This window comes from Kitasatospora sp. NPDC087315 (assembly GCF_044744345.1).
GTDB lineage: Bacteria > Actinomycetota > Actinomycetes > Streptomycetales > Streptomycetaceae > Kitasatospora.
The window spans coordinates 1-51,776 of the sequence record NZ_JBIUYD010000021.1; the positions used below are offsets into that span (position 1 = coordinate 1).

The 51,776-nt window shown below is 70.3% G+C and carries 83 protein-coding genes (1 of these 83 running past the window's edge); 56 read left to right on the forward strand and 27 right to left on the reverse strand.

Annotation, left to right across the window (positions count from 1 at the left end):
* Window positions 1-143: 143 nt before the first annotated feature.
* The 5 genes from ACIO5D_RS26880 to ACIO5D_RS26900 form a co-directional block, all read right to left on the reverse strand.
* The gene (locus tag ACIO5D_RS26880) at window positions 144-995 is read right to left on the reverse strand and encodes a hypothetical protein (protein ID WP_400798287.1); all 852 of its coding nucleotides are present in this window, start codon (window positions 993-995) and stop codon (window positions 144-146) included.
* Window positions 996-1,196: 201 nt separating this feature from the next.
* On the reverse strand, window positions 1,197-1,349 hold the full coding sequence (locus tag ACIO5D_RS26885) for a hypothetical protein (protein ID WP_400798290.1): 153 nt from the start codon (window positions 1,347-1,349) through the stop codon (window positions 1,197-1,199).
* Window positions 1,350-1,521: 172 nt separating this feature from the next.
* Complete coding sequence (locus ACIO5D_RS26890; protein WP_400798292.1) at window positions 1,522-1,935, reverse strand: hypothetical protein; 414 nt, start codon at window positions 1,933-1,935, stop codon at window positions 1,522-1,524.
* A 733-nt stretch (window positions 1,936-2,668) separates the two neighbouring features.
* Window positions 2,669-3,241 (reverse strand): ATP-binding protein, encoded by a 573-nt coding sequence (locus tag ACIO5D_RS26895; protein ID WP_400798295.1) that lies wholly within the window; start codon window positions 3,239-3,241, stop codon window positions 2,669-2,671.
* A 357-nt stretch (window positions 3,242-3,598) separates the two neighbouring features.
* Entirely contained in the window at window positions 3,599-4,804 is a 1,206-nt protein-coding gene (locus tag ACIO5D_RS26900; protein WP_400798297.1) for a helix-turn-helix domain-containing protein, read from the reverse strand.
* A gap of 284 nt (window positions 4,805-5,088) precedes the next feature.
* Here ACIO5D_RS26900 and ACIO5D_RS26905 point away from each other — a divergent pair, with 284 nt between their 5' ends.
* Window positions 5,089-5,604: a hypothetical protein gene (locus tag ACIO5D_RS26905; RefSeq protein WP_400798300.1), complete on the forward strand. Its 516-nt coding sequence runs from the start codon at window positions 5,089-5,091 to the stop codon at window positions 5,602-5,604.
* A gap of 44 nt (window positions 5,605-5,648) precedes the next feature.
* Window positions 5,649-5,957: a hypothetical protein gene (locus tag ACIO5D_RS26910; RefSeq protein WP_400798303.1), complete on the forward strand. Its 309-nt coding sequence runs from the start codon at window positions 5,649-5,651 to the stop codon at window positions 5,955-5,957.
* Window positions 5,958-6,065: 108 nt separating this feature from the next.
* Here ACIO5D_RS26910 and ACIO5D_RS26915 read toward each other — a convergent pair whose 3' ends face one another.
* The 6 genes from ACIO5D_RS26915 to ACIO5D_RS26940 form a co-directional block, all read right to left on the reverse strand.
* Window positions 6,066-6,566, reverse strand: coding sequence for a hypothetical protein (locus ACIO5D_RS26915; RefSeq protein WP_400798306.1), 501 nt, complete (start codon window positions 6,564-6,566; stop codon window positions 6,066-6,068).
* The gene (locus ACIO5D_RS26920; protein WP_400798308.1) at window positions 6,563-7,195 is read right to left on the reverse strand and encodes a hypothetical protein; all 633 of its coding nucleotides are present in this window, start codon (window positions 7,193-7,195) and stop codon (window positions 6,563-6,565) included. The genes ACIO5D_RS26915 and ACIO5D_RS26920 overlap by 4 nt, the downstream gene beginning before the upstream one ends.
* Entirely contained in the window at window positions 7,192-7,338 is a 147-nt protein-coding gene (locus tag ACIO5D_RS26925) for a hypothetical protein (protein WP_400798311.1), read from the reverse strand. The genes ACIO5D_RS26920 and ACIO5D_RS26925 overlap by 4 nt, the downstream gene beginning before the upstream one ends.
* Before the next feature lie 54 nt (window positions 7,339-7,392).
* Window positions 7,393-7,908, reverse strand: a complete 516-nt coding sequence (locus tag ACIO5D_RS26930; RefSeq protein WP_400798313.1) for a hypothetical protein — start codon at window positions 7,906-7,908, stop codon at window positions 7,393-7,395.
* Between the two features lie 93 nt (window positions 7,909-8,001).
* A complete protein-coding gene (locus ACIO5D_RS26935) occupies window positions 8,002-8,193 on the reverse strand; it encodes a hypothetical protein (RefSeq protein WP_400798316.1) in 192 nt (63 codons plus the stop codon).
* Between the two features lie 96 nt (window positions 8,194-8,289).
* Entirely contained in the window at window positions 8,290-8,721 is a 432-nt protein-coding gene (locus ACIO5D_RS26940; protein ID WP_400798319.1) for a hypothetical protein, read from the reverse strand.
* Between the two features lie 109 nt (window positions 8,722-8,830).
* Here ACIO5D_RS26940 and ACIO5D_RS26945 point away from each other — a divergent pair, with 109 nt between their 5' ends.
* Window positions 8,831-9,103, forward strand: a complete 273-nt coding sequence (locus ACIO5D_RS26945) for a hypothetical protein (RefSeq protein ID WP_400798322.1) — start codon at window positions 8,831-8,833, stop codon at window positions 9,101-9,103.
* 18 nt (window positions 9,104-9,121) lie between these two features.
* On the opposite strand, the gene ACIO5D_RS26950 is transcribed toward ACIO5D_RS26945, so the two are convergent.
* Window positions 9,122-9,337, reverse strand: a complete 216-nt coding sequence (locus ACIO5D_RS26950; protein WP_400798325.1) for a hypothetical protein — start codon at window positions 9,335-9,337, stop codon at window positions 9,122-9,124.
* Window positions 9,338-9,482: 145 nt separating this feature from the next.
* Between ACIO5D_RS26950 and ACIO5D_RS26955 the strand changes: the two genes are divergently transcribed.
* The 4 genes from ACIO5D_RS26955 to ACIO5D_RS26970 all read left to right on the forward strand — a co-directional run bounded on the left by ACIO5D_RS26955 (window position 9,483) and on the right by ACIO5D_RS26970 (window position 11,947).
* Window positions 9,483-9,737 carry a hypothetical protein gene (locus ACIO5D_RS26955; RefSeq protein ID WP_400798327.1) on the forward strand — a complete coding sequence of 85 codons (255 nt, stop codon included), beginning with the start codon at window positions 9,483-9,485 and terminating at the stop codon, window positions 9,735-9,737.
* Between the two features lie 139 nt (window positions 9,738-9,876).
* Complete coding sequence (locus ACIO5D_RS26960) at window positions 9,877-10,512, forward strand: hypothetical protein (RefSeq protein WP_400798330.1); 636 nt, start codon at window positions 9,877-9,879, stop codon at window positions 10,510-10,512.
* On the forward strand, window positions 10,509-10,790 hold the full coding sequence (locus tag ACIO5D_RS26965; protein ID WP_400798332.1) for a hypothetical protein: 282 nt from the start codon (window positions 10,509-10,511) through the stop codon (window positions 10,788-10,790). The genes ACIO5D_RS26960 and ACIO5D_RS26965 overlap by 4 nt, the downstream gene beginning before the upstream one ends.
* Window positions 10,787-11,947 (forward strand): hypothetical protein, encoded by a 1,161-nt coding sequence (locus ACIO5D_RS26970; protein ID WP_400798335.1) that lies wholly within the window; start codon window positions 10,787-10,789, stop codon window positions 11,945-11,947. The genes ACIO5D_RS26965 and ACIO5D_RS26970 overlap by 4 nt, the downstream gene beginning before the upstream one ends.
* 553 nt (window positions 11,948-12,500) lie before the next feature.
* On the opposite strand, the gene ACIO5D_RS26975 is transcribed toward ACIO5D_RS26970, so the two are convergent.
* The 10 genes from ACIO5D_RS26975 to ACIO5D_RS27020 all read right to left on the reverse strand — a co-directional run bounded on the left by ACIO5D_RS26975 (window position 12,501) and on the right by ACIO5D_RS27020 (window position 17,954).
* Window positions 12,501-12,671: a hypothetical protein gene (locus tag ACIO5D_RS26975; RefSeq protein ID WP_400798337.1), complete on the reverse strand. Its 171-nt coding sequence runs from the start codon at window positions 12,669-12,671 to the stop codon at window positions 12,501-12,503.
* Window positions 12,672-12,705: 34 nt separating this feature from the next.
* Window positions 12,706-13,440 (reverse strand): hypothetical protein, encoded by a 735-nt coding sequence (locus ACIO5D_RS26980; protein ID WP_400798340.1) that lies wholly within the window; start codon window positions 13,438-13,440, stop codon window positions 12,706-12,708.
* Window positions 13,437-14,063: a hypothetical protein gene (locus tag ACIO5D_RS26985; protein ID WP_400798342.1), complete on the reverse strand. Its 627-nt coding sequence runs from the start codon at window positions 14,061-14,063 to the stop codon at window positions 13,437-13,439. The genes ACIO5D_RS26980 and ACIO5D_RS26985 overlap by 4 nt, the downstream gene beginning before the upstream one ends.
* Window positions 14,064-14,086: 23 nt before the next feature.
* The gene (locus tag ACIO5D_RS26990) at window positions 14,087-15,070 is read right to left on the reverse strand and encodes a hypothetical protein (protein ID WP_400798345.1); all 984 of its coding nucleotides are present in this window, start codon (window positions 15,068-15,070) and stop codon (window positions 14,087-14,089) included.
* A 262-nt stretch (window positions 15,071-15,332) separates the two neighbouring features.
* On the reverse strand, window positions 15,333-15,530 hold the full coding sequence (locus tag ACIO5D_RS26995; protein ID WP_400798347.1) for a DUF6011 domain-containing protein: 198 nt from the start codon (window positions 15,528-15,530) through the stop codon (window positions 15,333-15,335).
* Between the two features lie 10 nt (window positions 15,531-15,540).
* Complete coding sequence (locus tag ACIO5D_RS27000) at window positions 15,541-16,041, reverse strand: hypothetical protein (protein WP_400798350.1); 501 nt, start codon at window positions 16,039-16,041, stop codon at window positions 15,541-15,543.
* 71 nt (window positions 16,042-16,112) lie between these two features.
* A complete protein-coding gene (locus ACIO5D_RS27005) occupies window positions 16,113-16,535 on the reverse strand; it encodes a hypothetical protein (RefSeq protein ID WP_400798353.1) in 423 nt (140 codons plus the stop codon).
* Between the two features lie 65 nt (window positions 16,536-16,600).
* Complete coding sequence (locus tag ACIO5D_RS27010; RefSeq protein ID WP_400798355.1) at window positions 16,601-17,143, reverse strand: hypothetical protein; 543 nt, start codon at window positions 17,141-17,143, stop codon at window positions 16,601-16,603.
* Entirely contained in the window at window positions 17,140-17,670 is a 531-nt protein-coding gene (locus ACIO5D_RS27015; protein ID WP_400798358.1) for a hypothetical protein, read from the reverse strand. The genes ACIO5D_RS27010 and ACIO5D_RS27015 overlap by 4 nt, the downstream gene beginning before the upstream one ends.
* Window positions 17,658-17,954 (reverse strand): hypothetical protein, encoded by a 297-nt coding sequence (locus tag ACIO5D_RS27020; protein ID WP_400798361.1) that lies wholly within the window; start codon window positions 17,952-17,954, stop codon window positions 17,658-17,660. The genes ACIO5D_RS27015 and ACIO5D_RS27020 overlap by 13 nt, the downstream gene beginning before the upstream one ends.
* Window positions 17,955-18,339: 385 nt before the next feature.
* On the opposite strand from ACIO5D_RS27020, the gene ACIO5D_RS27025 reads away from it, so the two are divergent.
* The 27 genes from ACIO5D_RS27025 (at window position 18,340) to ACIO5D_RS27155 (ending at window position 37,603) form a co-directional block, all read left to right on the forward strand.
* On the forward strand, window positions 18,340-18,771 hold the full coding sequence (locus ACIO5D_RS27025; protein WP_400798364.1) for a hypothetical protein: 432 nt from the start codon (window positions 18,340-18,342) through the stop codon (window positions 18,769-18,771).
* Between the two features lie 90 nt (window positions 18,772-18,861).
* Entirely contained in the window at window positions 18,862-20,307 is a 1,446-nt protein-coding gene (locus ACIO5D_RS27030; RefSeq protein WP_400798367.1) for an AAA family ATPase, read from the forward strand.
* A gap of 338 nt (window positions 20,308-20,645) precedes the next feature.
* A complete protein-coding gene (locus ACIO5D_RS27035) occupies window positions 20,646-21,281 on the forward strand; it encodes a WhiB family transcriptional regulator (protein WP_400798370.1) in 636 nt (211 codons plus the stop codon).
* The gene (locus ACIO5D_RS27040; protein WP_400798373.1) at window positions 21,278-21,655 is read left to right on the forward strand and encodes a hypothetical protein; all 378 of its coding nucleotides are present in this window, start codon (window positions 21,278-21,280) and stop codon (window positions 21,653-21,655) included. Before ACIO5D_RS27035 ends, ACIO5D_RS27040 begins: the two co-directional genes overlap by 4 nt.
* Window positions 21,649-22,002: a hypothetical protein gene (locus ACIO5D_RS27045; RefSeq protein WP_400798376.1), complete on the forward strand. Its 354-nt coding sequence runs from the start codon at window positions 21,649-21,651 to the stop codon at window positions 22,000-22,002. The genes ACIO5D_RS27040 and ACIO5D_RS27045 overlap by 7 nt, the downstream gene beginning before the upstream one ends.
* Window positions 22,003-23,045: 1,043 nt before the next feature.
* Entirely contained in the window at window positions 23,046-24,905 is a 1,860-nt protein-coding gene (locus tag ACIO5D_RS27050; protein WP_400798379.1) for a hypothetical protein, read from the forward strand.
* A 612-nt stretch (window positions 24,906-25,517) separates the two neighbouring features.
* The gene (locus ACIO5D_RS27055) at window positions 25,518-26,972 is read left to right on the forward strand and encodes a ParB/RepB/Spo0J family partition protein (RefSeq protein WP_400798382.1); all 1,455 of its coding nucleotides are present in this window, start codon (window positions 25,518-25,520) and stop codon (window positions 26,970-26,972) included.
* Between the two features lie 100 nt (window positions 26,973-27,072).
* Window positions 27,073-27,996, forward strand: coding sequence for a ParA family protein (locus tag ACIO5D_RS27060; protein WP_400798385.1), 924 nt, complete (start codon window positions 27,073-27,075; stop codon window positions 27,994-27,996).
* Between the two features lie 435 nt (window positions 27,997-28,431).
* Complete coding sequence (locus ACIO5D_RS27065) at window positions 28,432-28,731, forward strand: hypothetical protein (RefSeq protein WP_400798388.1); 300 nt, start codon at window positions 28,432-28,434, stop codon at window positions 28,729-28,731.
* Between the two features lie 192 nt (window positions 28,732-28,923).
* Window positions 28,924-29,493: a hypothetical protein gene (locus ACIO5D_RS27070; protein ID WP_400798391.1), complete on the forward strand. Its 570-nt coding sequence runs from the start codon at window positions 28,924-28,926 to the stop codon at window positions 29,491-29,493.
* 104 nt (window positions 29,494-29,597) lie between these two features.
* Complete coding sequence (locus ACIO5D_RS27075) at window positions 29,598-29,837, forward strand: hypothetical protein (protein ID WP_400798394.1); 240 nt, start codon at window positions 29,598-29,600, stop codon at window positions 29,835-29,837.
* A gap of 159 nt (window positions 29,838-29,996) precedes the next feature.
* Window positions 29,997-30,314, forward strand: a complete 318-nt coding sequence (locus tag ACIO5D_RS27080) for a hypothetical protein (protein WP_400798397.1) — start codon at window positions 29,997-29,999, stop codon at window positions 30,312-30,314.
* Window positions 30,315-30,494: 180 nt separating this feature from the next.
* Window positions 30,495-30,929 (forward strand): hypothetical protein, encoded by a 435-nt coding sequence (locus ACIO5D_RS27085; RefSeq protein ID WP_400798400.1) that lies wholly within the window; start codon window positions 30,495-30,497, stop codon window positions 30,927-30,929.
* 92 nt (window positions 30,930-31,021) lie between these two features.
* Complete coding sequence (locus tag ACIO5D_RS27090) at window positions 31,022-31,369, forward strand: hypothetical protein (protein ID WP_400798402.1); 348 nt, start codon at window positions 31,022-31,024, stop codon at window positions 31,367-31,369.
* The gene (locus ACIO5D_RS27095; protein ID WP_400798405.1) at window positions 31,366-31,791 is read left to right on the forward strand and encodes a hypothetical protein; all 426 of its coding nucleotides are present in this window, start codon (window positions 31,366-31,368) and stop codon (window positions 31,789-31,791) included. Before ACIO5D_RS27090 ends, ACIO5D_RS27095 begins: the two co-directional genes overlap by 4 nt.
* Window positions 31,788-32,213 carry a hypothetical protein gene (locus tag ACIO5D_RS27100; protein WP_400798408.1) on the forward strand — a complete coding sequence of 142 codons (426 nt, stop codon included), beginning with the start codon at window positions 31,788-31,790 and terminating at the stop codon, window positions 32,211-32,213. Before ACIO5D_RS27095 ends, ACIO5D_RS27100 begins: the two co-directional genes overlap by 4 nt.
* Before the next feature lie 74 nt (window positions 32,214-32,287).
* Window positions 32,288-32,635 (forward strand): hypothetical protein, encoded by a 348-nt coding sequence (locus ACIO5D_RS27105; RefSeq protein ID WP_400798411.1) that lies wholly within the window; start codon window positions 32,288-32,290, stop codon window positions 32,633-32,635.
* 140 nt (window positions 32,636-32,775) lie between these two features.
* Entirely contained in the window at window positions 32,776-33,174 is a 399-nt protein-coding gene (locus ACIO5D_RS27110) for a hypothetical protein (RefSeq protein ID WP_400798414.1), read from the forward strand.
* Between the two features lie 52 nt (window positions 33,175-33,226).
* Window positions 33,227-34,165: a hypothetical protein gene (locus ACIO5D_RS27115; protein WP_400798417.1), complete on the forward strand. Its 939-nt coding sequence runs from the start codon at window positions 33,227-33,229 to the stop codon at window positions 34,163-34,165.
* Window positions 34,165-34,293: a hypothetical protein gene (locus ACIO5D_RS27120; RefSeq protein ID WP_400798420.1), complete on the forward strand. Its 129-nt coding sequence runs from the start codon at window positions 34,165-34,167 to the stop codon at window positions 34,291-34,293. Before ACIO5D_RS27115 ends, ACIO5D_RS27120 begins: the two co-directional genes overlap by 1 nt.
* 75 nt (window positions 34,294-34,368) lie before the next feature.
* Window positions 34,369-35,076, forward strand: coding sequence for a hypothetical protein (locus ACIO5D_RS27125; protein ID WP_400798423.1), 708 nt, complete (start codon window positions 34,369-34,371; stop codon window positions 35,074-35,076).
* The gene (locus ACIO5D_RS27130) at window positions 35,073-35,405 is read left to right on the forward strand and encodes a hypothetical protein (protein ID WP_400798426.1); all 333 of its coding nucleotides are present in this window, start codon (window positions 35,073-35,075) and stop codon (window positions 35,403-35,405) included. The genes ACIO5D_RS27125 and ACIO5D_RS27130 overlap by 4 nt, the downstream gene beginning before the upstream one ends.
* Before the next feature lie 105 nt (window positions 35,406-35,510).
* Window positions 35,511-36,128: a hypothetical protein gene (locus ACIO5D_RS27135; RefSeq protein WP_400798429.1), complete on the forward strand. Its 618-nt coding sequence runs from the start codon at window positions 35,511-35,513 to the stop codon at window positions 36,126-36,128.
* 17 nt (window positions 36,129-36,145) lie between these two features.
* Window positions 36,146-36,529 carry a hypothetical protein gene (locus tag ACIO5D_RS27140; protein WP_400798432.1) on the forward strand — a complete coding sequence of 128 codons (384 nt, stop codon included), beginning with the start codon at window positions 36,146-36,148 and terminating at the stop codon, window positions 36,527-36,529.
* A 9-nt stretch (window positions 36,530-36,538) separates the two neighbouring features.
* Window positions 36,539-36,796: a hypothetical protein gene (locus tag ACIO5D_RS27145; RefSeq protein ID WP_400798435.1), complete on the forward strand. Its 258-nt coding sequence runs from the start codon at window positions 36,539-36,541 to the stop codon at window positions 36,794-36,796.
* A 34-nt stretch (window positions 36,797-36,830) separates the two neighbouring features.
* Entirely contained in the window at window positions 36,831-37,040 is a 210-nt protein-coding gene (locus ACIO5D_RS27150; protein WP_400798438.1) for a hypothetical protein, read from the forward strand.
* Entirely contained in the window at window positions 37,037-37,603 is a 567-nt protein-coding gene (locus ACIO5D_RS27155) for a hypothetical protein (RefSeq protein ID WP_400798441.1), read from the forward strand. Before ACIO5D_RS27150 ends, ACIO5D_RS27155 begins: the two co-directional genes overlap by 4 nt.
* Window positions 37,604-37,781: 178 nt before the next feature.
* On the opposite strand, the gene ACIO5D_RS27160 is transcribed toward ACIO5D_RS27155, so the two are convergent.
* On the reverse strand, window positions 37,782-37,967 hold the full coding sequence (locus ACIO5D_RS27160; RefSeq protein ID WP_400798443.1) for a hypothetical protein: 186 nt from the start codon (window positions 37,965-37,967) through the stop codon (window positions 37,782-37,784).
* A 112-nt stretch (window positions 37,968-38,079) separates the two neighbouring features.
* Between ACIO5D_RS27160 and ACIO5D_RS27165 the strand changes: the two genes are divergently transcribed.
* The 21 genes from ACIO5D_RS27165 (at window position 38,080) to ACIO5D_RS27265 (ending at window position 48,065) form a co-directional block, all read left to right on the forward strand.
* Window positions 38,080-38,652 carry a hypothetical protein gene (locus tag ACIO5D_RS27165; protein ID WP_400798446.1) on the forward strand — a complete coding sequence of 191 codons (573 nt, stop codon included), beginning with the start codon at window positions 38,080-38,082 and terminating at the stop codon, window positions 38,650-38,652.
* Window positions 38,653-38,743: 91 nt separating this feature from the next.
* Window positions 38,744-38,944, forward strand: coding sequence for a hypothetical protein (locus ACIO5D_RS27170; RefSeq protein WP_400798449.1), 201 nt, complete (start codon window positions 38,744-38,746; stop codon window positions 38,942-38,944).
* Between the two features lie 82 nt (window positions 38,945-39,026).
* Window positions 39,027-39,248 (forward strand): hypothetical protein, encoded by a 222-nt coding sequence (locus tag ACIO5D_RS27175; protein WP_400798452.1) that lies wholly within the window; start codon window positions 39,027-39,029, stop codon window positions 39,246-39,248.
* Window positions 39,245-39,601, forward strand: a complete 357-nt coding sequence (locus ACIO5D_RS27180; protein ID WP_400798455.1) for a hypothetical protein — start codon at window positions 39,245-39,247, stop codon at window positions 39,599-39,601. The genes ACIO5D_RS27175 and ACIO5D_RS27180 overlap by 4 nt, the downstream gene beginning before the upstream one ends.
* Window positions 39,602-39,735: 134 nt before the next feature.
* Window positions 39,736-39,963 carry a hypothetical protein gene (locus ACIO5D_RS27185; RefSeq protein ID WP_400798457.1) on the forward strand — a complete coding sequence of 76 codons (228 nt, stop codon included), beginning with the start codon at window positions 39,736-39,738 and terminating at the stop codon, window positions 39,961-39,963.
* On the forward strand, window positions 39,960-40,592 hold the full coding sequence (locus ACIO5D_RS27190) for a hypothetical protein (protein WP_400798460.1): 633 nt from the start codon (window positions 39,960-39,962) through the stop codon (window positions 40,590-40,592). The genes ACIO5D_RS27185 and ACIO5D_RS27190 overlap by 4 nt, the downstream gene beginning before the upstream one ends.
* Window positions 40,593-40,602: 10 nt before the next feature.
* A complete protein-coding gene (locus tag ACIO5D_RS27195) occupies window positions 40,603-40,905 on the forward strand; it encodes a hypothetical protein (protein WP_400798463.1) in 303 nt (100 codons plus the stop codon).
* A 62-nt stretch (window positions 40,906-40,967) separates the two neighbouring features.
* The gene (locus ACIO5D_RS27200) at window positions 40,968-41,297 is read left to right on the forward strand and encodes a hypothetical protein (protein WP_400798466.1); all 330 of its coding nucleotides are present in this window, start codon (window positions 40,968-40,970) and stop codon (window positions 41,295-41,297) included.
* 60 nt (window positions 41,298-41,357) lie between these two features.
* Window positions 41,358-41,567, forward strand: coding sequence for a hypothetical protein (locus tag ACIO5D_RS27205; RefSeq protein ID WP_400798468.1), 210 nt, complete (start codon window positions 41,358-41,360; stop codon window positions 41,565-41,567).
* On the forward strand, window positions 41,564-42,205 hold the full coding sequence (locus ACIO5D_RS27210) for a response regulator transcription factor (protein WP_400798471.1): 642 nt from the start codon (window positions 41,564-41,566) through the stop codon (window positions 42,203-42,205). The genes ACIO5D_RS27205 and ACIO5D_RS27210 overlap by 4 nt, the downstream gene beginning before the upstream one ends.
* A gap of 187 nt (window positions 42,206-42,392) precedes the next feature.
* Window positions 42,393-42,935 (forward strand): hypothetical protein, encoded by a 543-nt coding sequence (locus ACIO5D_RS27215; protein WP_400798473.1) that lies wholly within the window; start codon window positions 42,393-42,395, stop codon window positions 42,933-42,935.
* A 103-nt stretch (window positions 42,936-43,038) separates the two neighbouring features.
* Window positions 43,039-43,329, forward strand: a complete 291-nt coding sequence (locus tag ACIO5D_RS27220; protein ID WP_400798476.1) for a hypothetical protein — start codon at window positions 43,039-43,041, stop codon at window positions 43,327-43,329.
* Window positions 43,330-43,478: 149 nt separating this feature from the next.
* Entirely contained in the window at window positions 43,479-43,973 is a 495-nt protein-coding gene (locus tag ACIO5D_RS27225; RefSeq protein ID WP_400798478.1) for a hypothetical protein, read from the forward strand.
* Between the two features lie 224 nt (window positions 43,974-44,197).
* Window positions 44,198-44,590 (forward strand): WYL domain-containing protein, encoded by a 393-nt coding sequence (locus ACIO5D_RS27230; protein WP_400798481.1) that lies wholly within the window; start codon window positions 44,198-44,200, stop codon window positions 44,588-44,590.
* Window positions 44,591-44,659: 69 nt separating this feature from the next.
* The gene (locus tag ACIO5D_RS27235; protein ID WP_400798484.1) at window positions 44,660-45,154 is read left to right on the forward strand and encodes a hypothetical protein; all 495 of its coding nucleotides are present in this window, start codon (window positions 44,660-44,662) and stop codon (window positions 45,152-45,154) included.
* 71 nt (window positions 45,155-45,225) lie between these two features.
* Window positions 45,226-45,612: a DUF3846 domain-containing protein gene (locus ACIO5D_RS27240; protein ID WP_400798487.1), complete on the forward strand. Its 387-nt coding sequence runs from the start codon at window positions 45,226-45,228 to the stop codon at window positions 45,610-45,612.
* A 541-nt stretch (window positions 45,613-46,153) separates the two neighbouring features.
* The gene (locus tag ACIO5D_RS27245; protein ID WP_400798490.1) at window positions 46,154-46,687 is read left to right on the forward strand and encodes a hypothetical protein; all 534 of its coding nucleotides are present in this window, start codon (window positions 46,154-46,156) and stop codon (window positions 46,685-46,687) included.
* 34 nt (window positions 46,688-46,721) lie between these two features.
* Window positions 46,722-46,916 carry a hypothetical protein gene (locus tag ACIO5D_RS27250; RefSeq protein WP_400798493.1) on the forward strand — a complete coding sequence of 65 codons (195 nt, stop codon included), beginning with the start codon at window positions 46,722-46,724 and terminating at the stop codon, window positions 46,914-46,916.
* The gene (locus ACIO5D_RS27255) at window positions 46,913-47,362 is read left to right on the forward strand and encodes a hypothetical protein (protein ID WP_400798495.1); all 450 of its coding nucleotides are present in this window, start codon (window positions 46,913-46,915) and stop codon (window positions 47,360-47,362) included. Before ACIO5D_RS27250 ends, ACIO5D_RS27255 begins: the two co-directional genes overlap by 4 nt.
* Window positions 47,363-47,489: 127 nt before the next feature.
* Window positions 47,490-47,819 (forward strand): hypothetical protein, encoded by a 330-nt coding sequence (locus ACIO5D_RS27260; protein WP_400798497.1) that lies wholly within the window; start codon window positions 47,490-47,492, stop codon window positions 47,817-47,819.
* Window positions 47,820-47,873: 54 nt separating this feature from the next.
* Window positions 47,874-48,065, forward strand: a complete 192-nt coding sequence (locus tag ACIO5D_RS27265) for a hypothetical protein (protein ID WP_400798499.1) — start codon at window positions 47,874-47,876, stop codon at window positions 48,063-48,065.
* Window positions 48,066-48,167: 102 nt separating this feature from the next.
* Here ACIO5D_RS27265 and ACIO5D_RS27270 read toward each other — a convergent pair whose 3' ends face one another.
* Together ACIO5D_RS27270 and ACIO5D_RS27275 are read right to left on the reverse strand one after the other, a co-directional pair.
* Entirely contained in the window at window positions 48,168-49,226 is a 1,059-nt protein-coding gene (locus ACIO5D_RS27270; RefSeq protein ID WP_400798501.1) for a PhlD, read from the reverse strand.
* Window positions 49,227-49,260: 34 nt separating this feature from the next.
* On the reverse strand, window positions 49,261-50,097 hold the full coding sequence (locus ACIO5D_RS27275) for an XRE family transcriptional regulator (protein WP_400798503.1): 837 nt from the start codon (window positions 50,095-50,097) through the stop codon (window positions 49,261-49,263).
* Window positions 50,098-50,334: 237 nt separating this feature from the next.
* On the opposite strand from ACIO5D_RS27275, the gene ACIO5D_RS27280 reads away from it, so the two are divergent.
* Complete coding sequence (locus ACIO5D_RS27280; protein WP_400798506.1) at window positions 50,335-50,484, forward strand: hypothetical protein; 150 nt, start codon at window positions 50,335-50,337, stop codon at window positions 50,482-50,484.
* A 64-nt stretch (window positions 50,485-50,548) separates the two neighbouring features.
* On the opposite strand, the gene ACIO5D_RS27285 is transcribed toward ACIO5D_RS27280, so the two are convergent.
* The gene (locus ACIO5D_RS27285; RefSeq protein WP_400798509.1) at window positions 50,549-51,136 is read right to left on the reverse strand and encodes a hypothetical protein; all 588 of its coding nucleotides are present in this window, start codon (window positions 51,134-51,136) and stop codon (window positions 50,549-50,551) included.
* On the reverse strand, window positions 51,133-51,776 hold the 3' portion of the coding sequence (locus ACIO5D_RS27290; protein WP_400798512.1) for an MAB_1171c family putative transporter. Its footprint extends 487 nt past the window's final position; the window shows 644 of its 1,131 coding nt (coding positions 488-1,131); its start codon lies beyond the right edge, outside the window — the gene reads right to left on this strand; the stop codon is at window positions 51,133-51,135. Before ACIO5D_RS27290 ends, ACIO5D_RS27285 begins: the two co-directional genes overlap by 4 nt.

Sequence of the window (51,776 nt, forward strand, 5' to 3'; positions counted from 1 at the left end):
CCGCACCCCCCCCCCCCCCCCGCCGGCCGCGCCGCGCCCCCGCGCGCCCCACCGGCCCGGGCGGGGGGCGCCCCCCCCCCCACCCCCACTCCGCCGGCCCCCCCCCCCCTCCAGGGGTTGGCGGCAGTTCGGGGCCGCCGTTCTCACGCTTCGTTCATTGCCGGGGCGTAGCGCTTCAGCCAGGCTGCGGGGTCGGTGATCTCGCTGACGGTGGGCAGGAGATTCTCGTCCCTGAGCAGGCGCTCGGTCACCGGGTACCCGCCGGCGTCGTGGAGGGCGCTGATGAACGCATCGCCCTGGTCGTAGATGTCGGGCCTGGAAGACCCTGCCCTGAGCTCGCGAAAGCGGTCAGTGTGGTCCGGCTCGCCGTCGATTCGGACATCGGCGGTGGCCACGCCGCACAGCTCCTTCATCGCCTGGCGCTGAACCCACTGGGCGTGGCCTTCGATGACGTGGTACGGGCTGCGGCGCTGCTCGGGCGGGAGGTTGGAGGCCTGGTCCTGGAGGCCCCACCGAAGGTGGACGTGGGGCATGCCGGGCCAGATTTTGTTCTGGGCGATGTGGGTCAGCTCGTGCACGAGCACGCCGGTCAGGTAGCGGTCGGTTGCCCGGCTCTCGGCGTACGCCTCGGGCATGATGATCATCTCCGGGTCGCCGACGGAACGGCAGACCATAGCGGCGTGGACCGTCGGCCAGGCGTCCATGGTCGTCTTCCTGTACTCCTCCCGGGCCTCCGGCACAAATGCCATGGTCTGGCTGCGTTCCTCTGAGTCGGCGGGGAAGGAGCTGGCGGCCAGCCGCACGATGCATTCACCGTGGTCGGCCATCAGGTCGATGAGCTGCTCGGTGCTGACGATACGGGCCGTCACCTGGTCGGGCAGGCTCAGTCGGGAGTGCTGCTCGGCCAGCGGCCTGGCCTTGGTCATGAGTCGGCTTATGCGATCGTAGGCGCCGCTGTCGACCTTGGCGTCGTTGTGGAGCGTGATGGTGGTCATGAACTCTGCTCTCTTGAATGGGAGTTGGCTGTTCGTCCGAGTATCGGTGGATGTCCCGCTATCGCTGAGCGATGCGGATCCACCGGCGGCAGGTTGCCGCAGATTCGGCACCACACCCGCACGGGCACCCGGCGGGCTTAACGGCGGTACAGGTAGGCTGTACTTTCCGTGTCATTTGTGTACTTTTCTCCTGTGTGGTGGTCAGGGGGCTGTGTGCAGCATGAGCAGCACTGCGATGAAGACCGCGATGCCGGCCAGCGACACCGCGTAGGCGGCGGTGAGCCGGCGGGGGTCACGCAGTCCCCGCCGGGCCTGTTCCACGGCGGAGCGGTAGTCCTCCAGGCCGTCGTCCATCACCGGTGTGTCTGGTTTCGATGGCGACGCATCCGCACCCGGGCATCGGCGGCCGCGGAGTAGTCGTACCTGGTGTTGGCGTCCCGTTCCTGCTGTGCGAGGCGTGCACACTCGATGCACCCGGGACCTGCCTTCGGTGTGCGGCTGGGGCCGGCCTTCTTCGCAGTACTCATCAGATTGGTTCCTCTGCCGGCACCATCAACCACGGTGTCACAGCCACGTGCTCGTAGCTCCGGTGGTCCTGGTGAACCTTGAGGTGCCGATACGCCCAGCGCTGCGCTTCCGCGAAGTCGTCACAGACGGGTCCCTCCTCCTCGCACGGCTGGCCGTCCTCGTACTCCCCCGCGCACCGGAACCGGTGGCGGACAGGAGGCCGGTCCGGTGCGACGTCGACCTGAAGCGTCCACTCCAGGAACCGCCACAGCCTGCGGACTCCTCGGCGTTCGGCGGGCGGGACCGGCAGGATTGCACGTCCACCCGGCGCAAGCGTGTTCAGGTCGGTCCGGGCCGTTCGTTCCGGGCTGTGGGGCGGTGAGGCCAGGACTGCCTCCCAGGGGTCGCCAGGCGAAGGTTCGTCGGAGCTCACGACGCTCTCCCTACCGTGCAGGTAATGCACTCGCAGTGCGCGAGGACCGCGCTCGTTTGCAGTGCGTTGGCCATCTTTTCAAAGTCGCCGAGCGGCCGGCTGCTCCGGTAGTCATCCAACGGCGTCCAGCCCACCAACGCTGCGCCGCTTCGTCGTTGCTCGAGGGCCGGTCTCAGCACGTCTCCGCGCGGTCGTTTCTTCGCTGCCATCACTACTCACTAACTCTGGTTGTCTGTCAGCACGTTGGTTGAATTTGTCCGCACGGATGTTGGCAGGGGATGTCTGGGCCGTTGGGGAGCTGTGTGCCAAGGGCGCTGTGTGACCGGCACCGGCGACGAAGCCGGCTGGTGCGGGGGAAAGGGGCGAGGCCACGGGTGGAGTACTCCATCGGGTCGGTCGGGGAAGGGGCGGTTTGGTGCGGGCCTGGCGAGCAACCGGGGGAGCGGTGACCAAGGGGGTTCGGTGCTCTGGCAACAGGCTCTGCCCGGGTGCCCCACACCCGGGCAGAGCCCCGTCTCCTTGGCCGTCGTTGGGCCGAGAAGAGTGCTGGCGCACTCCCGAGGGAGGGGGATGAGAGGGAGTGTGCCAGCGGTGCGGTGAACGCGGCGTCCTGGCGGTGTAGGACGTGCAGTTCACCGCCCCCGCCCTGCGACGGCGGGGGTTTGGTGCCCGGCGGCCCGGGTGGATGTCCCATGCGGGTCGCCGGGGGTCTACGGGCCGGACGGTTGGAGGCCTACGCGGCGGGTATGCGGTGGCCCAGCGTCCAGCTGCGGGGAAGGCCCCGAACCATCGGCCGGGGCCGGAGCCGGCGGGCCACTGCGTTGGCTCTGGCCGAGGCGATGAACGTTGTGACACCCTCGCCAGTCACCGTGGCCGCGTCGACTGCGGCCTGCGGTACCAGGAACGAGTCAGTGAGCTCGAACTCGGCCCAGACCCGTTTGCCAGTGTCCAGCATGTCAACGCCATGGGCATCAGCCATTTCGCTGACGAGTTGGAGGCCACGGCCGGTGGTGTCGTCATAGCCGGCTTCCCGGGCCTGCGGCCGGGTGTTGCTGGGGTCGGTGACTGCCACCCGCAGGTGTGCGGCGGTGACCGTCAACTCGACCGGCAGCAGCAGATCGGAGCGGTCCCCGCCGCACCCGTGCACGATGGCGTTGGTGGCCAGTTCAGCGAACAGCAGCTTGATGGTGAACGTGTCGTTCTCGCCCAGGTGCACGCCGATGCCGATCAGGTTCTCGGCTAGGCGGTGGCGGATGGCACCGATGGCCTGGCGCTCGGCGGCCAACGTGAAATCAGCTGAGAGCATGGCCGTTGTCCTGGTTGCTCGTGCTGAAGGCGGCATGAAGTGCCTGGTCGTCCGCGCCAAAAGGGGCCCACCCGCTGGCTGCGCTGGCCAGCCGCCAACGGCGGGTCAGGCCACTGGCGGAGTTGCGGCGGCTCGGTGGTGCGGGTTGGTGCAGGGGCGCTGATTCAGTGGCCATGTGGGCTTCCCTGACGATCGACGGCTGCTGCGGTGTTACGGCCGGGACGGGCTATGCGGTGATCGCAGCCCGTTCCGGCCACAGCGGCCAGCAGACGCTCCAGTTCCGTGGTGGCTACTGGCCCTTGGTCACTAGATTGCCGTCAGCGGAAGGCCTCGACTTTCACGAAAAGTGAAAGATCGTCATACGCCCGTTCGGACGATCCAGGCTGACAGCCGGGCTGTACGACGTGCTTCGGCTCGGGCCAGACTCGCCACGGTTTCGCGGACCAGTGGGTGCCGGGAAGCCTGGTGAGGTGCGGCCTCGTACGCCTCGTCGAGGTGGTTGAGGGCCGCGTCCGGCTTGGCGAGCCAGAGGTTGGCCCGGGCCAGGTCGATGTGGTGGTGCCCGATTCGGGTGGGGGCCCACCCGGGAGTGAAGCGGACCTGCTTCCCGGCGGAGACGGCTTGTTCGTGCTGGCCCGACTCGACGAGTGTCATCACCTTGTGCACGGCGACGTTGGTCGGGCCGAAGTGCAGGGAGAAGTCGGTGGTCTCGCCGGTGACCATGGCCACCCGCTGGGCTTCGGCCAGGTGGTGCTTCATCAAATCGAGGTCGCGGGCCCGCGCGGCCACGACGGCTGAGCCGAGATGCAGTTGCCCAGTGGCCACCAGTGCTCCGGGTGTCCGCGGGTCGGTGCCGTCGAGGTGGGCACGTCCGGAGTCCTGGAGGCGGCGGCAGGCATTCAGGTCCTTGGCCCGCAGGTAGGCGGTGACTCGCAGGTACTCGCGGGCGGCGCGCAGGCCTGGCGCCCGGTCGCCGGCATGCTGCGCTGCCCAGTCCATTCGGGCCAGTGCGGTTGCGGAGAGGTCGGCCATCCCGATGGCGATACCGACGGAGTGCCCACAGCGGTATGCCTCTGCCAGGAGTCCCCACGCCTGCCGCTGCTGCTCGCCTTTGAACTCGTGTGCTGCCGTGTGGAGTTCGGCGATAAGCCCAGGCAGGGCTTGTGACATCGGCTTGTACTTCGCGGCCTGGGCCAAAGTGTTTACGTGCCTCACGGCGGCCCGCAGCGCGCCGAGGGACCGCGGGCGAATGTGTTCCTGCGGGGGCAGGTCGAACAGGTCGAGCGCGGTGCGGATCGGGCTCATGAGCGGTAGAAGCGGGTCTGCGGCGAACATGCCGTCACTGTACGTCGGGCCTGGCTGGAGGTCGGCCGGCTCGATGCCGAGTGCCCGGGCCACCGCGTTGATGAACTCCGGGGTTGCGGGTTTGTCCCCGGAGACAACTTTGGTGAGCAGGCTGTACGAAACTCCGGCCAGCCGGGCGAGCTGAATGTGGCTGAAACCGCGTTCGTCCTCGTATGCCTTGAGGCGTTGCCCGATGCTGATGCTGCTGGGTGGTGCCATGATGTACCCCGTCCCGTGTGCGCCTTAGACCCGTGTGCACGGGACCGTACCCGTTTCCGGCTGGGTGTATGGCCCGTGCGAGAAACTGTCCCGGCGTGAAGGTGCCGCCGGGACAGTCCGGAACTGACGATCTTTCACTTTTCGTGCAACTCAGCCCACCCGTGCGACGGCATGCTGGTCCATACGAGCTGCGGACCAGTAGCCGAGGCCTGAACGGGCAGTGAGAGCCTGTGGCGGCCCGGCAGCGGCCTGCGGCTGCCGAGACCTACAGGGAAGGCACGACCGTGACCACGACCGTAGAACGGCCCGCCGGCGGCACGTCGATCGATCGGGTGAAGGACGCCCGCAGCCTGCTTACCCCCACCGAGTTCACCGACGTCCTTGCCGTCGTCATGCGCAATAACCCGGAGATGGCCCACGAGACGGCGGAGCGCGTCGTCACCCAGTCGCTGGCGTTCGTCGCCGCCTGTTCCGAGTTCCCGCAGTTGCGGCTGAAGCCCAGCAGGGTTGTGGACGAGGGCTGGCACGCGCAGATCCTGTGCACCCGGATCTACGCCCGGCTGTGCGGCACCCTCGGGCTGTTCGTTCACCACGTTCCCGAGGCCCCCGACGTCACCCGCCATGACCCGGACGCCTTGCGGCGGACCCGGCAGGCCATCACTGCCGCTGGCTACACGGTTGACGCGGAACTGTGGGGTGCACCCACGGACACTGCAATCCCCGTTGCCGCGAGCTGTGAGCACTCCGAGCCCCCGCCGGCCGGCTGCGGGTTCGACTGCTCGAACACCGGCCCCAACTAGCGATCGGTACACGCGGGTTGTGCTCAGCTGGCATGCTGGCTGCCATGGACGAGACGACCATCCCGCTGGATGCTCCCCAGTGGCTGCTCCAGCACATCGACGCCGAACGCGCCGTGGCAGCTGGTTGGGCCCATCCCTCCGAGTTGATCTCCGTGTTCCCTGCGGAGGGCAAGCAGTACAACCACGTGGTGGGCGCGTCACCCACGGACTGGGTGCACTGGGTACGTCTCCCTCGGCAGGGACCGGTACCGAAGAAGCGGCACAACCGGGCGCCGACTGCCGGGGACGGCGAGACACTCGACACGGTCGAGTACACGGGCCCCCAGCAGCGGCCGCGCCCACAGGCGGCCTGATCCCCTGACCTACGGCCTGGGTGCCCGAGAGAGCGTCTCAGGGCACCCAGGCCGCCGCTGTTGCCCGCCCTGCACTCGCCGTAGGTCGGCGCAGGACCCGGCCGCACATCACCGGTTCGTGGCCAGCAGCCGCGGGCCGACACCGAGCCAACGGGGTACGACCGGGTTGGCCGCGATGTCGTGCTGCCCCTTGTCGGTGGCCACCAGGTAGATGATCTGCCGCAGCCCGTCCCGCTCGGCCTCGGGCGCCCGTACGCCAGTGGCAACGTCGGCCTGGATCGGGCGCAGCGGGTGCGCCTGGATCCGGACCGGGCCGTTCTGGGTGTCGGTGAGATGCTGGTTGGCGATGTGGAAGTTGTCCGCGCAGTCGAGGCCGGCGGCCAGGGCGGCCTGGTCGATGCGATCGCCGAGCTCGCGGCCGCCAACGGTCCAACGGTAGAAGACGCGGGCGCCGCCGTCGGGCTGGCGGATGCTGATCCACAGGAACGTCTCGGGCTCGAAGCCGTCGGCCAGGCCGTCGACGAAGGCTTGTTCGGCCGGCCGCGGGTCGAGGTCCAGACCGAGCTGCAGCACCGTGGCTTCGAAGGTGAGATCGAGGGTGGCGGTCACCGGGTTACCTCCAACGGGTACGGGTTGAGGACGGCCTGGGCGAGCTGCTCGTTGGTGTCCAGGTCGGTGGCGGTGGCCTGGTGCGGACCGGGGACCGGGATGTCGAGGGTCAGGGCGAGGCCGTCGCGGGCGGCGTGCGCCAGCCAGCGGGTCCAGCGCCGGGGACCGTCAGTCCGGCCGAAGCTGCCGATGTTCCAGGGGTAGACGACGATGTCGCGCAGGTAGAGTTCCTGGCCGCTGTCCTGATGGGCGATCTCGATGCGGACAGTGCGGAAGTCGGTGCCGGCCAGGTTGCGGAACACGATGTCGTCCCCATCGAACTCCAGCATGCCGTAGGGCTTCGGGTCCGGCTGCGGGTTGTGCCCGGGCTCGCCGGTGACGGCGTAGAGGTAGATCCGGGAGCGCTCGCGGTCGCCGTAGAACTGGGCGTCGGTCAGGGTGCGGCCGTCGGCCAGGTGCATGGTGCTGCGTGCGATCCCGTCGATGGTGGGCGGCTGCGCGCCGAGGCGCTCGCGCAGGGCCTGTTCGGCGGCGTGTTGGGAGGGCCACCACTCCAGGTGGGTGTGGGAGTCGATCGGGTCGGTGTTGGCGGGCTGGGGCCACCAGCGGCCCCACAGGCGGGTCGTCACTGCTTCACGACCTTCCGCAGGATTGAGTCGGCCAGGGCTTCGGCGAGGTCGAGGTACGGCATTTCGGCGAGCCCTTCCTCGGTCTCGCTGTCGAGGGCTTCCAGGTCCTGGGCCAAGACCTGGACGAGGTGTTCGCGGTCCACGGTGTGTTCCTTCGGGGTGGGTTGGGGGCAGAGTACGCCCGTCCTGGCGGGTGGTTACTGCGGGTCGGTCGGGGTCTTGCTGGGTCGGCCGGTGGTGCGGATGTCGGCGTAGCGGCGGACATGGTCGACGACGAACACCGGGCGGCCGTTGACGGTGGTGGCGACCGGCACCTGCCGCTGGAACTCCGGCGAGTTGACCCTCTTGTAGGCGCCCGCGCGGCTGATGCCAAGGATCTCGCCGACGCCGGGTACGTCGGTCAGCTCCGGAATGTCCGGGGCCCTGTAGCGGCGGTCCCGTTCCTTCGTGGACATGATCTCGATCGCGGCGATGGGGGCGGAGCCGTGGACGGTGCGCAGCGCGGTGCCGATGGTCTCCACGGCCTCGGTGTAGGCACGTTCGGCGGTGGGGGTCGTGGTGGTGATCATGACGGCGAAGTTCCCGTTGGGCGTGGTGGTGGGGGCCGGTTCGAAGTCGGTGAGCAGGTCCATCATCTGGTCGTGGACGTCGTCGGCTACGTGGGTGGCGTACTCGATGTATGTGCTCCACTGGGGGATCTGGCGGTTGTTCATGGGCTGTCTCCTGGTGATGGTTCAGCGGGGTGATGTCGGGGCGGGTACGGGGTTGCCCCGGGGGCGCCTTGCGGGGCGCCCCCGGGGTGGGTGTCAGGGCTTGAACCCGGCTCGCTTCAGGACTGCGAGGACGTTGGCCATCGCTCGGTGGTCGCTGGGGCTTCCGGGGAGGGTTGCGACCCGGGCGCCGTTCTTTCGGACGGCGTAGTGGCCGCTCTTGGTCTGTCCCACCTCGAACCCCTGCTTCGTCAGCTTCTTGACCAGGTCTCGCAGGTCCTTGTTCATCGTATCCCCTCTGGTTTCGCTCCGACAACCATTAAGGTACATAAATGGGTTACATTTGTCAACCCTTTATCGGTGTCACCCTCCTCTACCAGGCCTTCAGCCCTTCGACAGGAGGGCATCCACGAACGCCTGATGCGGGTCTGCCGGGGTTCCGTAGCCGGGCATGTCGAAGCGGACCACCCGGCCGCCGCCGTAGATCGACTCAACCGGCACCGGCAGTGCAGCCGGCCAGCGCCCGGCACGCACGCCGTCCTCCAGCACCTGCCGAAAGGCGCTGGTGCAACCACGCAGGCTCCGGCCGCCATGCCGCACCTCGTCCGCCTCGATGTGGCCGTCGTTCTCGACGGCAGCGAGCAGGATCTGCTGGGCTCGGGGCGGGAGGCGGTCGTAGTAGGCCCGGGCTCGCTTCGGAGTCCACCGGTTGTCAGGCTCGGCGACAGCGACGTTGCTGGCATGCTCGGCCAGCAGGGCGAGCAGCTTCTTCTGGAAGGGGGCAGAGGAGTTGTTCACGGTCACGGTGATCTGCATGGCCAGCAGGGTCTCATGATTCTTACAACGAACACTAATAAACGGGGGATGAACATCCGATCCGGTGATTCGCCGGGGCTGCGGCCTGGCCCTCCGCTACGCTCTCGCCATGACAACTACCGCACCACACCGTTGTGATGAGGTCTGTGTTTGCCCGGTGCACAGCACCCAGCTGATCTACAGCCCCGCCACCAACGACCACGCCTGCCAGGAAACCGACTGCGAACACGGCCACGGTGGCTTGGACGGGTCCGCTCTGGCACTTCACAACTTGGGAACCGCCGCTCGCAGTGCCGCCGTCACGATGGCCGATCTGAACAATGCGGAGTACGACTGCGATCCGCAGCCGTTGGCGACCGCGCGTTCTACGACGGCCTCGTGACAGGTGCCCAGCCGGGAGTCAGGCGGGCTGCCGCCGGCTCAGGACGGGGCCGGCCACGTGCGCGCCGTCCTCCTCGATGAGAAGAGGCGGGCAGGTGGGGCAGGAGTAGAGGTTCTGGGAGCCGATCCAGCGCCAGCCGGCCATCCAGAGCGGTCGGTGGTCCCGGTCCTCGGGCACTGCGGCGGCGTTCTCGCATCCGGTCGTGGTGCACACGATGGCGTCGGACTTCGACATGGGAGTGCCTTCTCTGCTCGAGGTGGGAGTCCAGGCTATCCCGCTGCCGGCCGGCCCCCGGCAAGTTTGTACCACCTTTCGTATTGCGTCCTCTAAATACACTTAGAGGACGCAATACAAAGGGTGGTACAGATAGGATGCCGGTGTGACCAACGATGAACTGCGCACCGCCAACCTCGGCCTGATGCCGGGCACCACCTTCGACAACACCCTGGCCCGCACCATCGACATGGCCGTCGCTGTCGAGACCTACTACTCACAGGCCGCCAGCCTCGGTGTCCCCCGGGAACGAGCTGCGGCCCTCCTCCGTGAGGCACAAGGGCTTGCCGCAGGAAGCACCCCGGCCAAGGAAGAAATCAGCACGGCACGCAGCCTCGCCATCGCCGAGGCGATGCGGTGACTGATGACCTGGTGGCGTTCCTCCGCGCCCGCCTCGCCGAGGACGACTACGCGGACCATCCGGACTACCGCCCGGAGTGGGCACTGCCAGCACCAACCACCAACCCGGCCTGACAGAACCGCAGCGAAGGGAACACCTTGTGTACATCACCCTCGACGAGATCAACACCGTCCACGACTTCGTCGCCGCCCGCCTGACGGAGCATTCGCGGGCCCTGGCCGACGTACTGGGCGAGGATCACCCCGCCCTCGACCTCGCCCGTGCTCTGGAGGCCACCGCCCGCGCCGCACGCGCCGGTGCCGTCGTCCTGCCGCTCGGGGCCAGCACCACGGACTCCGGCGAAAACGTGGACCTCGGTGCGGGCAGCATCGGCTGGGACCTTCTGGCCGCCGCCGCCCGTACCTGGCGTACCCACCCCGACTACCCGGCCGCCGCCGACCGGAACTTCCACGACATCCTCCACGCCGAACTGCAGGCAGTCGTCGAGCAGGCACGCCCCTCGGTCCAGCACTCCTTCGAGCTGACCTCCAAGGCCGGGGACCTGCGCTTGGAGTACACGAACTCCGTGGAGCTGGAGTGGGCACTGCGCCGCGGTCTGGAGGCCAGCGCCCCGTTGTGCGGGCTGGCCGACTGCTGCACGACCGTGCTCATCACCACCTCCCCTACCGAGTCGGCCGCCAGCTTCAACGATGTTCGTTCGGCCAGGATCTCGGTGCGCTGCAACGAACCGCGCTGCACGACGCAGCAGGCCGCTCCCGTGGTGGCGTCATCGTGAAGTGGTTCCGCCGATACCCAGCCGCGCCGCCCGCTGAGCGGTCGAACCCCGTACGGATCGCGGTCCTGGAGCACGACCTGCTCGGCATCGAGCCGGCCCCGGGCAGCGCGGCCGCCCTGGCCGTCGCGCTGCGCCGCACCGGTACCTGCGTCGAGCACCGTCCGGTCGAAACTACGGAGTTGCGCAGTCCATGCCCGACGGCCATCTGTGCGGGCTGCGGCACGAACATGACGGATACGCCGGACGGCTGGGTGGTCGCGGGCACGGAGGAGCCGTGAGCGGGAACCGGCTGCCGGTGCCGGCGGAGGAGGTGGTTGAGGGCGAGCTGGTCGAGGACGAGGACCAGGCGCTCGTTCAGTTCGGACTGCCCGCTTTCGACGCCGAGGAGCCGTTGACTGCCGAGGCGGCCGAGGATCTGGAGGGCGCCCGGCCAGAGCGCACCAAACGGACGTACGACGAGCAGTGGCTGTACTTCGAGCGCTGGTGCGCGGCGGAGGGCCGACGGCCGGGTCCGCGGACGGCGGAGACGACGATGGTCTCCTATATCTCGCACCTGCGTCGGCACGGCGGCCGGGACAGGACGGGGGCGCCGGTCTCCTCGCTGCGGCTGGCGATGGCGGCGATCCGGGACCGCAATGCGGACGCGGGGTTCGCGAAGTGGCCGCCGACGCGGGCGGCGAACGCCCTAATGCGCAAGCAGGCCTCCCGGTTCGCGGTGGAGAAGCGCGCACCGAAGTCGTCGCCGCCGGTCGACCGCGCCCGGGTCGCCGAACTCCAGGCGGGTGTGACGGCCAGCAGCGAACTCGCGCGCTACCGGGACCTGGTGATCCTTCACCTCGGCTACCGCACCCGGGCCCGGCGTTCGGAGCAGGCCTCCTATCGGGTCGACTCGATCGCTTTCGTGCCGCTCGCCGACGGCGGCGAGGAGATGATCGTTGGCAAGCGCACTAGCAAGAACGACCGCTGGAGCACGGGCAAGGAGTACACCGTGCGGGACCCGGTGGCGATCGCGGTGGTGCGCCGGTACCTGGAGCTGCTCGCCGAGTACGGCCAGGCCGACCCCGAGATGCCGCTGCTACGCGGCATCACCCCCAAGGGCGGCCTGATGCCCGTACCGGAGACCGGGATCGGGATGACTGGGCACAGCGTGAACCGCGCGTTGAAGCGGATGATCGCCCGGACCCCGGACTTCGACGCGCCGGAGGCGACCAGCCACGGCCTGCGCGCCGGCGTACCGGCCGACCTCGGTGCACAGGGCTACAGCGGGGCCGAGATCCTGGCCATCACGGACGGCGACTGGGCGTCGGAGAAGATGGCCACGCACTACGCCAAATCCGGGGCGCGCCGTGGCGGCAAGAGCAGCAAGGGCCAGGCGCAGCAGGCCCTGGACGACCTGACCATCCCGCTACCCGCAGACGGCACACTGGGGTCGTGACAACCATGACGCTGCTCAGCTACGACGGTCCGCTACACCTCGGCGGCACGCTCTTCGAACGGGCTCGCCTGAAGGAGCACGCTGAGGACGATGGGAATGGCGGAGTGCAGCGGTGGTGGGAGGTGATGGCCACAACAACCGTGGACCAGGCCCCGGTCCTCTCGAGAGCGTGGGAAGCGGAGAGGCTGCCGGTGGCGGTGCCGGGACAGGGAGACGGGTGGGCACGGGTGACGAGCCTCATCCCGGTGAACGAACGGGTCTGGACTGTGGAGGTGCGCGGGATCGGGCCATCGCCCTTGACCCGCGCTGGCCTTGCTTCCACCAAGGCCCCGGTTCAGACCTCACATGGGACATAGCCACAGATCAAGGGCCGTTCTCTGACCGTCGGTGGGGTAGTTGTCGGTGGCGGGCGGTAGGTTGTGGGTGGCGCCGAGAACGCCGCTTCGGCCCCGGCAGGCCTTCCTGCCGGGGCCGTCAGCTCTTGGCAGCCCGGGTCAGGGGGTGGCGTACCAGCTGGAAGGCGACGGTACGGGGCACGGGCTGGATGGTGGTCTCAGGCATCGTGAGTTTCCGGGGTGATGGTGCGGGTGTCGACTTCGAGGTAGGCGCGACCGCCGGGATAGTGGGAGGGCGCAGTGGTGGTGAAGCGCTCAGCGAGCAGGCGGGTGACGGTGTCTACGGCCTGGTCGTCGCCGGTGATGCGCACGCGGGCGATGCCGGGCAACGGGGCGGGGTGTTCACGCCGCCGGGGGCGGGCGTCAGACATGGCGGGCCCCCGCAGCGTTCGGACCGAGGGTGTCCAGGCGTTCGTCCACTCGGCGGGTTGCCTCGTCCAGGCGGGGCTTGTGCGGCTGCTCGCTGGTCCGGCCTGTGCTGGTGCGACACGGATTGCCGTTGTCGGCTCCGCACTCGACGCGTGGGCAGAGGATCGTCAGCACCTCGTCGGCGATCGCTGCGGTCCGTTCGACGGCTCGGCGTGCAGCGGCAACCTTCGACTCCACGAAGTACACGCCCTCCATGGCTTCGGGAAACGTGGTGGTCTCGGTGCGTAGCCAGCGTGCCATTGGGTGGTCGGCGGGGACCGGGCGTCCGCGGTTGGCGAGGTGGAGCAACTGCTTGTAGGTGGGAATTACGGCGGGTGGGTAGTCCCTCGGGCCGGCCGGGCGGGTCTCGGACCGGGCAGCCGCGCCCCAGCCGCGGCCGTCGTCGAACGTGGCCGCAAGGGGGATGTCGCCGGCGACGGCAGCGGCGAGGCGTTGCACGGTCCCGGCTTCCTTGGACAAGGATTCGGCGGTGCGGCGCAGGTCCTCGATGAGGTCGGCAAGTTCGACCGGCACGTCAGGGGTTTCGGCGGCGTAGGCGACCTGGTTGAGGAGGACGGCGGCGGAGGAGATGTGGCCGGTGATCTCCTCCAGGGTGATGCGGCGGCCGGCGCGCAGGTGTGCGGTGTCGGACTCGTCGGTGCTGGTCTGCTGGGTGGGGGTGGTGGTCACGGTCGGCTCCCGTCGGTCGGCAGCTGGGGGTGGGCGTTGCGGGCGGCGGCACGGTGGTTGAGATAGGCGTGAACACGGTCGCCGCCGAAGACGGTCAGCCCGGCCAGGTTCGCGCCTGCCCACTGCCCGAGGGTCAGAGCGACCTCGCGGGCGTCCTCGACCTCGCGGCCCGGACGCAGGTAGCTCAGATACGGCACCGCGATACGGACCAGGCGTTCGGCCGCGGCAGGCTGGTCGGAGCGGGCAGCGGCGTCGGCGGCGACGGCAGACAGGATCTCCACCGTCGTCGGCCCGGCCGGGTGCTGGTGCTGCTGGGCCTGGCGGACCCCCTCACCGTGGTCGAGCAGCCAGCGGTGGAGCCGGGCGTGGTCCTGGTCCAACTGCAGGAGGATGTAGGCGGTCAGCTCGACCGCCAGCCACTCGGTCAGCGCCAGCGAGTCCTCCGGCAGCGTTCCCGCGGCCTGCCAGCTCTCCAGCGCGGCGGTGAGCTCCCGGTACATCGTCCAGTTGGCCGGCGGCAGGTCGGTCCCACCGCGGTGGTGGTGGGATACCTGGTCCAGAGCGTTCGCCCGCACTAGTCGAACCGCCGCAGTGTGCGGCTCGATCCGGTCCGCGGCGGGCATGGGCACCAGACGGCGACGCCGGCTCACATGAACCTCGCACGGGCGATCGTGGCAATGGCGCCAGCATCGAGGCTGCCGTCATCGGGGGCCCCGGGTCCGGCGACCAGGATGTGTTCCGTGCGGTCGATCAGGTCCCACCAGTTGTCGGGCAGGCAAACCCGCTCGGCGGCCTGCCACAGCACCTCCTCGTCCCAGCCCTCGGCGTCGACGCGCACGAGCTCTTCCAACGAGCGGGTGGCGATGTCCAGGCGCGCGCGCCAGCTGATGTCCATGGCTGGGAGGCGGCTCTCGTCCCAGGCCTTCCAGCCGGTGCGGCGGCGCAGGTCTTCCAGGCCGGCGGCCGCGGATTGGGGGTAGAGGGTGAGCATCGGCAGCGGCGGCTGGCCGGGCAGGACGATTTGGGTGAGCGTCACGCCGTAGGTGCCGCCAGCGGGTTCGGGGTCGGCCGGGTCGATGCCGAGGTCTTCCAGGGTGACCAGCTGGATGCCGGGCGCGCTCTGCTCGTCGTCGGGCTCGGCACCTGCGGCCCAGTGGTCGAGGACGTCGTTCAGCAGCTCGGTGACCTGGGCCTCGGTCATCTTCTCCAGCAGGTCGAGGCCTGCGCGGGCGTGTTCCTGGCAGTCCGGGTCACTGCCGGCGCCGCGCGCCGCGGCCCACCAGGCCCTGATGGGCTCGGAAGTGAACGTGCCGGGGCCGCTGGCCAGGCGGGTGAGCGGGTTGTCGAACGCGGCGCCGGCGAGTGCTGCGACGGTCGGCCGGTCGGCGGCCAGCTTGGGGATCGCGGAGGCCTGGCAGGGCTGGCAGCCGGCCCGGCACGCGGCAACCAAGGCGGCGGCCAGGCGGGTGTTGACCGGCCGTCCGGCCGCGTGCGGGATGGTCTTCAGCATGGTGAGGTCGGGGCCCTTGTGGTGGTGGCCCGTGCCGCCTGCGGCCGCCGCCCGCCGCATGCCGGTGTTGTCCATGCGCCGCTTGGCGGCCTTCTTCTGGGAACGGTTGTGCTTGGGCATCGCGGTCTCTTTCAGCGCGCACGATCAACGGGGGGTACGGTCCCGCGACCCGACCCCCCGGCGCGCGATGGACTCAGCGAGCAGGGGGTGGTGAACCAGGTTGAGCTGACGTCGTGTGCGGTGCGGGAGTACGCCCGGCTGCGCCGGTGCCGCTCCTACCACCTTGGCCGCTGTGCCGCCCGTTCGCGGGGCCGTACGGCGGGACTCGGGCCCTCACACACGGCCCACCCGCCCACCATATCGGTCGCGATGCCGGGCTGTCTCAGGTTCCGGGGATCGGGTCCTGGTCGATGTCGTAGCGCATCGTGCGGTCGGGGGCGGTGGCGCAGTGGGGGCCGAGGCGTTTCCAGCGGGATTCGGGGGCGCGCAGAGGGCGGTGACACTCCCGGCACCGGACGAGCGGGGCGGTGCGCCGCTGGACTCCGGTGCCGGGCAGGGCCGGCTGCTCCGTGCTGGTCACGGCCGTGATCCTAGGTCAGGCTGTGGTGCTGGAGCAGCGCCCGGCCGATCGCGGTGATGGCGAGCGGCCTGGTCCAGGGGCTGGACGCGGTCCGGTGGGGTGCGGGGTCGGCGAGGCCTGCGGCGACCAGGGCGGCGTGCTGCTCGGGGGTATCGGGCTCGAACAGGCCGCGGTAGTGGGGGTCGGCGCGGGCGAGTGCGGCCAGGTCGTCGGGGTTGGGGGTGAGGTAGTCGAGGACGGTGTCCTGGTCGCCGTCGAGGATGAGGCGGGTCTCCTGCTGGATGTGGGCGTAGCCGGCCTGGTGGCCGTGGCCTTGCCAGGCCGGGGACCGGGCGGCCCAGTTGCGTAGGGAGCGTTCGGGGTCGGGGTGGTCGGTGAGGGCCTCCAAGATGGCGGCCTTGGCCGCCTCGAGGCCGTGGCCGTAGTCGTCGGCCGGGCCCGGGTTGCCAGGTTCGGCGAGTGCGGTGAGTGCGGTCTTCAGCGCGCGTTCGCGAACGGTGGTGGTGTGCATGGTGGTTCCCCCCTTCGATGCGGCGCCGACCGGAATGGCCCGGGCGGCGCCGCGTGGTGTTGTGGTGGTGCTCAGCTGGGGATGACGTGGTGTTCCCAGGCAGTGGCGATGGCGTTGAGGTCGAGTTGGTCGGGGCGGTGGGTGGCGATGTCGTGGCCGCACTGGCAGGAGGTGATGAACTCGCAGTCGCCGTACTGGAGGATCAGAGCGTGTCCGCCGGCCAGGGTGGCGGGGTATTCAGGGTCGGAGACGAGGATGCCGTGCTGGGCGGCCGCGGTGGCTGCGGCGGCCCAGGCGGTGCGGATGGTGTCGGGCAGGTCGTCCCAGGCGGGCATCGGCTTGCCGAGGTGGTTGAGGCCGCCAGTGGTGTCGCCGTAGGCCTGGTAGGCGATCTGGGCGGGGGTCTGGTCGGGCATGGGGGTCTCCTTCGTGGTGAGCAGGTTCTCGAAACAGTCGGCGATGTCGCCGCGGCCTGGGTGGGTGGGCTGGGGCACGGTGGTGGCGCTCCTTGGGGGGCGGGCGCCGGGCGCTGTGGGGTGCCCGGCAGCGATGCGGGTAGTCAGAGGCGGATGCCGTGGCGGAGCTCGTGGACGGCGAAGGTGTGCAGTTCGCGGTTGTAGCGGGCGTCGTTGAGGGCGTGGTGTTCGGGGGTGGTCTGGGCGGGCAGGAGCGGGGGGTTGCCCGCGAGGTGGATGAGGGTCTGGATGTCGGTGGCCCAGCGGGGGACGTATGCGGGCATGTAGTCCCAGTCGTTGTCCCAGAGCTGGTGGAGCCGTACGACATCCTGAGCGGCGTACCAGGCGTGCAGGTGGGCGTCGCCGTTGTCGTGGCGCAGGTAGAGGGCGGTCTCGCGGGCTATCTGAGTGCGGGGCTTGACGTCGGGGTGGGTGTGGTCGAGATCGCCGTCGGGGGTGAGGGGCAGGTGCGGCAGGACGTTCGCGGTGAGCCAGGGGTTGGTGCGGGCGGTGGTGAAGTCCGCGTCGGCGTTGACGGCGTAGTAGTCGTGGCCGTGTTCGTCGGTGAGGGCGATGGAGAGAAGTCCCTCGGGGCCCGGGAGGGTGGTGACGAACTCGGTGTCGAGGAAGATGTTGCGCAGGTTCACGGGTTCTCCGGTGCGGTCGGGGTGGGGTGGTTGATGAGGACGTGGCCGTCGGTGTACCAGGTACAGCCCTGGTCGCTGCAGAAGACGTTGTGGTGGGTGGGGCATCGGGCGTGGTAACGGTCGACGGCGGCGGTCAGGGTGGGGTGGGCTGGACGGCGCAGGCCGATGCTGCCGGTGACGCCGGTGCCGTTCCAGGTGGTGCGGACCTCGGCGCCGAACGCGGCCAGGGTGTCGGCGAGGGCGGCGAGTTCGCCGGCGGCGAGGACGTTGCGCGGCCCCGGCTCCGAACGCTCAAAGTCGAAGTCCATATCGACGATGTCGACCACGAAGACGGGCAGGTTCATGGCACCGGTGGGGGTGACGGTGTAGTGGCGGTTGTCGTGGGTGCCGAGCGTGGTGCCGTGGTGCTGGAGGATCGCGCCGTCGGGCTGTTCGGTGTCGTAGAGCCAGGCGAGGCCGGCAATCAGGATCCGGTGGACAGGGTGCTGGCTGCCGGAAGCGGGATCGGTGAGGGTCACTTGGTCCACCAGGTGGGGGTGTGCTCGTGGACGAGCTCGCGGGCCCACCCGGGCAGTTCGGCGGGCTCCAGGTCGAAGGTGTTCTTCTGCTGGGTGCCCTTGTAGTAGGCGGTGAGCACGGTGGTGACGGTGTGGGGGAGGGCGGAGCGCTCCATCTGGTTGTGGGTGATGGTGAGGCGTATCGGCTCGACGGCGTTGCCCTGGATCTGCTCTACGGGGTAGTCGTGCAGGTTGAGGGTGATGCGCTGGCGTTCGCTGTCGGGGGTGGCGGTCGGGATGGTGGTGGTGTTCATCTTGGAGTGCTCCGTTCGTGGACCAGTGGCGGCCGGGGTGTGCGGTGTTCGGGCTGGGCCAAACGGGGGTGGCGTGATGAAACGGGATTCGGTTACGCTGCACGCGTAGTGCGATAGTCGCAACTCCGCCCAGGCCGTAGCCCCTTTGTGGGCGCGGCCTTTTGTTGTTCCCGGGGGCGGCGTGTTCCCACAACCTACCATAAATGACTTGCAAAGTGGATGCCTTTTATGTGAGAGTCGTGCTTGCCGGACGAACCGGCCGGCCGCCGACCACCGCACCCGCATGGGCCGGGGCCGCTCACGGATAGGAGACTGGGGGATGTCGACCGCAGTACTCGCGCCGTCCCGCAGGGACAGGCGCGGACCTCCGAGAGGACTCCTCACCGTGCCCCTGCCCCGCGACCCGGACCAGCCGTCGTCCGTCCGCCGCACCACCAAGCCGCACCGCGACATCCGACCGAATGTGACAGCCGGCCGCTCCGTCTACCTCGACGCCGAGATCAAGCAGCTGGCACAGCAGAAGGTCGAGGCGGACGACGACGGCCTATCCCTCGCGGACCACATCCGCAAGGGCTGGGACAAGTTCATGGCCGGCGAGCTCGTGATGCGGCCGGCCAGGCGGGCCCAGCGCGGCACCGGCGCCAGCAAAGCGCGCCTGGTCCAGTGGGAGTCCGACGAGTACTGGGAGGCGCTGGTCACCAAGTGCGACCTGATCAAGGAGCAGGTCGGGTTCAAGATCAACCCGTCCACGGTCGCCGAGCAGTACCTACGCGAGAACTACCTGGGCCTGGCCGACGAGGACGAGGACGCCGGGTAGCCGCACCACCGCGGGGATCCGGCGCCTGACCACCGACAACCGGGCCCGACGTCTCCGCCCCCGAACAATCGCATAGGAGAGAGTGTCCCCATGGCTGCAACGGCCACCGGGGCCCCCGTCAACGCGGGGGCCCTGATTCCGCACACCCTGCTGGGCAACCAGCTGCGCCGCGCACTGAAGCAGGCACGCCCGGCGCGCATCATGGTCGACGGCCCGTCCGGGTCCGGCCAGACCTGGACCGCGCTCGACCTGGCCACCGGCCTGGCCACCACCACGGGCCTGATCGGCGTGATCGATACCAACGGCGGCGCGTCGCTGCGCTACGCCGGAGAAGACGGCGACGGATTCGACTTCGGCATCATCGAGTTGACGTCGTTCGCTCCCGAGAACCTGTGCATGGCTCTGTATGAGTTCGGCACTGCTGGCTGCGATGTGGTGCTCGTCGACTCGTTCAGCGCGTTCTGGTCCGGGTCGGGCGGTCTGCTGGAACTGGTCGACGCCGAGACGGCCAAGGCCGACCAGGCGGCCGCGCGCGCCAAGCAGCCCCGGCCGGGCAGCTCGGCCGGATGGAACGCGGTCCGGCCCCGCGAGCGGATGATGACGGAGGCGCTTCTCGCGTTCCCTGGCCACGTCATCGTCACCGTAGGCACGGTCACGGAGACCGTGCTGGAGGAGACGGCCTCCGGCCGGGCGGTGCCGCGCCGCCACGGGCTGAAGCTCGACCAGCGCCAGGGCGTGGAGGCGCCGTTCGATGTGGCGCTGAGCCTGCTGCCTGGCACCGATCATCACGCTGTGGTGGCCAAGAGCCGAGTCCGTGCGCTGGACGGGCAGATCCTCAAGTTCGGCGAGCGGCCGGCCAGGGAGGTCGGCCGGCAGATCGCCGAGTGGGCGGTCGACGGGATCGACTGCGCCCCGCTGTCGGAGTTCTACACCACGGTGTACAACCAGGAGGCGACGGTGGCGGATCTGGAGCGGCTGCGGGGCCGGATCGCCGATACTCGGGCGCACGGCATGGCCGCGTTCAACGTGATGCCGCGCCAGGGCAACGGGCTCGCCGAGAACCACGGGGATCCGATCCCGCTCGGTGTCCTCGCGCAGCGCAGGCTGGAGGCTGCCCGGGCTGCCGAGACGCAGGCCCGCCGCTTCGCGCCCCCCGCACCGCCCGAGGCCTCCGTGCCTGTCCCGCCCCCGGCGCCGCGTCCCGTTTCCACCACCCCGGTTAGCGACGGAGATGGTGGCCGTGAGCGGCGGCCGGGCCGGGACGGACCGACCAGCATCCCCGAGGAGATCGACACCGTCGGCGAGACCGAACCCGCCCGCCTGGCCCTGGCCGCCGCCGTCGCCATCCTGCGCAGGCCCGACGCCTGGGACACGCAGCTGCGGGTCGCGGAGGCATGGGCCCATGCCATCAAGACGAACGTCCTTGACCTGTCGCTGCTCTGCGAGGACGGCCGGATGCGGGTACTGCGGGATCTCCTTCAGGACCGCCAGGCCGAACTGAAGGCGAACATGCTGTTCGCCGACACCCCAGCCTGACACCCCCCTTCGGGACCGGGCCCGTCTTCACCCCGGACGCCCAGGCCCCTTTGGAGGGGGCCCGGGCCAGCACCACCACCCCGCCGTGCCCGGCCGGACGACACTGTCCGGCCGGGCACACCGTTCCCCGGGAGCGCCGCCGTGCGCCGCAATACCCTCCCTGCCCTCATCGCCCTCGCCGCGCTCACCGCCGGCTGGCTGGGCCTGCACCGCGCCCGCCGCGGCGTGGCCGCCGCCCGCGCTGACGCGCTCACTGCCCGGTTCGAGACCGCAGTAACCGCTCACCACCTCTCTCGCCGGTCTCCCGGCTCCTGACCCCGGAAAGGGGGGAAGCACCCATGCCCAAGAAGCAGAAGTCCATGACGAAGGCACAGAAGGCCGCCCGGGCCCGTCTCATCGCCTGGGACACGCTGACCAGGGCGGACGGCTATGCCAACCGCTCCTGCGCACCCACCGACGACGGGATCGACCCGGACAAGTGGCTCTCCGACAAGGCCAACGACATCATCGCCGCCAAGCGTGGCTGCACCGGCTGCCCGGTCCGCAAGCCCTGCGCCGCGTACGCGATCGAGTTCGGCGAGACGGGCGGTGTCTGGGGCGGCCTCACCGAGGACGACCGCCAGAAGGCCCGCCGCAAACTCGCCCGGGCTGGACACTGCCAGCGGGACGCCGAGAAGGCGGCAGATACCGCCCGGGAGCAGGGTCTGGCCAACGAACTGGCGGAGCCGGACGGCACCGTGGTGCGCACCGCCTTCCAGGTGGAGCTGGTTGCCGCACTGCGTGCCACCGGCGGTGACCTCCGCGCGGCCACCGCGTTGCTCGGCAGCTCGTACAGCTCGACCTGTTCGATGTACCGGGCGCTCGCCGAACGCGCGGGCATACCCGACCTCGGGTACGAGCACATTCCCGAGGTGCTCGCCCGGATCGCCGAGGTGACGACGGTGTCGCGCACGAACCTGGCCCGGGCCGCGTGAGCACCCGGACGGTGGCCGCCGCGGACTCCACCGGGGCGCGGTTGGTCACCGGCACCGCCCAGGTCCTGGAAGGCCTGCTGACCCTTGGCCTCACCGAGCAGGCCCGGGGCCTGGACGGCCTGCTCGACCTGCTGCTGCCCGACCTGCCGCCGGGGCCGGAACGTGACGCCGCCTACTTCCTCGCTGGGGCCTCGGCGGCCACTGCCTCGGCCGCCCGCCGGTGGCGCGGCGGCGGCTGGAACCCGGGCGAGTTCGCGGCCGTCGCGGAGCAGCTGCGTGCGGCCGGCTACGACGTGATGGCCCGTAAGGCCGGCAGGGCGCTCGGCGCGGCCGCGCTGTTCGGCGACCCGGCCGCTGGGAGGCCGCCGTGCTGAACACCCGCCGCGGTCGGCCCCCGCTGCTCACCATGGACGACGAGGAGCGCATTACGCAGTTGCTGGAGGCAGTCGCCGGCGGGACGGGGGTGAAGGCGGCCGCCGCCGAGCTCGGGCTGTCGTTGTCGCCGGTGTACCGGCTGCGCCGTCAGAACCGGAGGTTCCGGGATGCCCTGACGGTGGCGGTGCGGGCAGGCCGGAGCACCCGCATGCAGCCGGTGAAGCACGGGACGGAGAGCACGTACGTCAACCGTGGTTGCCGGTGCGAGAGGTGTGTTCCGGCGGCTGCAGCGGCGCGGGCGGGCCGGAAGCAGGGCGCGCGCGGGGGCCGGGAGTCGAGCGGGTGAGCGATCAGGAGCCCAGGGAAGAAGATCAGTTCGATCGGGGGCGCGGCCAGGCGCCGTCCGGGTTTCGGCCGCCGGCCGGTGCCGGGTGGTCAAAAGGGTGCGGCCCAGCAGGGTTGAGCGGGGCGGGGTGGGGCCCGTTCCCGCAGGTGAGAGGCCGGTCGGTGAAAGGGTGGCTATCCGGAACCGGGCCCGTTAATATCGGTTTCGGGTCGTCAGACGGACCATCACGTCATCGGATGATGATCGGACTCATCCCTGTGGATAGAGATCCGGCGCACCGGGGCTGATGAGTCGCCACGGGAGCATCATGGGCGGTAGTGTGATACCCGGCCATAGATCGATGATCTTGACGGCCTCACAGACAAGAGCACAGGAACGCCAAAACCCCGAGTCCTCGGATCCCAGTTTGCTTGCCGGCGCTGGGGAGGAACTCGGGGCGGAAGGCGCCAAGACCTACCAGAGAATGGTCTCGACGTGATTGATGGTACCCGTGTACCCCCCGAGGGGCACAAGACGACCCACCCCCTGCGCATGACCACGCTGCGCCGGCCGGGTGGGTCGCGCCATGTCTGAGGCCGCACGGCAGGTTTCCCCGCCGGTTCTTCGTCTCCCCCAGGTGTCCGCTCCGATGTCGCGCTCCGCGCGTTTCCGGACCGGTTCGTTGCCCGCTCCGATTCCCCTAGGGGGTCGGTCGCCTTGAGCTGAGTCTCAGGGGCGGTGTCCTCGATCCCCTTCCCGGGGGACTTCCCACCGCCCGCGCCGTTCCCGGGTGTTTCCCGCACCCGACACAACGGCCGCCATGTCACTGCCGGCGTTCCTGAGCTGAGGTTCCCGCCTCTGCCCAGTCCATCCGCCGGCTAGGGCCCGCATCCCGGATTCCACTCCGGTTCGCGGGACAACGCTCACCGCTCCAACCACGGAGCGGGTCCTTCTCGGTTCCCACCAGGAACCACCCACCAGAGCGGCCTCCTAGATCGAAATCAGGAGCCGACGCCGAGGGCGGCCTTTTGCGTGCCCTCGTACGCGACGAAGGAACGACGTTCATGATGCAGGATCCGCATGCCGTTTGTCAGCTCGAGTCCGGCCAAATCCCGGATGTCGACCGAATCTCCACCCTCTCGGGGGACATTTCCGACCACGGCACGCACCCGCCTTCCCCGGCACGGGCGCCTCGCGGCTCGGCGGCCGCGACGCAGGCCGCTCTGGAGCGGGCCCGTGCCCGGGTCGCCCAGGCGGAGGCCGACAGCGGTCTGCCCGCCCTCTCGCTCGGCCCGGACCAGGCTGCCCAGGTCCGCACGATGGTCCGGTACGTCAACGCTCACCCATACCTCGCCCGGCTCGGCGGCGGGGAGCGGCTGACCGCGCATCTCTACGTGGCCCACGCCAACCGCACCGGCTACGCCACCCCGGGGCTCAACCGCGTCGGCGCGCTCCTGGGCGTGGATGCCGAGACCGCCGGCGACTACCTCACCCGGGTCACCGGAATGGGCTTCCTCCGCAACAGCGGCCGGACCCGCCGCGCCGACGGCTCGCTGTCCGTCTACCGGGTCGCGGTCCGCCCGATCACCGACGCCGCAGCCCGCGGTGTCGCCCGGCGCATGACGGCCTCCCAGTGCGCGGTTCTGACCCGTTGGACGGTCGCGCTGCTGTCCGACCCCGACGTGAGCGGACTCAGCCCGGACGACCGGTGGCGCCTGCTCCTGGCCGCCGCCGAGTACACCGACGGCGTCTTCTTCGGCACCCAGCACGTGCTGGGCGGCCTCTGGGGCCTCTCCTCCTCCGGTACCCGCAAGGCTGTCGCCCGGATGCGGCGTGCCGGCGTGCTGACCTCGGAGCAGCTGCGCGACGGCGGCAAGATGGGGCTGAGCCGGTGGTGCATCGTTCCGATAGTGGCTGCTGTGGCCACGGCCCGGGCCGGGTTCCCCTCGACGGAAGAAGGCAGCACCGTTCTTCCTGACGGCACTTTTGCAGGTCTCGACCGGCGTCCCTTTCTGCCGGATGGACCTTTCAAGATCAACTATGGCTCTGACCTGCACAAACACCAGATCGCCGCAGGTCAGGACCAGCGTCCTGTTCTGCCGGGACAGAACGCTCACCCCTCGACGCTGCTTGGGGAACTGTCCGTTCAGAAGGTGCGGGAGGTAGCGGCCGAAACGGACGGAACCGTCTCCACACCTGCACCTTCCAAGCCGGACACCACGACCGGGCCGAAGCCCATGCGGATCACCGAGGGCACCCGGTTGCTCGGCTCGGTCTGTGCCAGGCTCGCCATGACCGACCCGCGCTGGACCCAGGTCACGGGGGTGGTCCTGGAGCACCAGGGCCTGGTCGTCGACGGCCTCCTGGCCGCCGGCTGGCTGGCAGGGCAGGTTGATGCCCTGCTGGCCGGCCGCCCGTTGCCCCATCCGGCAGAGATCACCACGAGCATCGGCGCAGTGGTCGCCGGCCGCCTGCGCGCAGCCGCCGCCGGACCCGTGCCCCAGCCCCAACCTGCCGACCCCACGACCCTCGAGGACGGTCGGAGCAGCTCGTGGTGGCTCAATGAGATCGGTCCCCGGCACAGCAGTACCGAGGCCGCCAACCGTACGGTCGTGGAGGCTGAGGCCCGAGTCATCCACCCCGAGTGCGAAGGTCAGGACGGCACGTGCGGCCGCCCCGCCAACCCCGGCGAGCTCTGCCGGAACTGCGACCCGCGCCCTACCACGGAGGAGCTGGCTGCAACCGCCGCATTTGCTCGGTGGGCTGCCGCCGACGCCAAGTTCCGCGGCCTCGACACCGAACCGAACTCCGTACACCGGGGCTGGCTGGACGGCTGGGAACTCGACGGTGCACGGCCGGAGAACTGGCACGCGTCGGACAGCGAGGCCTCCGAGGCGGAGAAGTTGATCGGCCGACCGTGGTGAGCCCACACCGTCCCGCGTACCGCCGAACCACCACCCGACTCCGGCGACCCCGCCCCCTGTTCCCCACCGCCACCCAGGCGGCCTGACCAGAAGGACCCCGTTGCCCACCACCACCGCCGCCCCACCACCATCGCCGTAGACGCCTGCCTTCTCCACGCCACCGGGTGGCTCAGCCAGAACCAGCACCTGGCAGCCGGCCAGCTCGCGGATGCCTACCGGGCCGCTGTCGAACGCAAGATTCTGGACCGACACATTCGTGAGACCCACACGCAGACCGGGCCGAGCTGACAGAATGTCGTCTGAGCAACGGGCTGGCCCGATCCCGTATACCGTCGGTATACGGGATCGGAGAGCAGCTTTCGGATCGCCAGCCCCGTATACCGACGGTATACGGGAGCCCCCGGGAACCGGTCCCTGACGCGGTCATATACCGTCGGTATACGGCTGCTGGACACGTCGACCCCCGCCGGTTGACGCCTTCGCACAGCCCCTTGCCCGAGCCCGTATACCGACGGTATATCCGGGCTCCTCGTGCCAACCGCGGGTTTCCGCCGGTTAGGGTGCATCCCGAGAGAGTCCCCCCGTTACACGAAACACCCCCTGGAGATCCACATGGGCGCTGGCGCCTCCGGACCCGGCGGCACCTTCCGCCGTACCAAGAAGAGCATGTGGGGCGAGGCGAGCGAGATTCAGGACATCCCCCTGGACGACCTGATCCCGAACCCGTTTAACCCCCGCAAGCTCTATGAGCACGACAAGATCACCGAACTCGCCGACTCGATCAGGGCTGGTAAGCAGGAGGATGACGGCGAGTCTGGCCTGCTTCAGGTGATCGTTACGGCGCCGGCCGATGAGTTCTTTGAGTACTGGAACGACCGGCTCTCCGAGCGTCCCAGGGAACTGGAGAAGCTGACCACCGCTGAGGCTGCAATCACCGGCGACCTCGCACAGAAAGTGGTCATCCTCATGGGCCACCGCCGCAGCCTCGCACTCCGCGAGGTCGGCGAGGAGTTTGCCCCGTGCCAGGTGAAAGCGCCGCTCATCAAGCGCGCCAGGATCCTCGGCTTGCCGGAGAACATGCAGCGCGTCAACCTCAACCCCATCGAGGAGGCCGAGGCCTACCAGGCGCTGCTGGACGACGGCCTGGACCAGAATGCCGTGGCCAAGGAGGTAGGCCGTAGGCAAGCCCACATCTCCCGGCGCGTCAGCCTGCTGTTCCTTCCGTACGAGGTCCAGGAAGCCGTGGCCAGGGGAGAACTCAATGCCACGAACGCGGACACGCTCCGGACGAAGCTCAAGCACACGGACGTGAAGGTCTGGCAGCGCGACATCGTGAAGGCCTGGAACCTCATGAAGGGCGAAGACGGGCTGAAGGTCGGCGCTGCCGTTGCACGGGTCCTGGCCGATCGAGACACCAGATCCGCAGACCCGAACGAGAAGCCGGCCCGGCAGTCGCAGCAGCCCCATCGACCAGCGTCGCTTCCCTCCCCACGCGACGAGAACAAGACCAGCCAGGGGGCGCCCGAGAACGAAAGCACGCCCCCAGAACGCCCCAACACCCACCCACCGACCGGACAGTCACCGGCCGCGCAGAATGAAAAACGCCATGACCAGGAGCAGCTGGACCATGGCACCCTGACCGAACAGCCGGCAGCCGAACCGACTCTGGAAGAGGACGCAGCTGCCCGCCGGGACGAGACCTGCCGCGTGATCGTGGCCGCCGGAGACCTCGACAACCCCCGCCAGACCATCCGGCTCATGACCCCCGCACTGCTCGACCCCACCTCCTACGCCGCGCTGGAACGTGCACACCAGTGGCTGCGCGACCACATTGCCGGGCCCGACATTGACGACCCAATCCCCTATCTTGCAGCGGTACTTGACTCTGGAAGCGGTACGCTGACCACACGCGCCGCTCTCGCCGTGGCACTGGCCGCCGCCGAGATCCGCGTTTCTGCCCCACACCGCACCTGGGACGCCCGCGACCGCGCGCACCTCGAGTTCCTGCGAGAGAACGGCTACCGGTTCACCGACTGGGAACACGGCAGGCTCGGCGTTACCGCCTGAGATATACCGACGGTATACGGCCTCCCCGGTGCGGACCCATCACCACCGCGGAGGCCTACCCGTGTCCGAGACCGCCCATATCCGTAACCTTGCCGAGTCCATGACCGGCCCTCTCGAAGACCTCGCCACCATCCAGGAGTACGACAACGAGAAAGGCCACCCGGACGCCCTGGCCTTCTGCGTCCGCTCCGGTGGCGCCGGGAAGACCCACGCCGTGCTGAACCTCGGAATCGTCCTGGCCCGCCGCGGTTTCAAGGTCCGCATGTGGGACCTCGACCCCCAGCGAGGCCTGTCCTACATCCTCGGTTACGGCGAACCGGCCCGCGGCCAGAAGACCATCTTCCACGTCCTGCTCGGCAAAGCCTCCCTTGCCGAGGCCACCGTCCCTGCCCGCTACCGCATCGCCGCGGGTGACACCGACAAGGCGTTCCGGGAGATCCCGAACCTCTACCTCGTCCACGGTACCAAGGAGCTGTCCGACGCGGAGGTCACGCTGGGCGCGGCCCCCGCCGGCAACCTGTGGCTCGCCAACCTCCGCGACGAACTTCCTGAGGACGAGGGCTTCATCGACCTCGTCGACTGCGGTCCGACCGCCGGTGTTCTTCAGGCGTCGATCATGCTTGCTTTCGAGCACTGGGTGGGCTGCCTCAACGACGAGTACAAGTACATCGTCGGTCTCATGGATGTCGAGAAGGACATTGAGACCGCTCGTCGGAAGTTCCGCCGGTTCGGCTGTGTCACCGAGGTCAAGCACATCCTGGTCACCAGCGTCTACGTCAGCGACGACGACATCGTCAACCGCCAGAAGAGCGCCATCGCGGACGACGCAGTTCGCCACGTGAGGGACGACCCCGACTGGGCGTCCAAGCTGCTGCCCATTGTCCGGTACGAGCAGAAGGCGAAGGAGGTCTTTTTCAAGCAGAAGCCGTTGCGCTTCCACGCTCCGATGTCGCCGGCCCTGGACGACTTCGAGCGGGTGGCTGACGTCCTCGGCTACCCGCGCCGGGCACCCCAGGCAGCCTGACCACGCTCATATACCGACGGTATACGCGGCCGGCCTCGAGGGAACGAAAGCTGCCGTATACCGACGGTATATGGCAGCCCGGGCCGGCCGCAGGGACTGGGTACTGCGTGAAATGAGTTTGGGTTACACTCGCGGTGTTCTGCGAATCTCTCTGCCCCTTCATGGCGGCAGCTCGTGGCTCGTGGGGACACTCTCAATGCCCCCGCATCTGTGGTTGGTTCGTTGTCGGAAACATTGAACCTCCACCTGGTGCGGGGGCATCTCCATAGCTACGGTGAGCCACCGCGGGGGCGGTGGAGGGTCACTTGTGCGCCATTTAACTGGGTGGGTGTAGCGCTACCAGGCAGTTCTTTGCGACGCTAGCCACCGGCTCAGCGCTCACCGGCGGCACAGAGCGACTTCCCCCCTTGATGCCGGACGGACGAGGAGACTCCCATGGCCGGCCAGGCTGCACCATCAGACCGCGACCTCGGCACGGTCACCCCCTTCCGCAGAAGGTCCGACCGGCCCGCTGGCACCGACCATGGCACCGCCGCTCAGTTCTGGGAGCAGATCTACGCCCAGCAGGGCCGGACGCTCAGGGACATCGGCACCGCGGACCCCCACCGCATCGCACTGGCGACGTTCGCTCTCCTCCTGGACGGCGCCGAAGCTGAAGGCCAGGTGCCGCCCACCTCCGCCGCGTACCTGAAGGGCATGCTGATCGAGGCGATCCAGGCACCTGACCAGCTCTGACGATCCGTTCGGATACGGCGCGGCGCTGAGGTTGTTTAGTCTGAAACCTCCTCATCCTCAGGTCCGTCTGTCATCATGAAGCCCGGCATATGCCTGGACGTGATCATTCCGCTACGCCCCCGGCCTGACGTACGGCATAGACGGCGTCCCGGGCCCCCGGGGGCAGCGGTCGAGGCAGGGGGCGCAGACACGATGACGACACGACGGCGGCCGGCGGGCCGGGTACCGAACCCGGCGAAGCTCCTGGACGAGCTGGACAGCCCGGAGTGGCTGGAGCGCAGCCAGGGCCCGCGGTCCGGCAGCGGCGGGGCCGGTACCGGCGGGGGCAGCGCACCGGTGAACGTCAGGCTCCTCCAGCACATCGCGAATTGCGACAACGCCGTCTCAGGCTTCATCGCCCGCGCCCGCGAGGCCGCGGGCGACGAGTCCGCCCCGATGCCGGCCGACCGCTCCAGCGCCTACCAGGAGGCGATGCGCCGCGCCGCCGAACTCGGCGTCGACTGGCAGACCTACATGGCCGCCATGGCGTGGCGCAACTCGGTCGAGAGCGAGCTGTACATGGGCAACACCATGGTGGTGCGCCGGGAGCCCTGCCCCGAGTGCCGCACCGTCGGCCTGGTCTGGGTCAGCTCGATCAGCCGGGCGTCGTGCATCAACCGGCACTGCGCCGCCGGCACCGAGGACGGCGCCCCGCGCAGTTGGACTGTGGCGCAGCTCGCCGTGGCCCGTGAGCGGCGCGTGCCGCTGAAGGCTGCGCGCTGACGCGCTGATCGGCCCCCGTTCCGCCCGGCGTACCCCTACGCCCCCCTTGTGAGCCGCCCCGGTGCTGTGACCCGGCCGGCCGCCGCCGACAGAGGAAGTCCCACATGTCCACAGCGCTGGAACCCGCCCCGGTCCCCGGCATGCCCGTTCGGCGGCCGACCGATCTGTTCGACCTCAAGACGATCGCTGCGTTCATCTCCCAGTGCGGCAACCCGGTGAGCCCGACCACCCTGTGGCGGTGGGCCGCCCGGTACCAGGTGACGAACTGGGGACAGCCCCGGGCGGCCCTCTACTCCCTGTCCGACATGCTGGAGGTCCACCGGGACGCGTGCATGAAGAGGTAGGCCGCCGGCGGCCGCGTTCCCGGGAAGCCCCCGCACCACACGGTGTGGGGGCTTCCGCGTGTCCGGGCCACGCCATAAACGACTTGCAAAGTGGATGCTGTTTATGTCAGGATGGGATCACCGACAACGAGCCAGCCACAAACCACCGGGAGGCCCCGCATGCTCACCCTCGACCTGCGCCCCGACACCGCCCGCTACACCGACCTGACCGACCACCAGCAGACCCAGATCGACCACATACTTGACCTTCTCGACACCGAGTACGGCGTCCAGGACATCTACCAGCGCCGCCTGGTCTCCGTCCTCGGCGCCCAGATCCTCGGCATCGACCTGCCCGCCGGGGCCGACCTCGCCCGTTGCCGGGGCACCGACGCGAACTGCCCCGTCCTCACCGCCAGCGTGAGCCTGCACCGCACTGCCGACGGCTACCGCTGCACCGACTGCATGCCCGGCTTCATCAGCCAGTTCGGCGAGTAGCCCCAGACTCCGGCCCGGCCACTGGTCGAGCCTCCCCCCCCCGGTTCCCGGGGCCGGGCCGGACCCAAGCAGGCCGGGCGCGCGGTTGCGGTCGACACCCTCTCCCCGCGCGCCCGGCCGCCGCACTTCCACGCACCCTCACCGCACCGATAGCCGCACCGGCCGGAGGCACACCCCGCCATGCCCACCAGCACCCTGCCCGACACCGTCCGCACCGACATGACCGCCGCCGCCGCGCTGCTGCGCGACCGGGGAATCTGGCGCGGCGACACCGGATTCGCCGCCCCCGACGGCTACCCCGACCCCTGGGAGCCCCTGGCGTTCGCCGGTGCCGGACCCGCCGGAGCCCTCGACCCCATGGCCGCACTCTGGCTCGCCGTCCACCCCGGCGACCTTCCGCCCGTCTTCACCACCGCCACCGCCGACGCCTGCGCCGACGCCTGCGACCTTCTGCTCGCCGACCCGCGCACCGGCCCCGCCATCACCACCCTCGCCAACAGCCTCACCCACGTCATTCCGATCAACGACCCGATCGAGCGCATCGCCCACTGGCTCGACACCGCCAGCGACAGCGAGGTCATCGGCCGCCTGCTGCGTATCGCCGACGGCCTCTGACCACCAGACCTAGGACGGAGACCGCCAGGGGTGATTGCCGCGCAATCACTCCCTCAGCTCCCGGCCCACGTCACCCCGCCCAGAAAGCCCCGATGACCATGCAGAACCACACGCTGGCCCGAGCCCACCGCACCCTGCGCCGCGCCCTCAACTCCGCCTCCGCAGGCCTCGCCTGCGCCGTTGCCTACTGGGACACCGCAGCCACCGGCACCACGCCCGACGACCGGCACGCACCTACCACCGTCCTGTTCCCCGACGACCCCATCAGCACCCACATCAAGCGCCACAACGACGGCACCATCACCGGCACTCTGTCCGGTCCCTGGGGCCACATCGCCGCCGGGCCCGACCAGTTCGAGCGTCTGGCCGACCGGGCCGCCCTCACCGCCACGATCATTCGCGTCGCCCGCGACAACGCCACCACCGGAGGTACACCGTGACCACCCAGCTCCTCACCGCCACCGGGCCGGCCTCACCCTGGTTCACCGCGCCGGCCAGCCCCGGCCGGCGCGACACCGGCCGCGCCGAAGCCGTCGCCGCCTACGCCGCGCTCCAGGCCGGCGCCCTCGGCCTGCACGCCCCGCACAGCAACTGGACCGGCCACACCGACGGAACCGCCCAGTACAGCGACGACGACGTGCGGCTCCAGTTCGACGCCCACGACCTCGCCGCCGGCCGCAACGCCATCACCGCGCTGCGCGCCGGCGCCTGCGGAGCGCTCCACACCTTCCCCGCTACCAGCAGCGCCGCACTTGCCGCCGGCCTGCTCGCCGCGGCCGAGTGCCCCGGCCACCAGCAGTCCCCGGTGTCCGTCCTCACCCTCGCCGAGGCCCGCCGCCCCGCGGCCGGCGCCGCCTGGTGACCGCGGCCGCGCCTGAGGCCCGGGTGTTCGTGCTCCGGCTGCCGCCCAATCTGGTGCTGCTCAACGGGAACCACCGGCTGCACTGGGCGGTGAAGGCCCGGAGGACGAAGGCGATCCGGGACGCCGCCGGCTGGACCGCGCGCCAGCACAAGGTGCCGGCCCTGCGCCGGGCCCGGATCACCTTCGTCGTCCACCCTGGCCGGGCCGGCCGCCTCGACCCCCACAACTGGTACCCGAGCGCGAAGGCCGCCATCGACGGCCTGGTGGACGCCAGGGTCCTGCCGGACGACGACCACACCCACCTGCTGGGGGTGGAGGCGCAGCTGGGGAAGCCGGTCAAGGGCGGGCGCCTGGACCTGGTCGTCACCGAGGTGCTGGACACCGTGGCCGCTGCGGGCGGCATCCGCACCGCTGATAAATGACTTGCAAAGTGGATGCTGTTTAAGTAGAGTCGGGGCTACCGACAACGAACCACCGCACCACCCGAGAGGACCCCATGACCATCACCGCACCGGCCCGCCCCGGCACCGACTGGGTCATCCGCGCCATCGACGTCAGCCGCCCCCGCAGCCCCTGGGAGAACCCCATCGTCCCCGGCACCGAATTCACCGCCGACACACAGGCCGAACTGGAAACCCACCTCCCGCGCATCCGCGCCATCCTGGCCGACCTCTCCGACGGCTGGAACATCCCCATCGAACTGCTGCGCATCATCGCCGTCGAGTACCACGGCGTCGCCGTCGCCGGTACGACCATCTACCCGTCCACCGAGAACCACCCGGACACCAACCTCGCACTGCTCAGCCAGCTCTCATACGAGCTGACGCCCGGCCGGGCCGCCTGACACCCCACAGACAGGGCCGCACCCCATCCCCTCCCGAGGGGGTGCGGCCCTTCCCCGCCCAGCGGCCGGGCCGCCCGAGACCCCACCCCCACTGGGGCCTCTCGGCCGCCGGGCACCCCCTCACCACCGAGAGGAACACCGTGCTCACCCTGCCCCGCACCCGCCCCCAGCTCCCCGCCGGATGGCCCCAGCCCCGCTACCGCGAGTACCACCGCGCCATCAACGTCGCCCGAATCATGGACTTCCTGCTCGCCGAACAGATCGTGCACAGCGCCGAGCAGGCCACCGACCAACTGATCACCGACGCCGCCCGCGCGATCGCCGCCGGACACGACGACCCGTCCCCCGAGACCTGCCAGGCCGTCCGGAACGCCATCGCCGCCATCATCACCACCCCGCTGCCGCCGCTCAGCAACGACGACGCCATGGACCAGCTCCACGCACTCCTCGACGGCACCGAGTGGACCGCCAACGGGTGGGAGGAAGTCGCCCGGATCATCCGCGCCACCGGCCGCACCATCACCGACCCCAGCACCTGACCACCCGGTCCCGCCCGACCAGGGCGGCACCACCCACGACTCCGAGGATCCGATGAACAACCAGAACGACCCGCGCGAGCACTACGCGATCCGCACCGACGACGGCCACTACCTCCACCACATCCCGCACCACCTTCTGGAGCGCTACCGCCCAGGCGACACCGTCACCCTGACCAGCAACGGCCAGCCGCTCACCCCCACCCCCGGCCTCCGCCACTGGTGGACCGCCGAACAGCCCGTGACCGGACCGCTGACCGTCCACTGGACGCCGTACCCGAAGACCATCGGCTACCAGCTGAGCGACCCGACCGACGAGTCCAAGCAGTTCCCCGCCACCATCACGCCGGCTCAGCACAGCGACATGAGGCACGACTTCGGCGACGTCATGTACCGCCTCTACGACCCGGTCAACGAGCAGCAGCCCAAGCAGCACGAGACCCTCACCACCGGTCCGTGGCGCACGCTGGAGGGCGCCCCACCCCCGGCCGAAGACGACCCCCGGTGGGTTGTCGACCTGCCCGCCTCGCTCACCAACTACCCCGAGTACCGGTGGTGGCTGCCCGGCAAGCTCGGCGGCCTCTACGACGCTGTCGAAGCCCACGCCAAGCGGAAGCGCACCAGCCTGTTCGGCGTCGGTCGGTCAACCGCGCAGTACGACGGCGTTGAAGGGCATCTGCGGGTCGAGATCGACGTTCCGTTCGCCAGGCCCGTCACCCGCCAGAAGACCACCGACTGGCGAGGCAAGAAGCTGAAGCGCCCCGAGACCGTCCAGGAAACCGTCAAGCGCAAGCTCGTCCTCCCCGTCCCCACCTGGGTACACGGCGACAGCTACGCCGACGCCCTCGCCGACTGGACTGCGCAGTTCACCTTCTGGACCGACCTGATCAACTCCGAGACCGGGGTCAAGGCCTGCAACCACTGTGGCGGCCACGGCTACATTCCCAACGGCGCCGAGAAGTACACCCCCGCCCCCGCCTCCCGGGAGAACTGATGGCAGACATCGCCGTCCAGGCCGCGATCAAGGCCGTTGTCGCCAACCTGACCCAGCAGGTGGTCGCCGAAGCCACCGCCGACGCCCGGGCCGCTGTCGAGGCCGCCGCCATGCAGCAGCGCGGCTGACCCCACCATCCCACCCGGCCCCCGCCCGCCATCCCAGCGCGGCGGGGGCCGACCCGTACCCGGAAGGCAACCCTGGTGAACACCCCCATCACGGCCGCCGAGCCGTGCCCCCTCCACCCCGAGAAGAACCGCTACGCCACCGCAGAGACCGCCGAGAAGGCCGCCACCCCCCGCGCGATCCTCCTCGGCTATCGCCGCCAGCGCCCCTACCTCTGCGGAGCCTGCGATTGGTGGCACATCAGCACCAAGCCCCCGCGCGCCATCTCCGCCCCCACCGGCCCCGACGGCCGGCCGTACGACCACGAGGCCCTGGTCCGCTGGTTCAACGAGTGCCCCCGCGACATACAGCAGCACCTGGTCCTCAAGGACGTCGAACAGCTCCTCGTTCCCGAACTCGCCGCCGCACTGCGCGACCCGGCCTGCGTACCGGCCTGGCTCCACATCCTCAAGCAGCAGCGCACCGCCGCGGCCACCGCCGCCGCCGGGCCGATCGGCGGCCGCCGCGCCGCCCGGGCCCGCCTTGCCCTGCTCACCGCCAAGCAGGCCGAAGCCCGCACCCTGCTTTCCATCCAGCCGACTGCCCCGCCGGCCGGAAAGGCCGGCCCTGGAACGGTCCGCGACTACGCGGCCGCCGCGCTCCGGCGCCGCCGCGCCGCCGAAGCGCACGCCGCCGCTGTCGAACTCCTCATCGGCCGCCACCCCGCCGAGTTCGCCCAACTGCTCGACCACGCCCGTCTGCAGCACAGCCTGCCCCCGGTCGACGACAACGCCACCGCGGCATGAACACCGTCTCCCGCCACGGACTCACCCTCTGCCCCCTCTGCCAGCAGACCGTACGCACCACCATCACCGCCGCCGGCCGCCGCCAGGCCGTCGACCCCGAACCCGACGACCAGGGCAACGTCGTTGCCCGCCTCGACCACACCGGCACCTGGCGCTCCCGCGTTCCCACCGCAGACCTGCCCCAGGCACTCCATGAGAAGCGGTTCATGCCACACGCCGCCACCTGCACGCGCTCCGGCCGGACACTCTCCCCGGCCCGGCTTCCCGAGGGGGTGGCCAGCCTCGACGCCCACCGCAGACGGCGCAGCACGCCTCAGCGCTTGTTCTAACCCAATAAATGACTTGCAAAGTGGATGCTGTTTATGTAGGTTCTCTTTCACCGCGAAGATCACCGCACCTCCACCGGGTGGTGCCCGACCTCGAGGAACCACACCTTGACCACCATCACCCCCAACCCGCCCTCCCCGTACGCCACCGCCGACCCCAACCTGCGCCACACCCTTGCCCCGCCGAACAACCTCCTCGGCCGGTTCCGCACCCCGGCCAGCACCCTCGCGCTCACCGACTGCCGCGCCCTGGCCGTCGTCCCCAACCAGCCGTACAACTTCAGTGCCTCGCCGGTTCTCCCCGACGGCCTCTGCACCACCTGCATCGCCACCTGGATATACGACGAACCCGCACCGGCCGCCCCGCTCGCCCAGCCCTGCGAACGCTGCGACGCCCTCACCCAGCACGGCACCCTCTGCGCCGTATGCCGCATTGACGCCCACGACCGCTGGACTGCCGACGGCTGCCCGTCCTGGGAGGCCACCTACGAACCCGGCAACATCTCCACCTTTCACCTGGGCTGGCACCACACCCCCCACACCGCCCGCGCCGCCGCCCGAGCCTGGTTCTGGGAACAGCACACCGACACCCACACCCTGCTCTGGTATCCCGTCGAACCAGGCACCGACAACTGGTACGAGGCAAACCGCATCAACCATGACGGCACCGAATCGCCAGCCAACCTGATCATCCGTCGACTTCGAGGCACCCAAACCGCCGCCTGACCACCCGGAGACCCGCCATGGCCGCCGCCTACCTACCCCTCGGCAGCACCCGCTACCACCTCGACGCCAACTGTCCGGCCCTCGACACCGCCCGCCTCCACAACGGCGGCATCGTCGCCGAGATCACCCCCACCACCGGCTACACCCCGTGCCTGCTCTGCGTCGATACCGCCCCCACCGAGTGGACCGTCACCACGGAGACGATTGCCGAGCTGTGGGAGCTCATCGGCCCCGCCAAGTACCACACCAGCATCAACCCCGACACCGGCCGTGTCGCCATCGACGGCCTCACCCTCCTCGAACACGGCAACGCTGACCGCCAGTTTGCCCGCTTCGGGGACACCATCCGCTTCGACCGCAACGGCTGCTACCGCGTCCGGCCCGCCGCCCCGTCTACCTGAGGACCTGAAATGGATGTCACCGAGTTCGCCCGCCGCCAGATCGAATCCGCCCGCACCACCCTGCTCGCCGAGACCGAGCGCGTGGCCGACCACGCCCGACACATTCATGCCGACGCTCAGGCCGGACGGCGGGTGGCCGGCGACCTGGAACGGCTCATCCAGTACGCCACGGCCGCCCTGCGCCGCGCCGCCCAGCTGGAGGGCATGGAGGAGATGGCCTCCTACACGACCGGCCCCGAGGCGCGCACCCCGCCGCCCGCCGCCTGACCGGACCCGCCCGACCTGCGCCCAGGAGAACCCCATGGCCCAGCCCTACCCGCACCGCCTGCGCCTCCACGAAGGCCGCAACACCCACGCCGCCCGACCGGTCCGACTGCCGGACGACACCACCGCCCTCCTCACGCCGTGCGGCTACATGAACGGTCCCCGAGACGAGCTGAAGGCCGACGACGCGGTGATCACCTGCCGTGCCTGCGTCCGCACCATCACCACCGAGGAGACCAGCCGATGACCCAGCCCCAGCCACGGCACTTCGTCCACTGCTACGTCTACGACGGCTTCGACTGCACCTGCAGCATCCCCGCAGGCACCTACGACGGCGACCGCCCCGGGCCCGAGGAGAGCCAGCCCGAAGCCGACTGCAGCAACTGCAGCAACTGCAACGCCGTCGACCGCAGTACCTGCCCGACTTGCAGTTGCACCCCCGCCCTGCCCGCCCAGCCCATCGACCTCCCCGCCATCCAGGCCCGCACCGACGCCGCCACCCCCGGACCCTGGTGGGCGGCCTTCGTCGCGGCCGCCCGCACCGACGTGCCCGCCCTGCTCGCCCGGGTCCGGGAACTCGAGGCCGAGCGAGCCTTGTACGTCGGTGTCGAACCCACCATCGCCGAGGAGATGGCCGAGCTGAACCGGCGCCTCGACGCCGTCGAGAGCCTGCTTCCCGCAGACCCTGCCGAGGACATCAACGCCAGCTGGATTCCGCCCCACCGCATCCGCGGCGTCCTCAGCGGCCCCACGCCCGCCGCCGAGACCGTGGCCAACGACCGCCCCAGCGGCCCGCAGACGCCCGCCTGAGCGCCTGCCAGCCCCAGACCGGACCACGAGCCCAACGGGGGCGCGCTGGCCCGCCAGAGCGCCCCCACAGCCCCGCCATGCCGAGAGGGATCACGATGCACCAGCCGATCGCCACTGACCGCGGGCAGCATGAAGCGCCGCGCGGCGTCGGCCGGCGGTTGTTGCAGGGCGGGGTGGGTCAGGGCTTCGGCGGCTCGGGTCGCGCGGGGAGCTTCGCCCCGGGGCGCCGCAGGTACCAGGCGGCGAACTCGTTCAGCAACTTGGCGCGATCGGCGCCCTGGGCCTTGGCGGCGACGAGGAGGTCGGTCCATGTGTCGTCGTCGAAGCGGACTGATCGGTGCTGGGTCTTCGGGGCGTTCGGCATGGCCACACAGTACCCCGGGTGTACGTACATCGAAAGCCCGGAAGCCCTTGTGGTGTACGTACACCAGGCGCTATGGTGTACGTACACCCCGACGGAGAGCAGGGAGCCCGCCATGGACCTCACCCACACCCGGATCGAGAACGGCACCACCACCCTCATCACCACCCGCGCCGCCCTCGACGAGATCAACGCCGGACAGATGGACAAGGCCGTGAAACGCACCATCCGCAGCATGGCCGCCGCCCGCAGCAGCGCCGACATCGAGTACCGCGACGGCCGCAAGGTCCGCATCCGGCCCGCCACAGTCGAGGAGATCGCCGAGCACACCACGCCGGCCAAGTTCCAGCCCGGCCAGCGCATCGTGGTCGGCAACGGAACCGTGCAGACCGTGGTGAAGGTGGCCGACCGCATCGGCAGCGAGCCGCAGCGTGTTGAGGTCGAGGGCAGCCTTCAGTGGCTCGCCGACGACTGCGAACCCGCTCCCGCCCTGGAGTACCGCACCCTCAAAGGCGCCAAGGTCGGCGACGTCATCACCCTCTGGCAGCGCGGAGACAAGAAGGGCCCCGTCGGCGAGCCCATCACGATCACCATCACCGGCACCCGCAGCGGCTGGGACGCCCGCTACCCCAGCGGCCGGGAGGGCTTCCTCGGCGGCACCGGTTCCAAGTACTGGGTCGTCGCCTGACCCACTCCCCGGGCGGCCGGAACCCACCGGCCGCCCGCCGGACCGGTCCGACCCCACCCGCGCCCGCCACACCAACAACGGAGATACGCCGATGAACGACCTTGACATCCCCACCATCCCAAGCGCCCTCGCCCACCTCATGTGGGAGCTGGAGCAGAACACCAAGCCCGGCGAGCCCGACCCCCGCTCCGCCCTGTGGGACCGCCTGTTGCTCCAGGAGGGCTATGACGTCGCCGCCCCCCTCTGGTCCGCCGCCTGCGCGTACTACGACCACGACCACACCGAGAGCTGACCAACCAGCAGGGGCGGCCGTACGGCCCCCGTCGCGTCCGCCCCGGCACCCGACGCCACACACACCCACCACGGAGACCCACATGGCCAAGCGCACCGCCCGCCAGGAGATCGAGCGAGCGTTCCACGTCAGCTTCAAGCTCCCCGAGCAGTCCGCCCAGTTGCTCGACGCCTACGCCGCCGAGGTGCTCGCCCAGGCCCGCAGCCGCGTGGCCGTCCTGCCGACCGCCAACTACGGCCGGCTGATCGCCGCCACCCGCGAGCAGATCCTCAACGCGATCACCGCCGCCGGTGGTGCCCGGTGACCGACACCCCGCCGCCCAGCCTCCGCGACCGCATCGAGCACGCCCTCCGCACCGCAGCCGTACCGTGGGCCGCCACCATGCCCCCGATCACCCAGCACGGCGAAGACGAACACCGTTCCGAGACCGGATGCTCGCTCTGCCACGGCGACGCCCCGTCCATCGCCGATGCCGTCATTGCGCTGGTGCAGCCCGAGTTGGACGCCCGCGACGCCGAGAACGCCAGGCTCCGCGCCGAGAACGAGCGGCTGCAGGCCGCCGCCGCCACCCTCTCCGCCCTCCACGCCTACGGCGTCGACAACTGGGACGGCTACAGCGACGCCCTCCGCGCCCTCCACGGCGAGGACTGCGACTAGCCCGCCCCCAGCGGCCCGCAGACGCCCGCCTGACAGCCCCACAGCCCCAGACCGGACCACGCAGCCACGGGGGCGCGCTGAGCCGCCAGAGCGCCCCCACAGCCCCGCCACACACACCCACCACGGAGACCCACATGTCCCAGCCCACCGCCCGCCAGCGCCTGGAGAACCTCCTCGACCGCTACCGGGCCGAGACCGTCAAGACGCCCCTCGACACCCACCACGCCGACGCCCTGCGCCTCGCCGCCGACGTGCTGGAGGCTGGCAATCCCGACCGGAGCCCCGGGTTCAGCGACGGCGTCGACTGGGCCGTCGCCACGCTCCGCTCCGCCGCCGACAAGACCGTCGGGGGCGACCGGTGACCGCCACCCCGCCGCCCAGCCTCCGCGAGCGCCTGATCGCCGCCCTCGACGAGGACACCATGCGCCCCCGTGACCAGCGGCAGGGCCTCATCGAGGCGATTCTCACCATCGCGCAGCCCGAGCTGGACCGGCTCACCACCGCCCTCGAAGTCGTGACCGCTCAGCACGCGAAGGCCATCACCGCCCGGGACAAGACCGCCCGCAAGGCCAAGCTCCGCACCGACATCGCCGACGCCGAACTCGCCACCCTGCGTACGGCGGTGCGCGACCTCGGTGGTGGCCCCGTGCAGGTGCAGAACCTGTACGCGCAGCTCAACCTCCGCACGCGCCAGTGGACGGAGGCAAAGGCCGAACTGGACGCCCGTGACGCCGAGAACGCCAGGCTCCGCGCCGAGATCCTCGCCCAGGGCGACGCGCTCATCCGCAGCCGTGCCGAACTGGCCTCCGCCCGCGCCAACGCGTTCACCGAGGCCGCCGACCACCTCGACCGGATCGCCGACGAGGTCGAAGCCAAGGTCGCCGCCTACTACGGGCCGGAGTCCGGAATCGGCCCCGGATCCGCCGGCATGGTCCGCATGGACGCCAAGGAGCTCCGCACCCTCGCCACCGCCCGCACCCCGACCAGCTGAGGACCCGCCCATGTCCGCCACCCGCTGGACCCGATACCCCAGCCCCGAAGCCAAACTAGCCGCCCTCACCCAGCCCATCGTCGGTGGCCACCTGGAGTGGACCGGCCCGACCAGTGACGGCCACCCCCTGCTGAAGCACGCCGGACGCAAATGGCCACCGGTCACCATCGCATTCCGGACGCACTACGGCCGCGACCCGATCGGCACCGTCCGGCCCGGCTGCGGCGTCCCGCACTGCCTGGCCGGCGCCCACCTCGACGACACGCCCACCCGGGTCGCACACCGAGCCGCATACGCCGCACTCGGCCTCTGACGCCCCCTGACGCCCGACGCCGCCCGCAACCGCGGGCGGCCACGACCTGAGGAGCACCCCCGATGGGCATCTGGAACAGCGCCGTCCTGCTGTACGGCATCCCCCTCCCCGACAACCACGACGCCGCCGGCTCGCAGGGCGAGGAACTCCGCGACAGCGTCCTCAACCACCACGACGGCATCAGCCACGCCTCCGCCGGCCCGTACGACCGCCACACCACCTACCTCTGCACCGAGTACGCCGACGCGGACATGGGCGAGACCGAGACCCTCGCCCCCTTCGACCCGGCCGGGCAGGACGAGCGCGACGCGCGCCTCCACCACGCCTGCCTGGAGCTCGACTTCGCCGACCACCCCGACCCGGCCTGGCACCTGATCGCCAGCCAGAGCTGACCCGCCCGCCCCGGCCTGCCGCACCCGGCGGCAGGCCCCACCCCGACCCGAGGAGCACCAGTGACCGACCAGCCCGCCGACCTGCTCACCGCCGCAGCCCAGCGCCTTCGCGAGCACCCCACCGCCCCATACGACCAGCCAGTCAGCGAGTGGCTCGACGCTTACGCCGCCCGCTTCGTCACCTGGCGTGGCCCGCACATCTCCGCCGAGCTGGGCCACGCCCTGGCGGTGGCCCGTGCGGTGCTCGGCCAGAACGGCGGCCAGCAGTGACCCGCCCTCTTACCCCGCGCGAGGCCGACGCGATGCGCTACGCCACCAGCGGCCTCGACCCTGCCCAAATCGCCCGCCGCCTCGGCATCACCCCCAGCGCCGTCAGGTCCACCCTCCAGCGCGCCAGCCGCAAGCTCGGCGCCCGCACCCTCGACCACGCCATCCAGATCCACAACCAGCCCACCCCGAAGGAGACCCCCATGCCCGGCCAGACCCCCGCTCAGATCGCCTACCAGGCCTACGGCGCCGCCACCGGCGGCCGCACCTACGACGGCCGCCCCATGCCCGCCTGGGAGGAAGAGCAGGCAGCCGGCTCGGCAGTTGCCCGACTCATCGCCAAGCTCGGCGCCCGCGACCGCGCCAACCTCGTTCACATCGCCCACCAGCAACGGCTCCTCACCCACGTCAAGTGCGGCACCCACAACGGCTACCGCCGCCACCAACGCCTCCGCGAACTGGCCTGCCCGGACTGCCGCGACGCCGAAGCCGACCGCAGCGCCCGCCGCCGAGCCGCTGTTCGTACCGAGACCCGGAGTGAGGCCGAAAAGGCCTACAGCGGCTACGCCGACGCGAACCGGGAGGCAGCGCGCCAGATCCGGGCCATCATCGCCCCGGCCTTCGACCAACCCACCTCCTGAGGAGACCCATGACCCCCGACCAGCTCGTCTGGCCGGGTGTTGGCGCATCGTTGCAGGTCAGCGGGGATGTGTTGACCACGTTGAGGACGTGGGGTGCCCATCTCCCCCATAAATGACTTGCAAAGTGGATGCTGTTTATGTGAGAGTGGAGTCACCGACAACGAACCACCACAACTGGGAGGACCCCGTGTCCAAGGCCTTCACCATGTACAAGTCGCCTTCTGGGAACGGCGGTTACATGCTCACCCCCGTCAGTCAGGTCCAGGCGGCGGCCGAGCATGGCAACAACGTAGCTGTGCTCCACGGCGACGGCTCCGTGTCGATCACCTACGCCATTGGCACCCGGACGACCCGCTACACCCCCGTGACCAAGTCGGAGGCCGACGCGATCATGGACGCGAACGGTGCCCGGTTGCTGGCCGCCCAGGTGCTGCTGGAGCCGGTGCGTGCCGCCCTTCGTGCGGCGGAGGGCGTGCAGGACGGGGTGCACATGCTCGAGGGCCCCGGGGCGCGTACGGGCGTGGTGGCTTTTATCGGCAGTGCCAGGGTGAACGTGATCTGGTGGCACGCCACCTTTGAGGAGCAGCTGGCGGCCGAGCGGCCGGGGCAGGACCCGTGGGCCGACGGCGGCGCCAGGGGGGCGGTTCGCCCCGTGCTGGAGGCCTTCGCGCGGGAGTACGGGGCCGTCCTGGCGGAGAACCGGGGCAACTTCACCATCACCCCGGCCTAGTGCCGGTGTCGCCCCGGGTCCGCACCGGGGCGGCACCCTCCCCGCTCAACATCCCCGCTCGCCCGCCCTGGGGCGGGCCCTGCCCCTTCACGGAGGTTCCCTCGTGCTGCGTCTGATCATCGCTGTTCTGTTCATCGCCCCGGCCCCGCTGGCCGACCAGCCCATGCGCGTCGCCATCCGTGTCACCGCCACCGGGATGACCGTGGCCCGGGTCCTGCCCGAGCCGGCCTGTGCCGCCGCCAGCGATGCCCTGACCGTCGCCCTGGAGGCTGAGGGGCTGGAGTCTTACGGGGTGAGCGCCCGCACCTTCCGTGAGGCTGCCGCCGCCGTCCAGCGGCTCTACGGCGCCGACCAGGCGCCCGGGCCGGACAGCTACCCGCCCACTGTCTGCTGACCGGTGTTCGGGGGCCGGCCCCGGGGGAGTGCCTCGGGGCCAGCCTTTTGGGCTGGTTCCACCACCCCTATAAACGACTTGCAAAGTGGATGCTGTTTATGCGAGTGTGGTGCCACCGACAACGAACCACCACAACACGGGAGCCCCCCATGGCGCAGACCACCACCCTCACCGCGGAGCAGCTCGGCAACTACCGCCGGCTGCTCACCAGCCCCTGGCGCCTGTTCACCCGCACCAGCCGGGCCGCCCTGCGCCACCTCCTCGAAGCAGCCGAGCGCCAGGCGCAGCAGCACGCCGAGGACACCGCCACCGGCGCCCGGCCCCACACCGTCATGGCCGTCGAGTCCTCCGTCACCCCCACGACCGCGAAGGCCACCGGCATCCTGCTGGCGGGCGCCGCCGCCGGACACGTCCTCATGCCGTTGTCGGTCACTGCCGGACCGAACGCGGTGTGCGTCGTGGTCCGCCCCGCAACGCTGGAGCAGTGGACCGCATGGACAACGGCGATCGGCGCCCGGCCGGGCGAGACCATCCACCGGGGCAGCGTGTCGAAGGCGAAGGGGTGCCGCGCGGGGGCGCCGGTCGTGCTCATCGGCTACGGCGTGAGTGCCCTGTTCGTCACCGACGCCCGGGCGGTTCGGTAGCCGGGCCCCCGGCCCGGACCGGTGCAGCGCCCCGCTCCGGGCTGTTCCCCGGGGCGGGGCGCAGCCGTGTCCGGCGCCGGCCAGTACAGGCCGGCGGCGGGGGAGTGGAGAGGCCGGGCCGGAGAGGTTCAAGATCAACTCTATAAATGACTTGCAAAGTGGATGCTGTTTATAAGAGGATGGGGTCACCGACAACGAACCACCACAACCGGGAGGGGCCCCCAATGATCCACGCCGACACCACCAACACCGCCGCCACCACCACCCGCCTCATCCGCGCCATGGACCGCCAGCACCCCGTCACCATCACCTACACCAAGGAGAACGGCGAACAGTCCGTCCGCACCATCGAGATCTACGACCTCGTCATCTCCAGGGCCGGTGACGTCCTGGTCAAGGCGATGGACCGCAGCACCGGCGAGTCCCGCTCCTTCCGCATCGACCGGATCACCGGCTACACCGTCCACCGCACCGCCTACCTGGTCGAGCGCACGGAGACCGACACCCCCGCCGCCCCCACCCTGCGCCACCCCGGCAACCCGGCCGCCCTCCTGTGCCCCACCGTCGCCAAGTTCGCCGACCCGGTCACCGTCCTGGCCGGTCTCCTCTCCCTCTGACCCGCCCGCCGGGCCGCACCCCACCAGGTGCGGCCCGGCCCCACCACCACCCCACCGGAAGAGGCCACCATGACCACCACCGTGCCCAGCCCCGCCGCCGCCCTCACCGAGATCGCCCGGCTCACCGACGAACTGCGCAGCCTGTACCGCCTCCCCGCCCGCACCGACGAAGACGACCAGCGCATCACCGACACCAAACTCCGGCTGCGCACCCTGGCCGCCGTCCCGCCCACCGGCCACACCCTCCCGAAACCGGCCGCCGACCTCATCGCCCACGCCCACACCCACGGCTGGGAGGCCTACCCCTACTGGACACACGGCCCCGGCATCGAGAACCCGTTCGTCCTCGTGCACCTCGCCTACCTGCTCACCCCCGCCGAATCGGCCAACTACCGCTCCGACCGCTGGACTTTCCAGTACACATGGCACTCCCGGGGCTGCGCCCCCGGCCGGATGCGCCGGTTCGGCGCGGGCACCGTGTGCAGCCCGGGCGGCCTGCACAACGCCCCCGCCCCCTCCCTGCGCACCGCAATAGCAGTCATCGCCAACCCCGTCCGCCCGTAGCCTCCGCCCGGCTGCGCCCCGCCCCCGGGGCGCAGCCGGGCCCCGCCCCGACCGAAAGGAACACGCCCCCCTTGACCGCCGTCCCCAACGCCCTGGTCATCCACGACAGAGGCAGCCTCGAACTGGTCGTCCTCCCGTTCGGCACCGGCGGGTTCGCCAGTGCCCTGGACGACATCCTGGACTGTGACCTCATCACCGCCATGACCCTGACCGAGCGTCTGGTCGTCTGGCGCGACGACGACGGCATCAACAGCGGCAGGCCTGTGAACCGGGCTGCGGGCGCTCTGATCCAGCGCCACCGCCGGGACCTCCTCCCCCCGGCCTGGGCCGTCTGGGGCCGTGCTGTGCTCACCGGCGGGGCCGACCTGGCCGAGCTTGCGCAGCCGCTTACCGCCGATCAGCTCGCCGGTGCCGTGTCCGTGCTCAACAGCATCGGTCCGGCGTCCACTGCCCGCTGACCGTGCCCCGTTTCCCCGGGGTGCACCCGGGGGAACGGCCGGCCCCGTCCGTGCGGTCGGGGCCGGCGGGGCCGTGGTAGATGGCCAGGCCTGATAAACGACTTGCAAAGTGGATGCTATTTATGTCAGAGTGGTGCCCACACCGAGAGCAACACCAACGCGAGGAACCCCATGAACCCGCACCTCTGCGACTGCGACCCCTGCTGCCGCACCGTCCCCAGCTGCCACGAACCCACCTGCCCCGCCATCAAGACCACCCCCACCCCGGCACCCGCCTCCGACGGCGAGTAGCCCCACAGACCGGGCGGCCCCACCCCACAGGGCCGCCCGCCCGCAGCACCACCGAGCGCGGCCACGACCGAACACCGGTCACCCCCGAACCGACACGGGGACACGGCCCCCGGGGCGCTGCGAACACCCGGACCAGCCGGAGCGCGGACGCGCGGACCCAGGGCGGACCCCCTCCCGCCGCCCAACAACTCCGCTTCCCCCTCCGGCCGGTCCGGGCCCACACCACCACCACACGAGAGTGAGCCCCGCCATGCCCAGCACCGCCGTCTTCGTCCTCCGCACCGCGACCGCCCTCGACGCCGCCCCCGTCATCGCCACCGTCCTCAACGACCTTCCCCCCCTCCTCGGCACGCCGCTCTCCTTCACCTACCGGGTTGACAGCATCACCGCAGACCTTGAGAACTGGCTCACCCCCGACCAGCGCAACACCGTCTCCAGCATCCTCGCCGACCACTTCATGCACGCCGGATGGGGCTTCAGCCACACCCTCCAGCACGGCACCACCACCACCCTCACCACCCACCTGACCCACCCCACCCAGACCACCCTCACCGGCCACCCGGCCACCGACACACGCCCCGTACTGCTCTCCACCACCCTCGCCGCCTTCGTCAACCGCATGACCAACCAGGACACCATCGACCACCTCACCCAGCCGCTGTCCTGCCCCGAGGCCACCGTCATCGCCGACCTGCTCGATGTTCTCGGCCACCAGGACGCCGCGAACACCTGGCGCACCCAGCACGCCGCCGCCGACCCCGACACCGCTTGCACCCTCCGCTGACCCACCCCACCCCCGCCCCGAAACGGAGAACCACGTGCTCACCACCCAGACCCCGGCGACCTGCCACCATCTCTTCGCCCACCCGGCCACCGACGCCGACCACGACGCGCTCACCGACGACCTGGCCTACTTCCGCAGCATCGGCGACGGAGCCGGCATCCTCATCGCTGTTGCCCGGCTGACCGGCGCCGCCGCCTGCCGCAGCCAGCTCACCGGGGCAGCACGGTGAACCTTCTGACCCTGCGCCACCGCGTCCACATGCTCCTCGGCGGCGAAGCCGAGCAGCACGACAGCGACATCACCACCGTCACCATGTCCAACCCGGTCCAGGCCGGTGGGCCGTGGGCGATCGTCGTCACCACCGCCGACCAGCACACCCTCCGCCTGACGTTCACCGACACCGGCACCGAGTACTACACCTACCGGGCCGAGATCGATCACTTCAACGGCATCGCTCTCGGCACCTACACCAGCCCCGCTGACGCCCGCCTGCACATCGAGACCCACTACACCGACATGTACGGCCCGATGCCGATGCGCTGGTCCCCCGAGATACCAAAGGCCGACGAACCCCAGACCCTCTACGTCACCAAAAACGGCAGGGAGTGGGCCACCAGCTGCCGGGTGATGCCCGTACCGGTCCGGGACTGTTACGACCCCGACGCCGAGGAGTAGCCGGGCCCGACCGGCCCGGCCCCCACCCTCCCTGCCCGCCGCTGAACCACCACCGGGCGGCCGCCGGTATCAGGCGGCCGCCCCTGCCCGGGCCACCGTCAACCAGCGCTTCACCGAGAGGACCGACATGCCGTACGCCGTACTCAGCCGACGCCCCGCCGAATTCAGTGACGCCAGTATCGGACCCATCACGCACCACACTGAGCAGCCCGTCGAACCGCTGACCATCTCCTGGGACAGGCAGGTCGACACCCCCCACGACCCGGCCAAGCCGACCGTCGTCCACTGCGTCACCACCGACGGCCGCCCCGTTCTGCTGCTCCTCGATGAGGAACTGCGCGAGGCCCTCGGCCTGGCCCTGGTCGACCCGAGCCTGCCCGACGTCGAGACGGACCAGCCCGGCCCGCACCGCGCCCGCCGGCGGTTCGCACCGCGCCGCCACGTCCGTATCCGCTGACCCCGCCGCCCGGCCGGAACACCTCCGGCCGGGCCCGACTCCCAGGGGAAAACCGTGCCAGGCCCCCAGAACCCCCGCACCGGCCTACCGCCGGCCCCGGCGCGCTGCGACCGCCGCACCTACACCCTGATCGCCGCCGAAGCCGCGGCCACCGCCGGCCGGATCGCCCGCGGCCCGCTCCTCAACCCCGCCGGCCACCACCAGGCCGTCCCGGCCGGCCTGCGCCGCCACCCACTCATACCCTGACCCGGCCTCCGGCCAACGACGAAGCCCCCGGCCCGTGTTGCTCACAGGCCGGGGGCTCCACCTACGACTCCCGCACACCACTCTAGGACACCACCGTCCCGGTCACGCTGTTCCGTCGTGCCACGCCGTCTTCAGCGCCGACACACTGAACCCCGGCCCGAAACCGATCAGCAGACCCCGCTGCCCGGCCTCCGGCGGATCCGCATGCGTGCGCTCCAGCACACGCAGCACCGACGGCCCGCCGAGGTTGCCCTCCTCGTCCAGCGACGCCCACGAGTTCCGGAGCCACTCGGCCGGCACGTCCAGCTCGAGCGCCAGGTCGTCGAGGATGCTCACCCCGCCGGTGTGCGCGACCACGAACTCCAGCGGCCACGGCCCGGCCGCTCCGCCGGCCAGCCACTTCCGCAGCTCCGGCGCCATGTCGCGCACCGAGTCCGTCGCGGACTTCTCGCTGTCGAAGTGGATCCCGAGCTCGTCGACCCGCTTCCTGTAGCGGGTCTTCGTGCCAGGGATGACGTACTCCCACGTCTCCCCAACGGCCAGACCCGGGCCGAGAGGTGAGTCCGATACGACTGTGGCGATACCGGAGTCCCCCCACAGCGCCTTGTAGATCATGTGCTCGATCCGGTCGTCACCGTGGTGGTACATGCTCGACAGCGACTCCCCGCCGGCCACCAGCACCCGCGTTCCCGGGTGCGCCCGAACGTAGGTCGCGGCCATCACCAGGGCGTGTGCACCGCCCCCGCAACCCAGTTGCGTCATCGGCCACCGGCTGACCGTGGCCGGCAGGCCCAGCGCGTCCTGGAGGTGGATGTCGAGGCCGGGAACCCAGTCCGTGGTGCTGCTGGTGGTGATGATGCAGTCCACGTCGTCCGGGGCCGTCCCGGTGGCCTTCAGTGCCGCCTCGCAGGCTGCGGTGGTCATTGCCAGGACGTCGGCGATCGCGGTGGTGTTGCGTTCCTCGACGGTGCGGTCGGCCAGGACGACGTCCAGCGGCTGCGAGAAGCGGCGCGCCGCCGGGGACTTGGCGAGGACCCGCTTGATCACCCCCATCCGGGGGTGGTCGGCGTGCCGGACGGTGATGTCGTCGATCAGCTCCTGGATCGTCACGACGTGCTCACCGAGTACGGAGTGCGGCCGGGCTATGTAGGCGTGCGGCATGGGAGTTCCCCCTCTGGGGTAGGGCGGTGCTGGTTCAGCGGCGCAGCGTCGCGTCGGCGCGGTAGTCGGGGAGCAGGAACATCAGCCGGGCGCCGGGGGCTCCGAGCGGCATGGACGGGGCGATCGTGACGGAGATCAGGCGGTTCTGGCCGGCATCCCACATCTGGCGGGTGTCGCCGTCCTGCTGGTAGTAGGCGTCGGGCATCGACCGGTAGAGCGGGCCGGCCACGGGGTCGGCCTCGACCCGGCTCTGCAGGTCGGCCAGCTCGAGGTTCTCGCGGTACTCGTTGCATGCGGCCCGCAGCTGGGGCAGGACCATGCGGGCCCAGCTGTTTTCCCAGTCGTACAGGCCGGTTTCACGGGCGTAGGGGGAAAGGACCATCCATTCCATCGTATTGCGTGGTGCCTCCCTTCCGGGGAATAGGGAAGCGAATTCTGTGTTGTGTGCGAGGACGTTCCAGGCGAGGTCGTTCGCGTAGCAGGGGTGAGGGTGGGCTGTGACGATTTCTTTCCAGTGCCCGCCGATGGTCATGCCGTCGTTGGGGTTGAGGGTGTGGGGTGGCTGGTGCCGGTAGACCAGGTGCCACAGGGTGGTCCACCCCTGCTTGTCCAGGTGCAGGATCCGGGCTACCTGCTCGACGTACTCGGGGGGTACGGCGCCGCGGGAGCGGCCGCACTCGAAGCGCCCGTATGTGCCCAGTGCCCGTCCTGTCAGGTGGTCCATGTGGTCCTGGGTCAGGCCGGGGGCCCGCCGGCCCGAGCCTTCGGTGCGGCTCGGGGGGAGTTCCAGGTCGGTCGGGTCGATCTCCGCCCGCCGGGCGGCGAGGAACGCCTTAAGGGCAGTTCTGTCCGGAACGTGCCTTCTGTCCACCTTGGCTGATGCTCCCTTTACCGACACGCCGACAGACTCAACCGCAACGCGACCGATTTTACCTTTTCTATAGGGACGAATCTTCCCTGTAAAACACCCTGCGGGTAAGCCACAATCACATGAGGGAGATCATCCGTCACACAGGGGGACGAAATGCCAAGGGGGGCACCGAACATGCCGAACAAAAACTCTTCACCCCAACTAAGGCAACCCTCACCACGCACACACTTGCGGGCCGTGCCCGACCCCACCCCGGGCCCCGGCACCGACGACCCTCTCCCGCCGACCCTGCGCTGCGCCCGCGCGGCCGGCACCCCACCCGGCTACACACCGGACGTCACCACCCTCATCAACCAGCTGCGCCACCACCCCGCCGCGCCGCGCTGACCCCTCCACAGCGCGGCACCGCAGGATGGTGGCGCAACCACCGCGGCCCCGCAGAACCCGGGTCCTACCGCACCAGCGCGAACACCCCGCCGGCCACCACCAGGCCGAGCAGCGCCCCGGAGACGACCTGCCCCACGGTGTGCTCCTGCACCCGCACCCGCGCCCACCCGAGCACCGGCACCACCACCAGACCGAGCAGCCACCACCAGCCGTACGCCTGAGCCAGCATCACGACCGAACCGGCCGTCACCGCCGCGTGCACGCTGATCTTGTACCACCGGGTCACCGGCCAGATCGCCGTGATCGTCGCCCACATCGCCGCCGTCAGCGCGATCATCGGACACGGCGCCGACGTCACCGCCTCCAGCGCGATCCCCGCCGCAGCAGACGCGCTGATCACCGGCAGCACCGACATCCGCTTGATGCGGTTCGTCAGATGCCGCTCGGACCAGCGCCCGCCCGACTTCCCGTAGACGATGTACGCCATCGGGACCACTGCGGCGAAGACGATGGCGAGCGCTGCCCAGCCGAGGCCGGCCCAGCCGTAGTGAACGCCGAACCCCAGCGACACCACCACGATGACGTTCTTCGGGTCCACCCAGTCACTGACCCGCCGTGCCACCTGCCACAACATCCCGGACTGCTCGCTCACACCGCCCCCCTGGTGTACTGCGCGGCCACGTCCATCGCCCACCGGATTTCCCGCTCCGGCGCCCGCAAGTCCTGCTCCGCCAGCTCGTCGTGCTGCTTCGGGCCCTCCGTCTCACCAGCTGCCTTGCGCCTCAGCGCCGACCGCACCCACAGGGCTTCCGCCCCCGGATCCGAACCGACCGCCGCCGACCGCGCCGTCCCCGGCTCCGCGTACGGCTGGAGCGACAGGAACCCGTCCCGGACGGTGAACGCGCTGTGTGCCACATCGATCGTCCGGTCCCCGATGGTGAACAGCTCCCGCCAGCGCGACCGCCGTTCACCCATCACGAGGTGGGGGAACTGGTCGGCGATGTCGGACCACAGCGGGTAGATCCGCCACAGCGCGTACTGGTCCCGGACGTAGCGCACCAGCGCCCGCATCGGAGCGAGCACCAGGCCAGTGACGATCAGCAGGATCGACAACACGATGATCACGTCGGACAGTGCGTCGACCTGGGCGTTGTACCCGTACCCGAGGTCGGCGATCGTCCCCATCATGATCATTACCCGGTGCAGCGTGTACACCACCCCCAGGGAACAGCCCAGCGCCAGACTCGTGACGCCGGTCCGGGCCAGCCCCTTCGGCACACCCCGCCGCCCAC

Excerpts from the sequence above, each read along its gene's own strand:
- ACIO5D_RS26880 (WP_400798287.1), bottom strand. The coding sequence starts at position 995 with ATGACCACCATCACGCTCCACAACGACGCCAAGGTCGACAGCGGCGCC.
- ACIO5D_RS26885 (WP_400798290.1), bottom strand. The coding sequence starts at position 1,349 with ATGGACGACGGCCTGGAGGACTACCGCTCCGCCGTGGAACAGGCCCGG.
- ACIO5D_RS26895 (WP_400798295.1), bottom strand. The coding sequence starts at position 3,241 with ATGCTCTCAGCTGATTTCACGTTGGCCGCCGAGCGCCAGGCCATCGGT.
- ACIO5D_RS26900 (WP_400798297.1), bottom strand. The coding sequence starts at position 4,804 with ATGGCACCACCCAGCAGCATCAGCATCGGGCAACGCCTCAAGGCATAC.
- ACIO5D_RS26910 (WP_400798303.1), top strand. The coding sequence starts at position 5,649 with ATGGACGAGACGACCATCCCGCTGGATGCTCCCCAGTGGCTGCTCCAG.
- ACIO5D_RS26930 (WP_400798313.1), bottom strand. The coding sequence starts at position 7,908 with ATGAACAACCGCCAGATCCCCCAGTGGAGCACATACATCGAGTACGCC.
- ACIO5D_RS26935 (WP_400798316.1), bottom strand. The coding sequence starts at position 8,193 with ATGAACAAGGACCTGCGAGACCTGGTCAAGAAGCTGACGAAGCAGGGG.
- ACIO5D_RS26940 (WP_400798319.1), bottom strand. The coding sequence starts at position 8,721 with ATGCAGATCACCGTGACCGTGAACAACTCCTCTGCCCCCTTCCAGAAG.
- ACIO5D_RS26945 (WP_400798322.1), top strand. The coding sequence starts at position 8,831 with ATGACAACTACCGCACCACACCGTTGTGATGAGGTCTGTGTTTGCCCG.
- ACIO5D_RS26950 (WP_400798325.1), bottom strand. The coding sequence starts at position 9,337 with ATGTCGAAGTCCGACGCCATCGTGTGCACCACGACCGGATGCGAGAAC.
- ACIO5D_RS26985 (WP_400798342.1), bottom strand. The coding sequence starts at position 14,063 with ATGCCCGCCGCGGACCGGATCGAGCCGCACACTGCGGCGGTTCGACTA.
- ACIO5D_RS26990 (WP_400798345.1), bottom strand. The coding sequence starts at position 15,070 with ATGCCCAAGCACAACCGTTCCCAGAAGAAGGCCGCCAAGCGGCGCATG.
- ACIO5D_RS27000 (WP_400798350.1), bottom strand. The coding sequence starts at position 16,041 with ATGCACACCACCACCGTTCGCGAACGCGCGCTGAAGACCGCACTCACC.
- ACIO5D_RS27020 (WP_400798361.1), bottom strand. The coding sequence starts at position 17,954 with ATGAACACCACCACCATCCCGACCGCCACCCCCGACAGCGAACGCCAG.
- ACIO5D_RS27030 (WP_400798367.1), top strand. The coding sequence starts at position 18,862 with ATGGCTGCAACGGCCACCGGGGCCCCCGTCAACGCGGGGGCCCTGATT.
- ACIO5D_RS27035 (WP_400798370.1), top strand. The coding sequence starts at position 20,646 with ATGCCCAAGAAGCAGAAGTCCATGACGAAGGCACAGAAGGCCGCCCGG.
- ACIO5D_RS27050 (WP_400798379.1), top strand. The coding sequence starts at position 23,046 with ATGATGCAGGATCCGCATGCCGTTTGTCAGCTCGAGTCCGGCCAAATC.
- ACIO5D_RS27055 (WP_400798382.1), top strand. The coding sequence starts at position 25,518 with ATGGGCGCTGGCGCCTCCGGACCCGGCGGCACCTTCCGCCGTACCAAG.
- ACIO5D_RS27060 (WP_400798385.1), top strand. The coding sequence starts at position 27,073 with ATGACCGGCCCTCTCGAAGACCTCGCCACCATCCAGGAGTACGACAAC.
- ACIO5D_RS27065 (WP_400798388.1), top strand. The coding sequence starts at position 28,432 with ATGGCCGGCCAGGCTGCACCATCAGACCGCGACCTCGGCACGGTCACC.
- ACIO5D_RS27070 (WP_400798391.1), top strand. The coding sequence starts at position 28,924 with ATGACGACACGACGGCGGCCGGCGGGCCGGGTACCGAACCCGGCGAAG.
- ACIO5D_RS27075 (WP_400798394.1), top strand. The coding sequence starts at position 29,598 with ATGTCCACAGCGCTGGAACCCGCCCCGGTCCCCGGCATGCCCGTTCGG.
- ACIO5D_RS27080 (WP_400798397.1), top strand. The coding sequence starts at position 29,997 with ATGCTCACCCTCGACCTGCGCCCCGACACCGCCCGCTACACCGACCTG.
- ACIO5D_RS27085 (WP_400798400.1), top strand. The coding sequence starts at position 30,495 with ATGCCCACCAGCACCCTGCCCGACACCGTCCGCACCGACATGACCGCC.
- ACIO5D_RS27090 (WP_400798402.1), top strand. The coding sequence starts at position 31,022 with ATGACCATGCAGAACCACACGCTGGCCCGAGCCCACCGCACCCTGCGC.
- ACIO5D_RS27105 (WP_400798411.1), top strand. The coding sequence starts at position 32,288 with ATGACCATCACCGCACCGGCCCGCCCCGGCACCGACTGGGTCATCCGC.
- ACIO5D_RS27115 (WP_400798417.1), top strand. The coding sequence starts at position 33,227 with ATGAACAACCAGAACGACCCGCGCGAGCACTACGCGATCCGCACCGAC.
- ACIO5D_RS27120 (WP_400798420.1), top strand. The coding sequence starts at position 34,165 with ATGGCAGACATCGCCGTCCAGGCCGCGATCAAGGCCGTTGTCGCCAAC.
- ACIO5D_RS27130 (WP_400798426.1), top strand. The coding sequence starts at position 35,073 with ATGAACACCGTCTCCCGCCACGGACTCACCCTCTGCCCCCTCTGCCAG.
- ACIO5D_RS27140 (WP_400798432.1), top strand. The coding sequence starts at position 36,146 with ATGGCCGCCGCCTACCTACCCCTCGGCAGCACCCGCTACCACCTCGAC.
- ACIO5D_RS27145 (WP_400798435.1), top strand. The coding sequence starts at position 36,539 with ATGGATGTCACCGAGTTCGCCCGCCGCCAGATCGAATCCGCCCGCACC.
- ACIO5D_RS27150 (WP_400798438.1), top strand. The coding sequence starts at position 36,831 with ATGGCCCAGCCCTACCCGCACCGCCTGCGCCTCCACGAAGGCCGCAAC.
- ACIO5D_RS27155 (WP_400798441.1), top strand. The coding sequence starts at position 37,037 with ATGACCCAGCCCCAGCCACGGCACTTCGTCCACTGCTACGTCTACGAC.
- ACIO5D_RS27160 (WP_400798443.1), bottom strand. The coding sequence starts at position 37,967 with ATGCCGAACGCCCCGAAGACCCAGCACCGATCAGTCCGCTTCGACGAC.
- ACIO5D_RS27165 (WP_400798446.1), top strand. The coding sequence starts at position 38,080 with ATGGACCTCACCCACACCCGGATCGAGAACGGCACCACCACCCTCATC.
- ACIO5D_RS27170 (WP_400798449.1), top strand. The coding sequence starts at position 38,744 with ATGAACGACCTTGACATCCCCACCATCCCAAGCGCCCTCGCCCACCTC.
- ACIO5D_RS27175 (WP_400798452.1), top strand. The coding sequence starts at position 39,027 with ATGGCCAAGCGCACCGCCCGCCAGGAGATCGAGCGAGCGTTCCACGTC.
- ACIO5D_RS27185 (WP_400798457.1), top strand. The coding sequence starts at position 39,736 with ATGTCCCAGCCCACCGCCCGCCAGCGCCTGGAGAACCTCCTCGACCGC.
- ACIO5D_RS27195 (WP_400798463.1), top strand. The coding sequence starts at position 40,603 with ATGTCCGCCACCCGCTGGACCCGATACCCCAGCCCCGAAGCCAAACTA.
- ACIO5D_RS27200 (WP_400798466.1), top strand. The coding sequence starts at position 40,968 with ATGGGCATCTGGAACAGCGCCGTCCTGCTGTACGGCATCCCCCTCCCC.
- ACIO5D_RS27225 (WP_400798478.1), top strand. The coding sequence starts at position 43,479 with ATGGCGCAGACCACCACCCTCACCGCGGAGCAGCTCGGCAACTACCGC.
- ACIO5D_RS27230 (WP_400798481.1), top strand. The coding sequence starts at position 44,198 with ATGATCCACGCCGACACCACCAACACCGCCGCCACCACCACCCGCCTC.
- ACIO5D_RS27235 (WP_400798484.1), top strand. The coding sequence starts at position 44,660 with ATGACCACCACCGTGCCCAGCCCCGCCGCCGCCCTCACCGAGATCGCC.
- ACIO5D_RS27245 (WP_400798490.1), top strand. The coding sequence starts at position 46,154 with ATGCCCAGCACCGCCGTCTTCGTCCTCCGCACCGCGACCGCCCTCGAC.
- ACIO5D_RS27260 (WP_400798497.1), top strand. The coding sequence starts at position 47,490 with ATGCCGTACGCCGTACTCAGCCGACGCCCCGCCGAATTCAGTGACGCC.
- ACIO5D_RS27270 (WP_400798501.1), bottom strand. The coding sequence starts at position 49,226 with ATGCCGCACGCCTACATAGCCCGGCCGCACTCCGTACTCGGTGAGCAC.